Origin of the sequence: uncultured Agathobaculum sp. (assembly GCF_963927765.1) — a bacterium.
Classification (GTDB): domain Bacteria; phylum Bacillota; class Clostridia; order Oscillospirales; family Butyricicoccaceae; genus Agathobaculum.
The window spans coordinates 1-44,718 of the sequence record NZ_CAWVCU010000107.1; the positions used below are offsets into that span (position 1 = coordinate 1).

The following is a 44,718-nucleotide window of genomic DNA, read 5'->3' on the forward strand; positions in this document are numbered from 1 at the left end:
TCATCTACAATCATCACACGAATTTTCTTCGTGTCAAATCCCATTGTTCCCACCCTTTCAAACCTTTTGGAACGTCGCCGGACGCAAAATGCGATATGGGCTATCCTTGCTGATATTCTCCGAATGACCGATCAGCAGATAGCCGCCCGGATTGGTCGCATCATAAAACCGCTGTATGAGGGCGTCCTTCGTCGGCTGGTCAAAATAAATCATCACATTCCGGCAAAAAATCACGTCGAACTTGAGCTTAAACCGGATTGGATCCATCAGATTAAAGGTCCGGAAAATCACATTCTTGCGGATTTCCGGCGTTACCGTATAAAGCCCGCTTCCATCGTCCCGCTTGAGGAAATACTTCCTGCGCCATTCGGGCGGGATGTCAGCCGGAACCTCATAAGCAGGGTCCCGCGCTTCTGCCAAAGCCCTCTGCGAAATGTCTGTTGCGAGCACGCGGGTATCCCACGCCGCAGCCTTTGCGCCAAAGTATTCCTTGATACACATGGAAATATTATAGGGCTCCTCACCGGTTGAACAGCCAGCGCTCCAAATCGAAAGCACCTTTTTGCGATCATTGCGTCTGGTAATCTCAGGCAGGATCACATTCATAAAGAAATCATAGTGGTCCTTTTCGCGCATGAAGTAGGTATAGTTTGTCGTCAACTTATTGAGCACAAACTCAACCTGCTCCTTATCCTTTTTGTTGAGCAGATCGTCAACAAAATCCTTGAAACTGGTATAGCCCTGCGCCTGCAGGGACGCGGACAACCGGCTGTTGATGAGCAATCGCTTCTGCTTCAGGTTAATCCCGTAATTGTCCTGCATAAAGCGGACCATCCGTTGGAAATCCGAATCAGATAACTGCATCATATCTCAACACCCCTTTGCATGTATTTTGCTAAACCGTTTTTCAGCTTTGCAGCAGCAGCGGGCAATCCAGCACCAGCATGGTGCCCGACCCGTCCGGCATAGCGCACATGCCCGAAACATATTTCTGCGCATTATGGGCCGGCATCGGCAGAATGGTTTCCACCGGAATATCAATGATCTGCTTAACCGTATCCACCAAAATACCGATCTGCATCTCATTGACATTCAAAACGATGATGCAGTCCGTATCAACCGACATCAGGCTCAGTCGCAGACGCATATCAATAATCGGGATGGTCTGTCCACGCAGATTGATGATGCCGCGCACATATTCCGGTACCATCGGGACTTTGGTCACAGGATAGTTGGTAATAATCTCAATGACGCTTTCCGCTTCGATACCGAACATCAGATTATCGGTCTGGAAGGTGAGATATTTTTTCGTCTCAACCTCATTGATCTCTTTTTTATCCAGCTCAGCCGCCTGCTCTTCTTCGGTGGCAAACAGCATATTCTCATCAGACATGTTTGATTCACTCCTTCTCCGGTACGCGTTTCATCATCAATAACCCGCGAAACCGGTATTTGATGTAAGCAGGCTTGCGACATCCAGAATCAGGCTGATATTGCCATCACCCAGAATCGTGCAGCCGACAATGCCTGCTTCCTTGATGCCAAAGCTGTTCAAATAGGTCGGCAGCGGCTTAATAACCACCTGCTGCTCACCCAGCAATTCGTCTACAAACAGGCAGTACGAGTTTTCGCTGGTTTCCACCCAGACGAAAATGCCCTCGTCCGTGCTGGTCGCCTTCGGCTCCAAGCCGTACAACTCATGCAGGCGCACAACCGGATAGAAATTATCCATCTTGCTGATCATTTCGCCCTGCATAGCATCATGGATGATATCCGCCTCGGACGCATTAAAGGACTGGCGAATGTTCTGCAACGGGATGGTGAAGATCGAATCACCAACCGAAACCTCCATGCCGTCCATAATCGCCGTAGTCAGCGGGATCTTGAGCGTCGTGCACGTACCCTTACCGAACTCGCTGGTCATCAGCACAGTGCCCGCAACCGACTCGATATTCTTTTTCACTACGTCCATGCCTACGCCGCGGCCGGAAAATTCGGTAACCTCGGTGTTGGTGGAGAAGCCAGGCATCATCAGGAAGTTCAGGATCTCACGTTGGCTGTATTCCACATCCGGGCTGGCCAGTCCCTGACGGATGGCCTTGCGCAGCACTGCGTCGCTGTCGACACCTGCGCCGTCATCCTCGATCCGGATGATGACCTCGCTGCCTGTATTCTGCGCAGACAGGATGATCTCACCTTCCGGATTCTTGCCCGCTGCAATACGCGTTTGCTCATCCGGCTCGATACCATGATCCATAGAGTTACGGACAATGTGCATGATCGGGTCGCTGATTGCGTCCACGATCGTCTTGTCGATTTCCGTATCCTCACCGATAATGGTCAGGTTCGCACGGCGGCCCAGCTTCTGACCCATATCGCGAACGATACGGCGCATTTTCTGGAACGTACCAGAAACCGGCACCATGCGCAGCGACATGGAAATATCCTGCAATTCGTCGGTCAGCTTGCGCAGCTGACGCGCAGACTTATTGAAGTTATCCAGTTTAGCGGCATCAATGCCCTTCAGGTCGGGCGACGCGGTTACCATAGCCTCGGTGATAACGATTTCTCCTACAACCGCCATCAGCTGATCCAGCTTGGACAGGTTAACGCTGATCAGACTCTGCTTGATCTGGTGATGCGCCGCATTCTGTGCGCTGCCCGTATCCGCTTTTGCGTTGTCCGTCGACGGCTCAGCCTTCTTCTTCGCCACAGGCGCCGCTTCTTCCACGACTGTCTCTGTCTTGACCGGTTCGCTTGCCGACTCTGCTGGCGCCGCAGCCTCAGCTGCCGGCTCCTCGTCGATTTCCTGATACGTCTTGACAAATCCAAGACCACTTACCACCTGAATCGCCTGCTTACGGTCCTCATCCGAGCTGAAGCGCATAACGAAACCGTTCTCCGCAATGAATTCCGACAGAGAAGGATCATTTTCCAGGCCTTCCGGTTCATAGCTAAACTCATGCAGGCACTGATCCTTCACATCGGTGACCGCCATGAACGCGCGCAGATTTTCCATCCCGCAGCCTTCGTCCAGAAATACGCGCAGCGAATAACGGTTTCTGCCGTCCGAAGAGCTAGACTGCGCCGCAGAAGCGGCCTGCGCGGACTGTCCCTGCGCCGCTGCCTCGGCTGCATCTCCGTTAATTTTGTCGATGAACATATTAATTGTATTCAGGAAATTGTCGATATGTTTAGAAAGAGGTTCTCCACTCTCGATCTTGCCTACTTCATTGCGGAAGTAATCAATCGACTTGAACAGCAGGTCAAACAACTGCGGCCGATCCTGTTCCGGAACAACCTCCATTGTTTTTTCACGAATCAGATAGAACAAATCCTCGATTCGATGCGCAATCGTCATCAGAGGTTCAAATTCCATCATTGCCGCAGAACCCTTCAGGGTGTGCATGATACGGAAAATTTCATTCACATCATCTTCCGAAAGCGTGTCCGCCTGTTCGGCAGACAACATAATATTATCAAGCTGTTCCAGCAGTGTATTTGTTTCATACAAGTACATTTCCAGAACGCTATCGCTGTTATTTTCCATAAAATAAACGCCGCCTTTCTGAATTTTGAATAACCGTGTTTATTTTTAATTCGACCGAATGCGTCAGGAATTAAGACAGCATATTAAACTTTACAGAAATTTCTATGGAAACGGAGCCTTACTATGCAAAACATCACAAGCGTAACCAACCCCGTTCCGGGGCAGGAAGGCAATACATACCGATCTCCCATTACGCCAAACGATCCGCAAATACAGAATATACCGGATCCCACCCGTGTGGGCCGTGCGGATGCCCGCTCGGATCGGCAAGACACCGCCAATATGGATGTCGGCCGCCGGTATGACTCCTATTTTCAAACATTTTTGCAAGCGCTGCGCTCCTCCGGCTCAATCACTGAAACCGCCGCGCGCTTTCTGATTGCCCATTCGGGCACGCTGGTGCTCTCAGGGCTTTCCACCGGCATCGCGCAGGAACTTGCCCAGTTCATGCAGATGATCAGCGTCGGCCCGGATGAATTGCTTACCCTGCTGCAAAACCAAATGTCCTCGGGCGCCCGTTTCAGCGGCAAGCTGTTCGATGCCCTGCGAGATGTTTTACAGCACAGCCCGTCTGCCGGTCTGAAAAATGATATTCTGCAATTTCTCAAGCGGTTCAACGATTTTTCGTCCACCTCCCATATCGAGCGCAATTTGCAGCGCACCATCCAGCAGATGACTTGGTTTATGCCCAGCCGCTTTGGCGGCACACTGGAGGAACACGCCTCCCAGCTTCAGCAACTGCTTTCACAAGGCGACCGTGCCGGTGTGCTGCATCTGATGCAGGATACCATCCTCCCCTTCCTGTCGGACTATGTTTCGCAGATGCATGACCGCGGCATTGCCCGCAGCCTGCTGAGTCTGCTGATTTTAGACATCGCTCGCTACGAAAACGGCAACCCGCAGTCCATGCTGCAATCCTTCTATCAGCTGCTCGGCTATTCCTCTATGAAAGAGCATTTTGGCCAGATGGACAGTAAGCAGCTGATCCAACTGTTGCAGGAAAGCGCAGCTTCGATCAACAATGCCAACAACCCGATTGCCGATCACCTTTCGCAGATGTCTGCCGCTGCTCTGCGCAGCGAAGGCAATGCGGAACTCCGACAAACCTTCCAGGCGCTGGTCGATTCCATTCTGGTTAACCAGAGCGTCTATATGCCGCTGGCGCATGCGATGCTGCCAGTTGAGATGGACGGCAGAATGATGTTCTCTGAACTGTGGGTCGATCCGAACGCAGAAAACGAAAACGGCTCGTTCTCGCAGGAGAAATCCATGCGCCTGCTGCTCAAGTTCGATATACAGGAGCTCGGTATGTTCGATCTGGTGCTCACCTATCACGAAGGCACGGTAGATGCGTCACTGCACTGCCCGCCGCACCTAGAAAAGTTTACCGAGCAGTTTGAACGGAAAATGGCGGCGATAGCTGAGCAGGACGGCCTCAACGCAGCCACGATGCGCGCTTCGCCCATGGTACGGCCGCTTTCTATTTCCGAGGTATTCCCTAAAATATTTGAAAGGAAGGACAGCATCAATGTCGCAATATGATAGCCGCCGCAAAGCGGTAGCCCTGCAATATGAAAACGGCGCACCGGCACCGGTTGTGGTCGCCTCCGGCATGGGCTATCTTGCCGAAAAGATCGTCGAGGTTGCTTCGGAAAACGGCGTTCCGATTTATGAGGATACCTCACTGGCCACCATGCTGTCCCAGCTGCAGCTCGGACAGGAAATCCCGGAATCATTATATCGGTTCATCGTGGATGTTTATGTATATTTCCTGCATTTTGATCCCAACAACCCGCAAAAGCCGCGTGTTCCGGCTTCCAAGGAAACCGCACCAGATAAAAAGGAGGCAACTGAAGAATGAGTCGAAAAGGAATTCCAGAAGAAAAATTTGTTTTTCTGGATGATAACCACCAAACGCTGGCCAGCGCCGTTTTGCTTGGACAGCAAGGCCAGACTAAGACCTTCCTCCTGACCTATGCCCCAAACTGTGATTTGCAAAAACTCACCACATTTAATGTAATGAGCGTCAATTCCACCGAGTTTATGGCATGGCGCGGCCGAGTGCAGCAGATTCGAGGCGACAAGCTGGATTTCATCGCTGAGGAGCGGATTGATTCACGACTCCGCAGGCAACTGCGCATCCAGATGCCATTCCGTACTTATCTCTATCCGATGCATGGACATTCTGCCCGTCTTCCGATCATCAGCAAGGATATCAGCTGCGGCGGCATGGCATTCTATTGCGTTTCCTCGCTGAAGGATGGGGCGAAATACGATATTCCCCTGCCCTGCACTGAGCCGCCGATCATCGTCCGTTTAGAGATCATCCGCACGATTTCAAAAGAAAAGAACTTATACGCCGGCCAATTCATGGACATTTTGCCGCAGGAAGAAGCAATGATCCAGGAAAGTATTTTTGAATACGACCTGCATCATCACTCTGCGTAGGCGATTGCGAATCCAAAAGAAAAGGTGTTGTAAAACATATGATACACTTCAAAAAAACTACTTCTTCCATCCGGAAACGCGCATGCGCGTTTATTCTCTGCCTATGCATGCTGCTGGGCATGATACCGGTGTTCACCCCGACCGCACAGGCGGCGGAATCCAACTACTATCTGGATCGGCTGGTGTCGTGGGACATCATGCGCGGCGACCAATTCGGTAATCTGGAGCCGGATCGCTCTATCACACGCGCAGAATTTGTCACCATGCTCAATCGCACCTTCGGCTATACCAAAACCGGTGCGCAGCCATTCCGGGACGTTAATATCCACGACTGGTATTATGACGATATCAGCGCGGCCTATACCGCCGGATATTTTCAGGGCACCTCGAAATCGACCGCTTCCCCCAACGCAACGTTGACGCGCGAGGAAGCCGCGACCATGCTGTGCCGCAACCTGATGCTGCAGCCCCTCTCCGGCGAGGATCTGTCCTTCACGGACAGCCGTCTTGCCAGCAGCTGGAGCCGCGGCTATATCAAAGCGGCCGCGGAGGAAGGCATTCTGCGCGGTGACCCGGACGGCAAATTCCGTCCGCTGGACAATATCACTCGCGGCGAAGTTGCCATCATGCTGGTCCGCGTCATCGGCACGCCGATTCAAGAGCCCGGCACATACTCGACCAGCGTTGCAGGCAACCTGATGGTCTCCTGCTCTGGTGTCACGCTGGAGAACATGACCGTGACCGGCGACCTGTATATCACGGGCGGCGTTGGACTCGGATATGTCACGCTCAACAATGTAACGGTATACGGTAAAATCATCGCCAGCGGTGCCGGCGAAAGCAACAAGGGCGATTGCAGTATCATCCTGAAAAACTGCACCGCCCCGGAGATGATCGTAGACAGCCCATCCAACCAGTATGTTACCATCCGTTCTGTTGGTGATACCGATATCGACAAGGTGTATGTCCGCACGGATACCTATCTGGAAGGCAAATCCACCGGACGGCACGGCTTCCAGTATATTGAGGTTGACGGCGAAGACGGCACACGGCTTGATCTTGCCGGCAATATCCATGAAGTTGTTACCGTAGCGCCCGAATCCGAAATCAACGTCGGCAGCGGCACGGTCGAAAAGATGACCGTCGACGAGAGAGCCGTCGGTTCTACCGTAAGCATTGCGCAGGGCGCAGTAGTCGAAGAATTGAATCTGGATACCGGAACGACTGTAACCGGCAAGGGCGACATCGGTACGCTGAATGTCAACGCGCCCGGCTGCAAGGTCGAAATGCTGCCGGATGACATCAACATCCGTCCCGGCATCACTGCCGATATCAACGGCATGACGATGGACAGCACGCTGGCCGATCAGATCTCCGACTATCCCCGTATTTTGAGCGGCTATCCGCGTATGGATGATATTGCGCCAACACAGGCTGAAACCTCTTTTGAAACCAATAAGCCCGGCACGATCTATTGGGCAGTCCGTCTGAGCGGCGATGGCCCGATGGCTGCCAGCGATCTGATCAAGCCGCCAACCTATGGCGCCAATATTGTCAAGAACGGCAATCTTGCTGTCAAGGATGCAAACGAAGTACTTTCCCAGAAAATCACCGGCTTGAAGATTGACACTTCTTATGTCCTGTCGGCTGTGTTGGTTGACAGCCGCGATGATCAGAGCGTTGTCAAGAGCGTTTATTTCACCACGCCCGACAACAGCAAACCCGCTTTTGCTTCCGGCTATCCGAAAGCGACCACCATCGAAGATACTTACGTCGACTTTGATGTAGCAACCACCAAGACCTGCACCCTCTACTGGGCGATCTACAAGAAGGGCATGCCTGCTCCGACTGCAAACGACTTCAAGGACGGTTCTCTCAGCGGTGCGATTGATTCCGGCAGCCGCAAAATGATCCGCAGCGAGGAAGACAGCGTCCGCATGGGCAATATCATCGAAACCGCCAAGAACGCACTTGCAGAGTTGACGGACTACGATGCATTCTTCTACCTGACTGACGGCATCAACGAGTCAGCTGTCACGAAGGTTTCGATCACCACCGCTGACCGCACCCCACCGGAATTTCTCAACAACTATCCGCGCATCAGCAAAATCGACAAGACGTCGTTGACCGGTGAAGCCGCCATCAATGAAGATGGCAAGGTTTATTGGGCAATCGTCAAGCACGGTACAGACTATCCGGTAGAAAATGCCGCTCTGTCTGACGACGAAGCAAAGGAATTGGACAAAAAGCTCCAAATTAAAGGCGGCATGTATGCACTCAAGAGCGGTTCCTTCTCCGCCAAAGAAAATGCCGCATCCTCATTTAATATGAGCGGCCTGGAAGCAGAAACCGCTTATGACATTTATTTCGTTGCCGAGGATGACTCCGGCAACCTGTCTGAAATCAAGGTACTGGAAAACGCCAAGACGCTTGATACCACCGCACCGGAACTGGTAGAAATGCGTTTCTCGGAAGCCAATGACGAGGGTATCCCCCTCGCAGACACCGATATCACGCTGGTATTCAGCGAGGATATCTACAGCACGCAAACCAAGCTTTCGCTGGTAGAAATGTACGAGTCTGATAAGGACACGTTTGATGTTGCCGGCAGCAAGGATGGTGAAACTGTCACTTGGGCGGAAGTCATTGACGGTATGTTCACGCTCAACAACCTGGACATCACTGACCCCGATAAAAAAGTAGCGCTGACCCTCGGTTCCCCTACCGGCAAGGAGAATATGACAGTCTCGCTCAACGAAAACGGCCAGACCGAGGTTACTTTCCATAATGCAGCGCTCAACCTGCTCAGTGGCACGCGGTATCAGTTTGTTCTCAACTTTATTACCGACTCTTCCAATAACAATATGGGTCGTGATACCAAGTCCGACGAGTTCCGTATCATGGACGCACAGGTGGACTTCAACGAACTTGAAATCGTCACCATTACACCGGACGGTCAATCCCAGTCTGTTTCGGTGGATACCACATTCTCTATGATCCCCTATGCCAACAGCACCCAAAATGCATCGCCTAATACCCGATATGATCTAATCATCGCATCGGATACTACAATCTCGTTCAATTTGTATCAAAGAGAGCACAAGGCGGATAATTCCGGCATATGGAAGCAGGTAAATACCGCTCCCATCTCTATTGTCAATCCGCCATCTGAAAAGTGGTCCGGCAGAAGCTACAACAAGGATATTGCAGGCATAACAGAGCCCGAGCAGTATCCCACCTTACAAAGCCTGATAGACGGCTACGAATATGCCATTGAGTTGACCTCTATCAACGAAATCTCTGAAAAGGACAAATGGGACGCAACTGTTCACTTGTATCTGTTCTGTGTAGCTGGTGCTCCGAGTAATCTGCGCAATCTGGTGCAGGGTGATGTAACTGAAACCATCTGGCAGGATCGCGTCATTACCAACAAAACGGTATCTTCGATCGGCAACCCTTCAGACTTCAGCATTGAGATCGTTCGTACCAACCAAAGTGCACCGAATTTCAACGAAGGCTATCCTCGCGTTTCGCCGGGTGATTCACTCACAACTATCAGCTATCAACTGGACCGCGTCGGTGATGTCTATTATGTTGTAGCGCCAGAAACCAATCTGCCGCCGAAAAATGACATCACAATTATAGACGACGAATACAGACAACCTTGGATTAAGGAACCTACTGATGACACTGGCATTCCAAACCTCGGTAAGCTTGTTGACACATATGCTTCGGTTGTTCTCCCTGCTGACAAGCGTGACATGGGCATTACAAGCCCAACCGCCAGCCAGATCATGAACCCCACACAGTTCACGAACGATGCTGGCTATCGCACCGGAAAAGCATCCTATTCCGGCGCAGGTACTGCCACCATCCAGATCGAAGACTTGAATGCCAATTCCAACTATTATATTTATTTTGTCCTAAAGGGATCGTATGCACTCCCCTCCAGTGTCCTGTGCTACAAGTTCTCTACCACCGATGTAGAAGCACCACTGCTGGATGCTAAGGCCAACAACAGTAACGATGCTTATTATACGGTCAAATCCAGCACAACCGGTACCATTTCCGCAAACACCTATTGGTTCCTCTATGGTGAAGGCGACGGTGGCTATCCGCCCATCCTCAACACCAAAATCCCCAGTAGCAATAAAACCTACCTTGAAGCAATGAAGGACACAACGATCGACAGTCTGGACTCTGCGGATAAGATAGCGCTCTGGGAGACCATTCTCGGTCAGGGCAGCGGCTTTGATTTGGCACAGTCTGGCAGTGAGCTTGTTGAAAATGTAACCAACTCCCCCGGTCAAACCATCAGTAATTTTATTGATCCGTCCAAACTGCTGCCAAACAACTCTTATGTTCTTGTTGTTGCGGCAAGAAACACGCAGGGCGGCGATCCAGTATTCCGTGCAGTCGGCAATATCCGATTGGTTGATACTTCCGGACCAAAAATCAGTAACATCAGTACCACTGGCAGAACAACGACCGCTGGTGCATTTACCGGTCAGGTCACCATTCAATTTGACAAAGATTTGTATCTGAAGTACATTCAGTCTAACACTCAAACGCCTTATAAGGCTTGGACCACGGATGCGGTTACCGGTGCTGGCACGGCGACTGTGCAGAAATATGTCTCTAGAATGCTCTACATCAATGTTTCACAATTCCCGGAAGGCGGTACTCTCAGCATAATCCCCCATAACACAGCGTCTGATGAGCAGGATATGGTATATCCCTATTTTGTCACCGAGCAGGGTTACGGCAGCGAACTTGCTCCGATCACTCTACGCCTAGAAAAAGAAACAACCGAAGAGGGTAAAGACATATGGAGATTTGTAATCGATGCTCCTGGCAAGGATTATGACGGCACGACCTCGCAAATCATCACCCCGTAAACTCACACAAAAAAAGAAGCCCTTCGGGGCTTCTTTTTTTGCACTTTCTCCTATTACCTTTAATTTTACTTTAATCCTGTCGATATATAATGTATACTGTTAATAGAGCTTTAACAGATAAAAATCTTCCTGGAAGGAGAATGCAACGTGAAGGCTGTCTGGGAATTTTTAGAGAACTTCTATGCCGGTGTTTATGTCGCAGATATGAACACGTATGAATTGATATATATGAATGCAAAAGCCCGGGAATCGTTTCAAATCGCCAGTCCGGAGGACTACCAAAACAAAAAATGCTATGCCGTTCTTCAAAATTTTCCGATGCCTTGCCCCTTCTGTACTAATACGCAGCTCATTGACGATCAGTTCTACGAATGGGATTACCATAACCCCGTTGTAAACAAAACCTTTCATTTGAAGGATTATATTGTCAAGTTTGAGGGACGAAAATACCGGGTCGAAATTGCCATACCGGATGATACGGTCATTGATGCAGAAGATAATGAGAATAATACGAATGATGAGGATGCCAATAATTGTGCACTCAGCCCTAACTTTTTTATCAACAAGTGTCTGATGGCTACGCATTCCGCTTCCGACCCTTCTGTATCGCTCGAACTCATGCTGCAATATATTGGCACGCAGTTGGGATGCGAAAATGTTTTCCTCTATGAACGGATGGACAATGGCGAATTTCTCAGCACATATCGCTGGGCACCCACGTCATCCGAAGTCCCCTTAAATCTCTCGCTTCAAATCGAGCACCCTCAGCATCTGCAAAGCCTATATCGCAATGAGGTTTTGATCTTTAGTGAGCACGATCCTCGTTTGCCCACACCTTCCAAGTTCTCAACCCAATCGGATTTTTCGAATATCCATGCGCTTATGCTGTCTCCTGTGCTTTCCAAAGGCCGTATTATCGGGCTTTTGCGGCTGGATAACCCTGCCGTCAAGCACCTGCGCAATATTTCGGGCACCATCAAAGTGCTGTCTCATTTCATGGGCTCCATCCTGCTCCGCCGGGATTTGATGGTACATCTGGAAGAACTGAGCTACCATGATTCCATGACGCAATTACTCAATCGGCATGCACTCAACCGGTACATCACTGGAGAAAAATATGAGAAAAGGCATACAATTGGCTTAATTTACTGTGATTTGATTGGTCTGAAACGGATCAATGATAACTTGGGGCACAATAACGGCGACCGTTTGATTTTGCAAGCCTCTCATATTTTGACCGATCTGTTTTCTCCCAGAAATGTCTATCGAATTGGCGGAGATGAATTTTTGGTGGTCTGTCAGGACATCTCCCAAAAGGTTTTGGAGGATCAAGTCGCCAAGCTCCGTACCCGCGTTGCGGAAGAAAACTGCGCTTTATCCATCGGCAGCACCTGGTCGGATTCACACGAGGACAATTTTTCTCAGCTTATTACCTTGGCTGATGACAGTATGTATCGCGACAAACTTGCCTATTATGAAAATCAGCAGGCACACGAGCCGCATTTTGAGTCCTCTAAAGCTACCGCGTTTCAGGCATTCCTGCAACATTATTACTTTGACGCCGAAACCTTTTTCCATTCCATCGCCATGCCGGAAGCGCCATTTTACCTGTATTGCGGCGATGTGCAGCGCAACATCTACTATATCTCCGACAATCTGCGGGACACCTTCAATTTTGACAGTAATCTGGTTTATGATTTTATCGGTCTCTTGGAGCAACGTATCTATGAACCGGATCGACAGCTTCATATCAAGGATTCGCAGGCCATGTTCCGCGAAAAGCGTACCACACACAGCATCCGCTACCGTATCTTTGACAAAACCGGTCAACTGGTCTGGGTGCATTGCCGCGGAATCCTGACTTGGGACGAGCAAAAGAACTTACCGCTGTTTTTCTCCGGCAGTATGATCAGCCTTAACAATGAATCCGAGGTAGATCCCGCCACCGGACTTTTAAACCTCTCTTGTGCGCTCAAAGATCTGGAAACACTCTGCCGCCGTCAATCCAAAATTCTGCTCTTGTGCTTCCATCTGAGACATTTTTCTGATATCAACCTGTCTTTGGGTCGAAAAACTGGCGATGCCATGCTCCGTGAAATTGCCAACCGCATGGAAATGGAGCTGGGCGAGCAATTTCAGTTCTTCCGTCTGGACGGCGTACATTTTCTGGTGCTCACGCAACTCGATTATGATGCCCGTGTACTGTCGGATACCATTCGTCAAATTGTTCTCGATGTCTACCGCCGCAACGGAATTCACATTATGTATCCATGTTCCATGGGCATACTGCATGCGCCGCAGGATGGTACAGCCCCGCAAGAGCTGATCGACAACGTCCTGTTTGCCACACAAAACGCCAAGAAATCACCTTCCACGGATTGTGTCGAGTTTTCCAACTATCTCTCCAAGGGTTACCGAGAACAAACCGACATCAGCATGGCGCTCAATTACAGCGTCAATCATGGCTTCCAAGGCTTCCGAATCAACTTCCAGCCACAGATCAAAACAGACACCAATGAGATTTTCGGCTGTGAGATCCTGCTCCGGTGGCAGTATCACGATCATGATATTCCGCCATCCAAGTTTGTTCCCATCCTTGAGCAGGTTGGCCTGATCGTCCCGGTTGGGAAATGGCTGGTCACGCAAATCATGCAGGCCAGTCAGGAGCTTATTCTCCGCGCCCCCAATCTCAAAATCGCTTTCAATGTCAGCTATCTGCAAATTCTCGATCCATCCTTTTTCGACTGTATCCAAAATTCGATGCTGCTCTACGGCATCCCTGGACGCAATCTGATGATCGAGCTGACAGAGACGCACTTCGACGAAATGCCCGATTATCTGGAGCACTTCATCGAACAATGTGACAAAGTCGGTATTTCCTTTGTTCTGGACGATTTCGGCACGGCATACTCCAGCTTGCATATGCTGCTGCAATACCCTGCCGACTTGATCAAGCTGGACCGAACCTTGATGTGTGAACTCACCTCTTCTCCGGAAAAGCTGAACTTTATGATGAGTATCATCTACGCTTGCCACCGCTTCGGAAAGAAGGTATGCGTGGAAGGGGTGGAAACCCAAGAGGAGCTTCAAATCGTCCGGCAAACTGAATGCGACTACATGCAGGGATTTTATTTCTATAAGCCGCTTGAACTGGAGGATTTTTGCCGAATTTTACGAAACGATAATAGTGAAACGTTGCAAAGCTGATTCTGTTTCTGCGGAAAGGATGACAACTCATGCAAGACTATATGGATTCGATGCATCATTACCTCGGCGCGTCCTGTGAAGTGCTCAAGCTGAATAACCGTCTTTTGTTTGCCGGCTCCATCCACCACTATGACGACGGTGAAGAAGAATTAACCGTTTCTATCCGCAATGGCAGCGAAACACCACAGGGTATCATCCACCAGACTCCCGTCAAACTGCATGTGCAGACCGGGCTCGCCATGAACAACGTGCTTTTGCTTTATGGTGTTGTTTCCCGCTGCGCAGCTGATTTCTGGCGAATCGGATTGAAGCATACGTTTTCCTGTGCAGAACGGCGCAGCAGCTTCCGGCAACCGATCCGATCCGAAATTGCCGTTTATCGCGGCACTGATACGGAGTCCTCCACTGTTGCTCTGTGTCAAACGGTAGACATCAGTCTAACCGGATTGTGTTTAATCAGCCCAGAGCAATACGTGCAGGGCGAGCAGATTTTTGTCTCCTCCCTGCAGCTGCGCCGGGACGGGCCGCGCTATTCCTTCGCTTGCACTGTACAGCGCGTGCAACCGCTGGATTCTGGGAAAATGTGCTACGGCTGCAGTTTTAATGATATCACTGAGCGGCAGGAAGACATGCTATTCCATGACATGTTTCTGCTTCAAGTGAAGGCTATAAACCGCAAATAATGTCCAGTTTCTCGATTTTCAGTTGTTGTAACATTGGTAACGCCTTTCCCTATCGAAAACATATTTCTTGTACATACCGTTCTCGCAAGGGACGCTGCCTGCTGCAGCGTCCCTTTTCCAATACAGCAATACGTCTTTTTCTATCCTCCCCTTTTCTACGCAGCAATGAATAATCATGCAATAAAGTGTTCAAAAAATTCGAAATATTGTAAAATCTTCCTGTATGCTGCTGTTTTTGTGCGCAATTTCCAATAATGCAACTTATTCTTTCCCTCCAGTTGTGCAAAAAAGAGAATTTCTTTGGATGAAACTGTTATGAATTGAAAAATTCGGTCGAATATTACCATGTAAATTATTGTTGCATGCACGCAACAATTCGTGTCACACGGGAGTGAGAAAAATAAACGGGAAGGTGTTATCGTGAAATTAGGGATCGTGCAAAAACTCGCTTTGGGTATTTTGATACCACTCATTTTGGTGCTGAGTGGTATCGGAACACTGCTCGGGATCCAGATTTCCGGCACAGTCGAGGATATGATTACAGAAAATCTGACCTCACAAGCGGGATCTGGCGCGCAGTCAGTAAACGCATTTTTGAAGCAGTACTACGGCGTGGTGGATACCATGATCTGCTCACCGGACATTTCTGGTCTTGCGGCAGACCAGACAAAAACCACCTTGGAGGGTTCTCCGTATTTCTCCAGCATGCTTGCAGAACTGCAAAAAATTCAACAGCAGTATCAGGATACGGTAATGGGTGTTTGGTTTGCAGATGTCGGCTTGCAAGAGTTGGTATACTCCGACAATAGCCGCGTCACCTCAGCGGACGTGGATTTCTCCACCCGTGAATGGTATACCCGCAGCCAAGAGGAGCAGAAAACCACCATCACCGGCGCCTATGTCGACACCGGAACGCAGGAAATGGTCATCAGCGTTGTCGGTCCGATCATGAGCAACAACCGCATGATCGGCGTGGCTGGTATCGACGTTTCCATAGAGCAGCTTCGCAATTCTCTCAATTCAATTCAGGTGGGCGACACGGGCTACATCACCTTGATCGACTCTTCTAACATGATCGTTTATCACCCGGACTCTTCTGTCGTGGGCACAACGATTGAAGAAGCACAGTATTCTTCTAACATGCAGGAAGCGCTGCTCAACCGCACCAATGTACAGGGCATGCAATATACCCGTCAGGGCACTTCTTACTATGGAAGCCTTGCATCTTTCGACGACAATGATTATGAAGTATTGGGCATTCTGCCGGCAGAAGAATATGAAAGTCATGTCGCCAGCACCATGCGCATTATCATCATCAGTTTTGTCATCTGTGCCATTTTGCTGGCGATCATCGTGATTCTGCTGGCAGTTTCAATCATTCGTCCGCTCAAGCGACTTGGTAAGGTTGCAGACCGGCTGGCCGATGGCGAACTGAATGTGGAATATCAGGTAAAGGGCCACGACGAAGTTGCCCGCCTCGGCCAGTCCACGCTGCGCATTGTGGATCGCTTGAAAACGTATATCCAATACATTGATGAACTGTCCACTGTTCTTGACCAAATCGGTCATGGCAATCTGGTATTCGAATTGCAGCATGACTATCGTGGTGAGTTTGCCAAACTTAAGGAAGCTTTGCTCCGCATTCAAAAGAACCTGTCGGAGACCATGTCCAGCATTGCAATGTCTGCTGCGCAGGTGAATATGGGTTCGGATCAGATTGCCAGCGGCGCACAGGCACTTGCACAGGGTGCAACCGAGCAGGCATCTTCGGTACAGGAACTGTCCAACACGGTACAGAACCTGAACGATAAGGTTACCGAAGGCGCAGAGCAAGCCGGAAAGATGATTGAACAGCTCAATGCAGTCAAGACCCAGATGAACACCAGTAACGGTCAAATGCAGGATATGCTGACCGCAATGCAGGATATCAGCCGTCACTCTAACGCGATCGGCAAGATCATCAAGACGATTGACGATATCGCGTTCCAGACCAATATTCTTGCGCTCAATGCCGCGGTTGAGGCTGCGCGCGCCGGTTCGGCAGGCAAGGGCTTTGCCGTTGTTGCCGACGAGGTACGCAATCTTGCCGGAAAGAGCGCAGCTGCTGCAAAGGAAACCAACGAATTGATTGCACAGTCTATCGAGGCTGTCAAGCAAGGCGAAGGTATTGCACGCTCCACAGCCGAAGCGCTCAGCATTGCAGCATCCAACTCGGATGAGGTTGTTTCCGCCGTTGAACGTGTCACACGGGATTATCAGGATCAGGCTGCACACCTGAAGGAAGTTTCCATCGGTGTCAACCAGATTTCCGAAGTAGTGCAAACCAACTCCGCTACTGCAGAGGAAAGCGCTGCGGCCAGCGAGGAATTGTCCGGTCAGGCGCAAATGCTGAAGGGCATGATCAGCCACTTTGTTCTGCCGGAAACCGAAAACGGTTTGCCGATATCTTCCTTTGAAGCAGACACTCCCGCCGCTCCCCCTTCTTCAGCGTCCGTTGATAACTTTGGCGGCTCCAGCTACACGGATAAATATTAAACCAATCACTCTGCCATAACCAACAGGCAGTATATCACCAAAGAAGAAGCCCGGCTTTTGGCCGGACTTCTTTCTATGCACAAGGGTACGGCTATTGCAGCGTCCTTTTGCACTATGGCAGATATTTATCCGCTTATGCGTTTTCATCCCCAAAGAACAAGCGGATATCATCTTCCACAGTACCAATACCTGCGATACCAAAGTTCTCCACCAGCACCTTTGCCACATTCGGACTAAGAAAAGCCGGCAGTGTCGGTCCGAGATGGATGTTCTTGACCCCCAGATACAACAGTGACAGCAATACGATCACTGCTTTCTGCTCATACCATGCAATATTGTACACGATCGGCAGGTCATTGATATCCTCCAGCCCAAATACCTCCTTGAGCTTGAGCGCGATCACTGCCAGCGAGTAGGAGTCGTTGCACTGTCCCGCATCCAGCACGCGCGGAATACCGCCAATATCGCCCAGATTCAGCTTGTTATACTTATACTTGGCGCAGCCCGCGGTCAGAATCACCGCATCACGCGGCAGCGCCTTGGCAAAGTCTGTGTAATAGTTACGGGACTTCGCGCGACCGTCGCAGCCCGCCATCACCACAAACTTACGGATTGCACCGCTCTTGACCGCCTCCACAATCTGATCCGCGAGCGCGAGCACCTGTGCATGCGCAAAACCACCTACAATTTCACCACGCTCGATCTCCTGCGGCGGTGCACAGCGCTTGGCATGCTCGATAAGTGCAGAAAAGTCCTTGTGCTCCCCTACGCCACCCAGGATGTGCTTGCAGCCCGGATAGCCAGCCGCACCCGTGGTATATATTCTGTCCTGATAGCTTGCCGCGGGCGGCACAATGCAGTTGGTGGTCATCAGGATCGGGCCGTTAAAGGACGCAAACTCCTCTTTCTGCTTCCACCATGCGTTGCCGTAATTGCCGACAAAATGCGGATATTTCTTAAACGCCGGATAGTAGTGCGCAGGCAGCATCTCAGAATGCGTATAGACATCCACCCCTGTGCCTACAGTCTGCTCCAGCAGCATTTCCAAATCGCGTAGATCGTGGCCAGACACCAGAATACCCGGACGAGTGCCAACACCAATGTTCACTCGCGTGATTTCCGGATTGCCGTAGGTTTCGGTATTTGCCTTGTCCAGCAGTGCCATGCCCTGCACGCCGTATTTGCCGGTTTCCATTGCCAGCGCCACCAGTGCATCCACAGACAGGCTGTCATCCAATGTTGCTGCCAACGCACGCTGCAAGAACGCGTCCACCTTGCCATCATCCCGCAGCAGCGCATTTGCATGCTTGGAATACGCCGACAGTCCCTTGAGACCATAGGTAATCAGTTCCCGCAGCGAGCGGATATCCTCATCCTGCGTGGACAATACACCGACCGTTGCCGCCTTGGCTGCAAAATCCGCTTCGTCCGCTGTCCAGCGGGCAGCCTCCGGCAATAGCTCCGGCTGCGCCACACGCCCCAACAGCTGCTGCTTAATTTCCAGCGACTCACGGATGCACGCCACGATAGCTTCCTTGTCAAAATTGGCGTTTGTGATGGTGATAAACAGGTTGAGCGTAATGCGGTGGTTGATCTCTGCTGCGATTTCCTCCCCCTGCTTGCGCAGAGCGGTAGTCACCGCGGAAAGCCCTTTGGTCACATACACCAGCAGATCCTGCATCGCAGCGACATCTGGTTTTTTACCGCATACGCCCGCCATGGTGCAGCCGGTGCAGCCCGCCGTTTCCTGACACTGATAACAAAACATTTTCGGTTCCATCGTTCATTTCCTCCACATGTTCCGCAGATCAAACGATCCTTACGGTTGTTGACGTTACAAGCGAAGTATACTATACTCAAAGCAACAAGTATGTTGTTATAACAACAATGGAGGGATGTTTTTTGCAGACCGCTGTCTTATTGGAAAGCGCACTGTTTCGCGGCATTCAACAGAACGAAGCGAAAGAGATGTTGCATTGTTTGGGTGCTGAGCATAAAAAATTTGAGAAAAATGAACGCATTTTCCGCGCAGGAGACACCGTCTCCGAGCTTGGACTTGTGCTCAAGGGCAGCATTTTAATTCAAAACGACGATTTTTGGGGCAACACCACCGTGCTGGATCATGTCATGCCCGGACACATCTTTGCGGAGACCTACGCCTGCACGGGCGAGCCGCTGATGGTGGATGCGGTTGCAGCAGAAAACTCCGAGGTGCTCTTTCTCAACGTCGGGCGCGTACTGCAAACCTGCTCACAGTCCTGCGCACATCACAGCAAGCTAATCCGCAACCTGCTCTTTCTTTCCGCACGCAAAAACCTGAACCTATCTCGAAAAATCTTTCATACCACATCAAAATCCATCCGCGGACGACTGCTATCCTATCTTTCCTTTCAATCAACGCACTGCGGCAGTCGCAGCTTTACTATTCCGTTCAACCGCCAACAGCTGGCGGATTATCTGAATGTCGATCGCAGCGCGCTCTCCAACGAACTGAGTAAAATGCAAAAAGATGGTTTACTCCGCGTTAAGCGCAACCAGTTCGAACTACTTTGCAGCCAGGATATGCTATAAATGCGCGTAAACAAAAAGCGATATGCTCCCCCACGAAGCATATCGCTTTTTTATTCACTTGCGACCTTTCTTTGCCGCTTATCCCAACTATGTTCTTACCAGCTGTCTGTCAGCCGCTGTACGTACTCTGCATCCCACACATACTCCTGCATTTCATCTTCCGAAACACCGAAATGCACGAACCCAAACTTGGACATACCCCGGTCGCTTGTCGCATCGTAATACGCCCATTCCCCATCAATCTGAGCAATATTCCACATATGATTCTCCGACCGCATCTGTCCCTGTACCGTCAGACAGGGGATACCCGCCTTTTCAAACAGCACCTGAATAGCCTGCGAATAACCGCCGCAAATCGCGAGATTGTCGTGCAACGCACCATACGCGGTCTGGGAGTCATGCGGCATTGACGAAATATCGGTATAATAGCGCCGGTCATATTTCACCCGATCGGTGATCACCGTATAAATCGCCACAACCTTCTCTCGCTGTGTCATGCCGTCACGGATACATTCTGTAAGCAATTCGTCTGCCATGCGGTCAATCTCTTCCAAACGCGCCAGACATGCTTCCCGCGTCATATTGTTTTCAGGTGTAATGGTAATCGCCGTGCCGTCGCGATTGAGCTGACATAACAGATAACCGCCGCCTACCTGCTGCAAAGCGTTGTTCATATCGTCCACGGTCAATGACGGATCGGTAATGCGAATATTGACCGATGTCTGTGTCAGATTATTCTGCGCCAACGTGACCAAGGCGTGCAGCCCATCCACTTCGACGCCCTGGAAACCCTGCGGATAGTTGCCGCTTCGATACGGCATATAAGAAAAAGTACATTGCAGGATATTTCCCTGCTGTGTCACACTCATATCATAGGCATATTTATAGGACGGGTCTTCCGACAACAAGGCATAATACACATTCTTCGCCGTAATCTCCCAACCCGCAGAAGCCGAAACATCCGAAACATCAAATGCCGGAGGCTGCTGCACAGCGGCTATTGCACTCTGCAAATGCTTTGACATCTGCTCTGCGGCTGCATCCGTGTCTCCGCTCAGGTGCACGGTATTGTCCGATGGTGTGCCGTCGTCCTGCGCACGCTGTAAGACCACAACCGCCTCTGCGGTTGTGATTGTCTCGGTTGGCGCCAGACGGTCATTTGCTTTTCCTTGCAGCAGTTCCTGCTGGACACACCAAAGCATGGCATCCTGCGCCCACTGTGCAATTTCCGACCAATCGGAAAAATAGTGCAGCTCTTGGCCTGAAACATCAGGCTGTCCTGCCTGCCGGTACAGCATCGCAGCAAACTCCTGCCGTGTCACAGATGCCGACGTGCGGAATTTTCCATCACCCGTTCCCTGCACATAGCCCTGTGCAGCAGCCCATATCACCGCATTTTTATAAACACCGCTCACATCGGTAAACGGCATTTCTCCAGAAACCGCCGGACTGCCCGCCGCTTCATATAACAGCTGCACGGTCTGTCCGCGCGTTAATTTCATGGACGGTGCGGACAAAAAGGTGTCACTGATTCCCTGTTCCACAGCCCAATTCTGCGCTTCCGCCGCCCATGACGGCCAAGCCGCAGCCGCAGCACTGCTAAGCAGCAACAACACCGTCAACCAAAAGGCCACCAGTTTTCTCATTTCTGCTCTTCCTCCTTTTGGGGCTGCATCACACCGAACAGCATCATATCCAGAATTTCGGATGCGACTTGCAGCATATCATAGATATCCCTTACCGTACCTGCTTGGTTGTACTGCTCCAAGATAGTCGGAAAGGCATAGTCCAGGCTGACCAGATATCGTGTCACCTGTTCCTCGGTCAATCCTGCGCGCAGCGGGTATTGCTGAACCACGCGCTGCCAAAACTGCCGGTTGCGCTGCCATACCGGCGCGCGCAGTTCACGCAATTTGCTTTCCAAGTGCGCCGGCGGATGCAGCATTGCGCATTCAAATATCTTCCTTCGATGCGGATGCGCTTCAAAGAACTGTTCCCGGCACTGGTAGTACGCCATTAGGCTTTCCAATGCGGGACGGTCTTGCAGCAGAAATTCGTTCTTCGCCACAAATTCCGACAGCTTTTCAAACGTATCTCCCACGCATAGCAAAAACAGATCATCCTTGCCCGCATAATAGTGATACAGCATTCCCTTGGAAATATTGTGGCGTGCGCAAATATTGTCCACCGTCACCTGCGCATATTCATATGCGCCAAACTCATCGAGCGCCGCCTGCAAAATCTCTTTCCGGCTGTGCTCCTGCCGCTCTTTTTGGGTCATTGCTACCCCCGTTTTCTCTTTCGCTTTCTCGTAAGGCAGTCTTACAGAAATAGACGATTTCGTCTGTTTTGTATTATAACACTTATAGACGATATCGTCTATAAGTTTTGGAGAAATATTTTTACCGTTTTGCTCAACCTAAAACAGCTTCAAACACAAACAGGAGGGACGCAAAGCGTCCCTCCCTGTTCTTCTTTACACTCCTGTTATCCGTTCTGCGACTTGTTCAGCAAATCCATAAATTCTTCGCCTGTGATCGTTTCCTTTTCCAGCAGATGATGTGCCAAACGGTGCAGCGCCTCCATATTCTCCTGCAAAATGCCAACCGCCTTTTCGTGCGCGGTTTTCACGGTCTGCACCACTTCCTCATCGATCTGCGCCGCAGTCTGCGCCGAACAGGCCAGCGAGGTATCCCCGGACAAATACTGATTGGTTACGGTTTCGAGCGCCACCATATCAAACCGCCGGCTCATACCGTACCGCGTAATCATCGACCGTGTGAGCTTGGTCGCCTGCTCAATATCGTTGGATGCACCGGTGGTCACCGATCCGAAAATCAGTTCTTCTGCCGCACGACCGCCGGTCAAGGTTGTCACCTTGTTCAGTAGTTCCTCGCGTGTCATCAGATAGTGCTCACCCTCATCCACCTGCATGGTGTAACCGAGCGCGCCCGAAGTACGCGGAATGATGGTGATTTTGGTCACTGGTGCGGAATTGGACTGCTTGGCTGCCACCAGCGCATGGCCGATTTCGTGATAAGCGACGATTTCCTTTTCTTTTGCGCTGAGTACCGCATTCTTGCGCTGTGCACCCGCGATGACCGTCTCCACGCTTTCCTCCAGATCAGCCTGTTCGACCGCGCTGCGACCCAGACGCACTGCGCGCAGTGCCGCTTCGTTGATGATGTTTGCCAAATCTGCACCGGATGCACCGGACGTTGCCCGCGCGATCGCATTGAAGTCAATGTTTCCAGACATATGGACATCCTTAGCATGCACCTTCAAAATCGCCATACGGCCCTGTAAATCGGGCAGCTGCACCGGAATGCGCCGGTCAAACCGGCCGGGACGGAGCAGCGCCGGGTCGAGCGATTCCGGACGGTTGGTTGCCGCCAGAATGACCACGCCCTTTGTGCCGTCAAAGCCATCCATCTCGGTCAGCAACTGATTGAGCGTCTGCTCGCGTTCATCGTTGCCGCCCATGCCATTACCGTCACGCTTTTTACCAATGGTATCAATCTCATCGATAAACACAATACAAGGCGCTTTTTCACTTGCCTGCTTGAACAAATCACGCACCTTCGCCGCGCCCATGCCGACGAACATCTCAACAAATTCCGAACCGGAAATCGAGAAAAACGGAACGTGCGCTTCCCCTGCAACCGCTTTCGCCAGCAATGTTTTACCGGTGCCCGGAGGGCCGACCAGCAACGCACCCTTGGGCAGCTTTGCGCCGATCGAAGCATATTTGTTCGGGTTGTGTAGGAAGTCCACGATCTCAGTCAGCGCTTCCTTGGCTTCATCCTGTCCGGCTACATCCGCAAAGGTCTTTCCGGTTTCGGTTTCGGCATAGATTTTCGCCCCGGACTTACCAAAACTCATCGCGTTGCCGCCCATGCTCTTCATCATCTTTTTGCTCAGCCACTGGCCGACCACAACAATCAAAATGATTGGCAGCGCATAGCTGAGCAAAATGCTCAGCAGCGGAGAGGTCTGCGTCGGAATCTCAGCCGCGAAGTTTACACCTGCCTCATCCAATCTGCTGTATAAATCCGAATCAGGGAAAATGCCGGTTTTGTAAATGGCTGTCTTACCATCCTCGTTCGTCGCTTCAAACACGATTTGACTCTCCGATGGTTCGTAGGCCACCGTCTGGACCTTGCCATCATCCAGCATGGACACAAATTCATTGTAGCCCACCTCAACGACCTGCCGCTGCGCCAACATCGGCACCAGCAGCCAGTTGAGCAGCATCAACACCAACAATGTCACTGCATAATAGAAAATCAGTGGTCTTTTCGGTGTTTTGGAATCCTTGCCCGGTTCAACCATATCAATTTACACCTGTCCTTCCATGTTGTTTAGTATTTCATCCAGATTACGCTGCATTTTTTGCATGATTTCATGCACCTGCTGCAACTCTTCTTCGCTTACATCGCGGCGAAGCTGTTCCACCACACGGCAGCCATTCTGATGCAGTCGCTGCGCGATTGCAATCCCCTCACCGCACAGATGCAGATGCACGATGCGTCGATCATTGGCATCGCGTTCACCCTGCACAAAGCCACGTTGATGCAGACTATCCACGCTCCGCGCGACCAATGCCTTGGATATCCCAAGCTGCTGCACCATTTCTGTTGCGGTATCCGATTCCGGCGCATACCGCCGCAAAAACAGCAGCACAGAAATTTCATTTGGCGTCAAGTGATAGCCGCTGGCTGCCTCGCGAATGCAATTCCAGTATAGCTTTTCCATTTTTGCTGCATCGAGCAAAAACCTCTCTTCCCACCACTTCATATCGTCGCCCTCCTTTTCCGCGCGTTTCTGTTACCATCATCATACGCAAAATAGTTGACACTGTCAATCGTTCATTTGTGAACAATTTGCAAATTCAGATTAGGGTGAACAGAAAAACGGACGGCACGGCCTTCTGCCATACCGCCCGTTTTCGGCGCATGCATCTTTTGCAGCCGTTTGCTTTCAGGTGATATGAAACAGCTTGCTCAAAATGCCTTTCAAATATTTCGGACTCTTCCATACAACAACCTTCATCATCGCGTCCACCTCCCGTCAACACTGAAGCAGGAACCACCCTGCTGCGATCAGCGCCAGCGCAAGCAGCCAGACCGGCAGACACAGCGAGAGCAGTCCGCCCAGCAGCAGGCCCACACCCAAACAGAGGGAAATCAAACCGATGACCTGACCCCGACAAAACATTGCGCATCACGCTCCTGTCATCAGTATAAGCAGGTAGACAGGAAAAGGTGACACCATTGCCAAATGCGCTTTCTCAGCAAAGCAAAACGAAAACTGCGGTCAAACCACCTTATTTCGTTGTGCTGCCAAAGCCGCCCTCACGGCAGCCGTCTGCATCGTCATCCTGTGTGATGCCGAACGGCAGGAAGATGCCCTGTGCAAAGCCCTCGCCCGCGGCAACAGAAAGATTTCTCCCCTGTCGATTCTGATTGGTCATCTTGATAAAGATATGCCCTTCATTTTTCGCATTGAAGTAATCACTGTCGATGATACCGACCGTATTGTCCATTTGCAGGCAATACTTAAAGCCGAGGCCGGAACGCGGATAAAGCTGCAGCACCCAACCATCCTTGATTTCCACACGAATACCAGTCGGGATCAGGATAGTTTCGTGCGGCACAAGAGAAAACGTCTCGGGTGCAAAAAAGTCATACCCCGCGGAGCCGACCGTTGCCCGGCGTGGCAAACGAATCTTCTCATAAACCGCTTTTGCCTCGCTCGTGCTGCTTCCGGTTGCGCTGCACCAATCCGTGAGAAACTGCTGTTCCGATACCTTGTGAAATTTTGCAACCTTTTGCATATTATATCCGCCTTCCTTATCCATACTTTTACAGCAAAACAACTTCGTTTGATGCACGGGTGCGCACAACGTCGATCACCCGCTGGTTGGCACTGCCGCGCCAGTGCAGTTGGGAATCTGCCTGCGCCTGCACAAACCGTCCGTCCACAACCACATCTACGTTTTCCAGCAGCGGCAAGTCTTGTATCTGCTCCCATGTATAACCAGTATACAGCCAGATTGTCTTATCCGGGAACTGCTCTCGGATGCGAGCGCATAACGCCTCCACATCTGCACGGTTGGCCGGGAACAGCGGGTCACCGCCCGAAAGCGTCACGCCTGACACATAATCCTTGCCAAGCTCTGCAAACAGCTCGTCCTCCGCGTCCTGATCGAACGGCAGGCCGCCGTCTGCATCCCATGTCACGGGATTATGGCAGCCCGGACAGGCATGTCCACAGCCAGCCACCCATAGCACGACGCGCAGCCCTTCCCCATTGAGCATATCATCTTTGGTTATGTTGTGATAGCGCATCACATACTTTTCCTTTCTGCGATTTCTGCCATCTTGGCGTCGTTCAGACGCGTGTCACCCTTGACGCGCGAATAAGACAGATAACCGTTCATTCGGTCGATCTTGGTCAGATTGCGGCTGCCGCACTTAGGGCAAACGTCCATCGACAGCTCTTCATGACCGCAGTCGTCGCAGTACGCCAGCGACAGGTTAACGCCTTCGTAGAAGCCCAGACGCATCGCGCGGCGCACCAACGAGCGGATGGCCTCCAGATTGTAGTCAATCGGATACTTGACATACTGGATCTTGCCGCCGTTGCACAGGTTCCAGAAGCGTCCTTCCAGATCCTGCTTTTCAATCGGCGTGAGATCCTCAGTGACATGGCAATGGAAGCTGTTGGAGACATACGGGCGATCGGACACGCCTTCGATGATGCCGTACTTACGGCGGAACTGCTCAACCTGCAAGCCGCACAGGCTCTCGGCCGGCGTTCCGTAAATCGCGTACAGGTTGCCGTCCTCTTCCTTGAACTGATTGACCTTCTGGTTGATGTATTCGAGCGTATCGAGCGCAAACTGCCCGTCCTCGACGAGCGACTTGCCGTTATACAGCTCCTGCAATTCGTTGAGCGCCGTAATGCCGAACGACGCGGTCGCCGTTTTCATGATGGGCTTGATCTTATCCGACGGCTTGAGGTGGCCGCCGTAAAAGCCGCCCTCGCAATATGCCAACGGGTTGGTCGACGCGCGCATCTCGCCCAGATACGCATAGGTACGGATATGCAGACGACGGATCAGCTCGAGGTAATAGTCCAACACCTCATGAAAATCACGATTTTCCTGCTGCGACTTGGCATAAATCATCGGCAGATGCAGCGACACCGCGCCGATGTTCCAACGACCGATAAAGACCGGCTTGTCCGCTTCATCCGCAGGCTTCATCCCGCCGCGCTCATACCACGGAGACAGGAACGCGCGGCAGCCCATCGGGCTGATGATTGCGCCATACTTCTTATACATCGACGGCACATAGCCCTCGCCGGTCAGGCTCAGCCAGTCCGGATACATCGCCTTGGACGAGCACTCGATGCCCGCCTCGAATACGTCTTCAAGCTCCTTGCCCGGGCCGTGCAGGTTCTCGTCATACAAGAACACGATCTTGGGGAACAGCACAGGCTTTTTCTGGCCCTTCTTGCCCTGACCCTTGCGACGAACGTTCAGCATCGTAATGGACGCGAGCTTGGCAAAGCGCCCCGTGCCAGTGCCCATGGTCATGGTGATGAACGGATAGTCGCCGCGGCTGGACGCGACCGTGTTGAACTTATACTCCCAGCCCTGAAAGCCCTGTTCGAAATCGTTGAGAATGTCGGCCATGACCTCTTTTTCCACGGTCTCCGCATCCAGTCCCAGGCGGCTGTACTTTTCGGTCAGCATCTTGTAGCTGCGCTCTGCATACGGCTCAAGCAGCAGATCAACCGACGGCACGGTGAAGCCGCCGTACTGTTGGCTAGCCGCAGACAGCACAATATCACCGATCACGTCAAAGGCAACATTGAGCGTCTTAGGCTCATTATACCACAAATTGCCCATTTCGAAGCCGCCTTTGAGCACATGCTCCACATCGAACAGACAGCAGTTCATGGTGTCTCGGCGCGCAGACATATCGTGCACATAAATATAGCCGTCGCGGCAGGCCTGCAACTCCTCGGTGTTCATGAAGAACTTCTGATACAGCTCCTTATTGAGCTGGTTAAAGATCAGGCTGCGCTTAGTGGACACCAGCGCGGAGTCCGTGTTGGAGTTCTCCTTATCACCGATATACATGATCGACTGGCTCTTTTTGTACACGCTGTCCAGCATACCGACAAAATCCTGCTTATAGTTGCGGTAATCGCGGTAGCTTTTGGCTACTTCAGGGCGCACGGCTTCGAGGGCCGCCTCGACGATGTTATGCATCTGCCAAATCTGCACCTCGGTCATACCATGATCGCGGATGTAGCCCTCCACATGGTCGCAGATCGCCCGCAGTTCGTCCTCGGTAAACGTATACAGCACGCGGTTTGCGGACTTATTGACCGCAATCACAACTTTTTGAATGTTAAACGCTTCTTTTGTATTATCTTTCTTGATTACTCGAACCATTATCATTTCCTCACTCATGCTATTTGGTGTAGGTTTTCATTATAACACACCACATGTAGTGTGAAAAGAGAAAAAACTGAACAAAAAGAACAACCGCAATTTAGCGGATTTTGGCGCGGCAAAATACATTTCCAACTCCTGTTTTATTTTTCCGTTTTCTTCCGCTTGGTTTGCGCACCCAGTGCAATTTCATATGCCGCGCGCCACATGTGCTCTTCGCGGCGTTTACGCTCTTCCGGCGATAGATCGCGGTACGCGTCGTCGCAAACAGAAACCGCGCCGTGCGCATAGTGATAGGTTGCAGCAACAGCCATACAGACCGCCTCCTTCGCCGTATCCTATGCACCCGTCCAGCTCCGGCATGTCATTTTTTGCACGCGCTACCGATAGGATGTTAATACATCCCCGGAAGGAGCTGATCTGATGTCCACGCAATACTGCATCTATCTGCGCAAATCCCGTCAAGACCTCGAAGCAGAAGCGCGCGGCGAAGGCGACACGCTTGCCCGCCACCGCCGTACGCTCACCGAGCTGGCCGAAGCGCGCAGCCTGCCGGTCGGGGCCATCTATGAAGAGGTCGTCTCAGGCGACACCATTGCCGCGCGTCCGCAGATGCAGCGGCTGCTGCAAGAGGTCGAAGCCGGACAATGGCGCGGCGTGATCGTCATGGAGATCGAGCGTCTGGCGCGCGGCGACAACATCGATCAGGGCATTGTCGCGCGCGCCTTCAAATACTCGGAAACCCGCATCATCACACCGTTCAAAACCTTCGATCCCAACAACGAATACGACGAGGAATATTTCGAGTTCGGGCTTTTCATGTCCCGCCGCGAATATAAAACCATCCGCCGCCGCTTAAACGCCGGTGTACAGGCCGCACGGCGCGAGGGAAAATACACCGCGGGACAACCGCCTTTCGGCTACCGCAAAATCAAGCTCAAGGGCGAAAAAGGCGGCTCGCTCGAGCCCGACCCGCAAACAGCTCCGATCGTGCAAAATGTATTTCACTGGTTCATACACGAAGATGTGTGCATCTCGCAAATCAAAAAGCGGCTCAACCGACTGCTGCCCCCGCCGCCCGGCGCGCGCAATCAGTGGACCGACCGCCGCGTCTCCCTTCTGCTGCACAACCCACACTATGCAGGCTACACCACCAGCACTCGTCGCCCGACCCGTAAGGAGGTGGTGGACGGCCAGCTCAAGGTCGTTCGCCTGACCGCCAAAGATGTGCAGTTATATGAAGGGCGGCACGAAGCGCTTGTTTCCCGTGAGGACTGGCACCGCGCACAGGAAATCCTCGCAAGCCACCCCGCGCCCCCGGTGCCTGCCGGAAAGGGACAGAAAAACGCCTTCACCGGCCTGATTGTCTGCGGCGTATGCGGGCGCAAGATGCAGCGCAACTGCATCTCCAACCGACAGACCATCCCGCGCGAGCCCCTGATTTTCTGCGTCTCCCGCTCGGCCTGTCCGACCATTTCGCATCGCTATGACGAAATCGAGCGCATGGTACTCGACACGCTGCGCCTCTGGCTATCCGCCTATACATCCGACGGCAGTCCCTTTTCTCAACAGGACGAAACCGCGCCGCTGCGCGCCTCACTTCAGCTGCTGGACAAACGTCTCTCAGAACTGGATGCACGCATCAGCCGCGCATTTGAGCTGGTCGAAACAGGAGTATATACCCCTGCTCTATATCTGGAGCGCAAAAACGCGCTCGATGCCGAGCGCACCTCGCTCCTCCGTCAACAGGGCGATATGCAAGCCGAACTGGAACAATTGGAACACGCTGCTGCAAACCGCCGCGCTTTCGTCCTTCGCTTGCAGCATGTCCTCGACGCCTATGAACAGGCGGACAACGCCCGCGAACAAAACCGCCTGCTCAAGACCGTGATTGAAAAAATCGTGTACACCAAGACAGAACGCGTCACCACAAACCGCCCTGGCAATCTGCATCTGCAAATTTATCCGCTGCTGCCGTCCACGCCTGTCCCGATGTTGTAACCTCACAAGCCGCGTTTAAACTGAACGTGTTCCACGTCGATCTTCACGCACAGCAGTTCAGCAGCGCGCGGCTTGACCGAAGCAATGCCACCTGCGTTGAGCAGCTCCTGCGCATCGCGGCACAGATACACGCGGATGTCGCGCAGGCACTCCTTGCTGCGGCAGGAGTCATAAACCTTTTTGGTGTGGACGCAGACTGCCTCGCGGAAACCGCCGGCAGTACCGTTATTGTTATTGCCGCCGCAGATCGGGCCGGGGCAGCATACTTTTTCAGCCATGTAGATTACCTCCAAATATTGATTGAAGAGACTTCATTACCAGTCTATTCAGAGGCAATCTTGGTGTTACAAAATCAAATCATCGTCCGTTATAAAGAACTCGTTCTCCATTTCCGCGCACCGCCGGTCAAGCTCGGAGGTTGTGCCGACTACCTGCCGCACCGCGTCGTATTCCTTGCGGGCGCGCGGGTTGTCATGTCCGGTGCGCACCGCACGGATGAGCAGGTTTTTCGGCGTGTCAAGCGGTGAAATATACTCCACAACCGATACCTTATATCCCTCCGCTTCCAGCTTGAGCGCGCGCATGCTGTCGGTCAGCACGTCGTTGAACCGCGCCTTGAACACACCGAACTTGGTCAGCGGCTCCAGTCCTGGCAGCGTGTACTGATCGAGCAGCTCCTTATGGCAGCAGGGCACGCACGCGATATACTTCGCGCGGGCGCGGATGGCTGTCGCCAGTGCCAGATCGGTCGCAATATCGCAGGCGTGCAGCGAAATGACCGCCGTCACGCCCTTGGGCGGCTGGTAGGTGCGCAAATCGGCGCACTGGAACACCATGTTATGATACCCCAGCCGCTTGGCCATCGCGCGGCTTTCGTCGATAACATGCTCGTTGATGTCCACGCCGATCACACGGCAGCGGCGGCGCAGCACCTCATGCAGATAGTAGTTCATGACAAAGCTAAGATAGGACTTGCCGCAGGCGCAGTCCAGCAGCACAATCTTCTCGCTATCGTCCTGCTCAAACATGGGCGCAACCAACTCTACATAATGGTCGATCTGATTGTATTTGCGGATCATATCGTTTTTCAGCTTGCCGTCTGCGGTCAGAATGCCGATCTCGCGCAGCAGCGCCGCCGCGCGGTCGACGCGAATGAGATACTGCCGTCCCGCGTCGAGCAACGGATTGGCAGCGGCAGCTTTCTCCTCTGCGGTCGCCTCGCGCTCTGCCTGCTTCATCTGTACGCCGCGCGGCGTAACCGAAAGCGTCACCACCGAGCCGCGCTCCGTATAAGTCAGCACCGCTTCATCGAATTTCTCTGCCTGCTCGACAAAAAATGCGCAGAAACCATCGGCATCCACCATGCGTTCCGCACCCTGAAAGCGCAGCCGGTAGTCCTCACCGTCGCGCGTGAGCTTTGCTTCAAACTTTTTCTTACCCGAAGTAAAAACGCCGACCGCCTGCATAAAGAAATCTCTATTTTTCGTCAGTCGCGCAGAAATGCCGCTGAGCAGCAACTTGAGTTTTGCCGCTTCTCCCTTTTGCATGCTATATCACAACCTTTACGCAGACTATCTTATCATACTTTGTCCTTTTTTGGCAACCGTATGCAGCAAGGCCACCCCGCATGGGGCGGCCTTGTTTATTCAGTTAAGGACAATGTACGAAAATCCCGCAGCTGCGCCTCGCTGCTGTGCGACACCAACACCAGCGTTCTGCCTGCGCGGTTCGCGGCAATCACCTCTGCCGCCTGTCGCTCGGTTTCCGCGTCCAAACCTGCAAACGGCTCATCCAGCACAAGTACATCGCCCTCGGCAGCCAATGCGCGCGCCAGCGCGACGCGCCGGCGCATGCCGCCGGACAGCGTCCGTACCGGTTGGTCGATTGCATCCTCAGGCAGCAACGCGCATAGAATCATGCGCACGCGCGCGGCATCCGCGCATACCAGCGACACGTTTCCGACCGCGCTCCAATGCTCGACCAGTCGATCCTCCTGAAACACAGGCAGAAACCGCAGATCTTCCAGCCCGGTAATGCTGCCTGCATCCGGTTTTTCCAAGCCCATCAACAGTCGCAGCAGTGTGGTTTTGCCAATACCGGACGCGCCGCGCACCTGCCACTGCTCCCCCGGCGCAATGCGCCAGTCAAGGTCGTGTAGCACATTCTTTCCGTCAAATGACTTGCTCACCCCGCGAAATTCGATCATGCAGCGGCACCCCATTTCTTTTGTAACGCTGCGGCCACACGCACCAACAGCTTTTCCAGCAGCAAGCTAATCACGATGATGGTCAGCGACCAAGCAAACAGGTCGGCCGTATTGAGATACAATTTAGACAGATAAAGCTGCTCTCCGATCGACCAGCGCGGCAAGCCAATGATCTCACCCGCCACGCCCGCCTTGAGCGCCATCCCAACCGACATACGGCACGCGCTGAGCACATACGGCACCACGGCAGGCAGATAAACCGCACGAAGCTGTTTTCCGCCGGACAAGCGAAAAACGCGCGCCATTTCCAGCATTTTTTCATCCACACCAGCCAGTCCCTGCTGTAAATTGATGTACACAACGGGGAACACAACGAAAAACGCCGTCAGCACTGAGATCCATGCCGACCGCACCCAAATCAGTGCCACCACGACAAAGCAGGCCACCGGTACGCTTTTCATGATCTGCACCGCAGGCTCGAGCAGCACACGCGCAATCGTGGCTCGATGCGCCAAAACCGCGAGCAGGCATCCCAACACAAACGCCAACGCAAAGCCTCCTGCGATTTTCCCAAGCGAATGACCGATAGAAAGCCAGAAATCCGCAGTTCCGATCATGGAAAACAGGCTCTGCACGGTTTGTGCAGGGCCTGCAAACAGCAGCTTGGGCAAGGCAAGCGAAGCCGCTTGCCATACCCCCAGCCAAAATATCGCCGCTGCGAGCCAGCGCCGCCAGCGTTTATCCCAGATAGTAGAAGCCTTCATCCGGCAGCTTTCCTCCCACAGCATCCGGCGCTACCTCATAGAGCATTTCCAGATAACCGGAAACCCATGTTTTCATCTCTTCGCCCGTCGTTGCCACCATGGGATTAAAGTGCTCAATCACCTGCTGCGCGACCGCCGCCTTGACAATGCCATATTCCTCGATCAGCGCCGCGGCCTCCTCGGGATTTTCCTCCGCCGCTGTGACCGATGCCTGATGATCCTGCACAAACTGCGCTACCGCTGCCGGATGCTCCTTAGCAAACTCCGTACGCACCACGGTGACACCTGTCGCAATTCCGCTGCCGTCCGGACTGTATTTTTCCCATACGCTTTCCAGCGGGAAGTTCATCGAAAGCTCCTGATCCTGCATCATTGCCACGGTAGCAAACGGCTGCGGCAGAATGCCGACTGCGGATGCATCCTGTGCCAGCGCAGAAACAACCTCGGTCGCCTCGGTCTTAAATTCGATGGTCAGATCGCTCTCACTCATATCCGCTTTATCGAGCAAATATTGCAGCGTCCAGTCCGGCGAAGTGCCTTTGCCTGTCATATAAACGGTCTTGCCCTTGAGACCGTTCAAATCAATGATGGCCTCATCGTGCGAAACCACATATAGTACGTTGCCCGCATTGACATCCAGCACTTGCACGCCACCCTCCGTCTTTTGATAAAGCGTTGCGGCCAGATTGGTCGGAATCAGGGCAATATCCACTTCTCCCTTGCCGATCAGCGGCACGATCTCATCGCCCGAGGTGTACAGGTCGAACGAATAATGTGCGTCCTCCCCCTCGTTTTCATCCATCAGGCAAACCAGACCCATTGCGGTCGGCCCCTTGAGTGCGGCCACACGCGTGGTCAAGCCCTCTTCGTAGCCCGGTTCCACCGCAGACTGCGGCTCCTGTTCATCAACTGCATTCCCCTGCTGACCGCAGCCCGTGAGCAGCGAGAACGAAGCTGCCACAGCCAACAAACCTGCCAAAAATCGTTTCATACTTTTCTACTCCTTACTTTGCCATCATAGACTTGACCTGCACGTTTTTCAAGCGTCCAAGCTTGCCGGACAACGCATTGATCGTATCGTTGGCGCCTTCCATCACGACCGTGATGATCGAGCACCCATCACGCGGAATACCCATGCGTCCGATGATATATCCACCATACTCATGCAGCAGACGGTTGACCTCCCCGCTGGCCTCCCGATCGGATACGATGATCCCCAAAATGGCAATGCGCTTTTCCATAAAAACTCTCCTTTTCACAAAAAAGCGCCCTGCAAAACGATGCAGGACGCAAAATGACCTCATTCCGGTTCTTTCATCGCAGACCATATCTTTGACAGCAGATGATATAAAGTTCGTAGAGGCTTGCCCGTCAGCACTGCTTCCGAGAAAGGTGATCTACAGTTTTAGTATATCCACTTGGCAGGAATATGTCAATATGCGGCTGCTGCTGAAAAACAGACGAGGAGGAAGCCTTAAACGGTTTCCTCCTCGCCTATTGTCACATCAGCACTTGCGCTGGAAGGACTTGCAGTCGGTGCACTGGTCAACCGTCGGGTTTGCCTCGTGCGTGCCTACCGTGATGCAGTCCAGCGCGCAGTATTCCGCACTGTCGCAATGATTTGCGCACTGAGAAACGGTGCAGCGGATCGCCTTATTGCATTGAGAGTGATTCATGGATATGACCTCCTTTGTTGATTTGCTGTTATCATGCCCGCAATCATCCGATTTATACGTTTCCTCAATGCTCTTCTTTTTTGACGGCTGCGCCGCAGGTATCACAAAATACAAAAGCTGTGTACGTATTGGGCGTTACCAGCCAGTCCGATTTTGAGCGATATTCGCTGATCTTCTGAACGCTTTTTCGCCTTGTCTTTTCCAAAATCGCATCTCCAGGATACACACGATTATTGAGAACTACATAGATTAATGAGCTATATTATTCATTCTGCACATCAACATTCAAAGGCATGCAAAATCTTTCAAAAACCGTCAAGTCATAATGAATGATAATCTAAAAAATAAGGATAACAAAACAGACTATCCTATCATCGCAAGTGAGTGACTAAAGCAAAAACCGGCAGGTCTTGCGCTTTGACGCGCAACCCGTCAGCTTGCATCCTGTATTTACTATCTTATCGATCAATCAATTTGATAAAATTAATTCAGTGCATCCAGCATAGTAAAGTCAATTTCCGCGCATCCTTTTTCTTTCAGCAAAGCTTTTACCTCTGCAATTGTCGGCAAACTGGGCATCGCACCCATGCGAGAAACCGTAATTGCAGCTGCGTGACTTGCAAAAATCAGTGCTTGCCGTTCACTCAGCCCTGCAATCATACTAGTGCAAAATGCGGCGACAAACGAATCACCCGCCGCGGTCGTATCAACGACCTTATCCATATGGACGCATGGAGTATACGCAGTGCCATGCTCATTCACACATACAGACCCATTGGCACCAAAAGTAACGATTAGATTTTTCACACCGTGACGCATAAAATAATCTGCAACGCTGTGCAAACCTGCCTGATCTATACCGTTGTCAACGTCTAGTTTCTGTCCAGACATCAGTGCTGCCTCGTGCTCATTTGGCGAAAAATAGGTTACATGCTGAAGCAGTGTATCCGATAACGATGCAGCAGGCGCAGGATTCAACATAACAGGGACGCCAGCCTCATAGGCCCATGCCGCTACTGCCTCCACCACTTCGATCGGCAACTCGAGCTGCATCATGACAATGTCAAAATCCGCAATACGTTTCTTCAGCCATGCAATCTCATCGACGCATAATGAAAAATTTGCGCCCGGGCAGACAGTGATACGATTTTTGGCATCGTTTTCGCTCACTTCAAGCGTTATATGTGCTACTCCGGTCGCTTCAACCGGATCAACAAGTACTTTTGAAACATTAACCCCAGCAGCGGCCGCTGTTTCCAACAGGGTTTTCCCAAAATCGTCGTTGCCGACTTTGCCAACAATGGTGACATCGGCTCCCAAGCGGGCACATTGAACCGCCTGGTTGCTTCCCTTCCCGCCCGGAGCCGTCGTAAACTTCATTCCGATAATGGTTTCCCCCTCGCGCGGTGCGCGCTTCGTAGAAGCAACCAGATCCATCATGAAGCTTCCTACCACCAAAATACGAGGAATTTTTCCCATATTTTCCTCCTTCCCTTTTTCAGAACAACTCGCCCAGCACTTGCATTGCGCCGTTGTGGCCGCATTCCAGTCTGCTGGAATATCGGCTTCCACAGTAATCGTATCTTGATATCCCGAAGCGATAATCGCCTTGATAAAAGCACCATAATCATATTGATCCGACGCATTCGGATACCCTCGCGCTGGAAACGAGCATGGATAGTCGACGTGGATGTGGTGGATGTACTGCACATATGTTGTCAAATCGTTAAAATCTTCTTTCGACCAAACCATGTGCCGCAAATCTGCCATAGTAAACAGATTTGGCATGTTAACCTGCTCAATAACGCGAACAGCCTCGGGAATCGTATTGATATAGTTGGAATACTTGGGTCCCAGAGGTTCCAGAATGAGGTCCTGACCGTTTTTACCAGCAATTTCTGCCAACATACGCAAAAAATCCAAAAAAACCGATTCTTTTTGGATATCTTCCGGTGCCTGCAGCGCACGAGCCTTTCCGTTCCCCAGAACGACCTTGCTGATGCCCAATTGTGCGGCTCGATGGCAGCTTCGCTCAAGGTATGGCGCAAGTTCCACAGGGCGAAAGCCATCTACAAAAAAAGTTGGGTTCACAAGCGGCAGAATGCGCGCGCCTGTCCGAACCGGCATACCAATGGCAGTCACTACGTCCTGAAACCGCACAAAATCATTTTCATCCATTGCTTCAAGTTCTGGCATGTCCAGTTCTGCATAATGATAACCAGCGTCATGCATGGCGACATAATGCTCCGTCATTCCAAATCCACCCAGTTGCATAAAACACCTCCTTATCCGATTGTGGCACGCCGTAGCGACTCAGCCTTGGCATTCATTTCATCTAAAATAGTCCGTACGGCGAGCATCTCTTCTAACGACGCGCGCGGGCGGGTCCCGCTCGCGAAGTCCTGCAGTGTTGTGCGAGTAAAGATCGCATAATATGGATCACTATCTGTGTTGAGTGCAACATTCTTTGGCTCTTGTCCGAAAACCCGCATCTCCAAATTGTTTTCCGCCAATGTGTAATATCCATCATGCGTTACAATCGTCCAGCGATTTTCGCGCTTCGCCTCATCAGACATCGGATATGCATATCCGCTTTCCAACAGAAGAGACGCACCTGAATCCATACGAAGCATGGACGAGGCATACGTTTCAATATCATATTCCGCGCCATATTGATAAATAGATGCCAAAGTTTCCGCTCCCGCACTTCCAGTTAGATAAAGCGCCATATCGATAAAATGGACGCCTAAATTGGTCATGCAGCCGCCGCCTGCAGTCGCCTGCGACAGCATCCACCGCGAGCTTTCCAAATAGCGTGACGGAGGCCCTGCAATAAATTTGTAGGACATATGAACAAACTTACTGGATAAGTAGCGATTTTTCAAGTCGTTCACGGTATCGCTATAGCGCCAGACAAAAGGTATGGCGCAGAATGCCTTCTTTTGTTCCGCAGCATTGTACAGCGTTTCTACCTCCCGCTGATTTAGACCAGCAGGCTTTTCCATTGTAAAAGGAATATGCTGCTCCAGCAGATAGGCAGCCACCGCATACATGCGCACATGCGGTGCAAAAGCGAACACAAAATCTGGTTTCGTGTCACGAATCATTTGCTTCTCATCCGTATAATACGGACAATCAAAGCGACTGGCAACCCGCGCAGCAAGCGCTGCATTATCATCACTGACGGCGACAACGGAATGTTCCGGCAAACCCGCAAAATAAAGAGGTACATGCCAATGACTTACGCCCAGCAATGCAATTTTTAAATTTTCCATATTCATACCAAAACCCTCTTAAAGTACTAGGTACTTTCCGCTTTCCGGCCGGTTAGAATTGAATCTGCCGTAAATATTCCAGAGACTTCTTCATCCCAATAGATGCATCCGGAATATCATCCGGATGCCAACGGCGCTCATACTCAAGCGACAACCAACCGTCATAACCGCGCTCTTTAACCGCGCGCAGGATCTGCGGCCACGGCACAACGCCCTCGCCAACAATGCGCGTATACACGTTGCGCTCGGACTCATCAGGGTGCGCAACATTCGAGGAAGAAAACGCAACGCCTTCCTTAAAGACCAGATCTTTGACATGGATATATTTTACATATTTCTGTTGTACCGGAATAGCTTCCTCATAGCACTCATTTTCCGCAAAGGTCAGGTTAGCCTGATCGTACAGGATGCGTACTGCCGGATGGTCAATTTCCTCGATAAGCGACGCGCTTTCCTTCGCCGAAACCGCCATGGTGTTGAAGTGGTTCTCTATCACCAGCGTCACGCCTTTTTCTGCTGCTGCATCGCCCAGTTCACGCATGGACTCGACCAGCTTTGCGCACCGTTCAGTCAATTTTTCTGTATCGCCCGCAGCTAAATTCCCACCATAGATACGAATGTACTTTGCACCCAGATAATCGCAGTAACCTATTACCTTCTTGATTGCAGCAATCTCACGCTGCCGGACGGTTTCATCCAACGAATTAAAATAGGAATTATACGGTGTCAGACAGATGATCTGAATGCCGTTCTTCTCTGCACACTGTTTGACCTCGGACAAAGTATTTTCATCGCAGTCGCAGGGTAAACCGGAACAATAATCGTCCTGCACCACAATCTCAATGCCATCCGCACCGATTCTATGCATCAATTCGATCGCTTCACACACCGTGTACTCAGGAGTTCCCATCGTGTGACCTGCTATTTTAAACATTCTGATTTCCTCCTCAATCCATCGGCGGCAGTCCTGCACTGCGCAAGATGCGATCCAACAACTCGTGGGTCTTATATGCGTCCGCAGCATCAGTCATTGGAGTCTTATTATCACGCACACAATCGAGGAAATGGCGGATTGCGTTGGTAAAGCCAAGCTTATCCTCGGATTTAGCCCAGCCCATAGCCAGCGGGGTCATCGCAGTCTTATGCTGCTCTTCCCCATCCGTTACAGTCACGCTGTCCGGCATTTTGATAAATGCCGAACGGTTGTTGCCATGTAATTCAATCGTTTCCTCCCACTGACCCGAACACCGCGCGGCAATCAACATGCCCGAAGCACCGTTCTCAAATTCCAGCTGCGCTGTCGTAAATGTCTCATAATACGGATCAGTGAACTTAGTTAAAGCATGGACGTCCTTGACCTCGCCGCCGTAGTAGCGCATCAGATCAACCATATGAATTGCATTTTCCAAAGTCGCTCGATATTCGGTAGCAGGCCGGTTTTTCTGCGCAATAATCACTTCCGGAAAACGATCCCCGTAAACTGCCTTTGCTTTTTGGCAGACTGGCGCATAGCGCCGATTGAATCCAATCATCAGCTTATTGCCCGTTTTAGCCGCAACATCTGCAATGCGTGCCGCGTCCTTCAATGTAGTCGCCATCGGTTTTTCACTGTATACGTCGATTCCATGTTCCAGCAGGAACGCGATCTGATCCGCATGACACTGCTTAGGTGTCAGCACAAAAGCACAGTCCAAGCCGAGTGACACGAACTCTTCAAGGCTGGCGACCGCATGCTGCGCACCGCAGAGACGCTGAGCATTCTGCGCGTTTTCCAACTTACTTGCCATCAGACCGACAAACGCCACGTCATCAAACCGAGGCAATACAGGAAGGAAATTGTTCTTGGAAACATAGCCGACACCGATTACACCGACCCGCAGCTTTTTCTCAGCCATTGATGTTCTCCTCCTTGTAATACTCTTCCAGCACACGTCCGAGTACCGTATACTCCTCGCTTGTCAGCCGACGCAGTGGTCCACGGCACGTATCATTTTCAATAATACCGCGCAGCTTCAGCAGTGCTTTCAGAGCCGGAATGCCCGGAATTTCCGCTAGTTCACGGTCGGTCTTGACAATTTGCTGCTGCGTCTTTCGCGCACCTTCAAAATCGCCCTCGCGATACTGGCGATACAGACGGTTAAACCGCTCATGAAAAATCGCGCCGGGACCGGTCACCGTACCAACACCACCTGTCATCAAGCACTGAAGGAACAGACTATCACAGCCAATCAACAGTTCTGGAGTGCGGTTGCTGCACATCAGATAATCCTCAATGCGCATCAAATCCGGACAACTGTATTTGATACCTACGACATTTTCGTATTTGGTCATCAGCTTACCCAGCAGGGCAGGCTTAACATCACTCGTGGTGCAGCCCGGAATATTATAGACATAAACCGGATATTCCCGCGGTACACTCTCGATCACTGCACTATAATAACCGAACAGGGACGCCTCATCCATTGGAAAAAATGCCGGAGACATCACACCCACGCCATCCGCGCCGATCCTAGCTGCGTGCTGCACATGAGAGACGGTCTCGGCAGTCGTCATGCTGCCGCACTGAATGAATACCGGAATACGGTTTGCTGCTGTTTTCACCATGATTTCTGCAACGCTTTCGCGTTCCTGCTGACTCAGCAGCAGGCTCTCGCCGTTTGTTCCATTCGGATACAGGCAGTCCACCCCTGCCTGAACCAGATATTCCGTAAAGTTTGCCAGCGAACGCTCGTCAATCGATCCGTCCTCATTCATCGGCGTGATGGTCGGAATGACCACGCCGGATAATCTCTTTTTGTACATCATATTCTCCTTTTCCTCTTGAAACCGGGCGCACGGCGATCTGCCGGATGTGCCGTCCACCCGTTCATATTTTAGGGGGACCCATCTGCGGTCCATGTTGATCACTGATCCGGATATCAATACTTTTCGCGAGTTTTGATCAGCAGATTATATAGATTTTTCTGCTCATCAGTCGCATTTTCAAGGAACTCATCAATGACAGGCTGCACTGCTTCGATAAACGGTTCCTTATCAACTTCGTTAATTGTCATACCGGCAGCTTCCAGCCCTTCGCGCGCGGTGTCTGTCGCGTTCGGCCAGATTACACTATTCCACTGCTCAGTAAACTCCTGACCTGCATCCAGCAATGCTTGCTGATCCTCAGCAGACAAGCGGTCAAACCACGCCTTGCTGACAAAAACCACATCAGGAATCGTAAAATGCTCCGTCAGAGACATATACGGGCAGATCTCCTGCCAAGCGCTTGCGTAAACATTGGGAATCTGATAGTCCGCACCATCCAACGTGCCCTGCTGCATACCAGTATAAACTTCACTGAATGCAAGCGGAGTTGCAATCGCGCCCATCGCCGTAGTTGCATCAGCCAGCACCGCATCCTCCATACAGCGAATCTTCAAGCCGTGCAGATCTTCGGGCGTATTGATTGGGCGTTTGGTGTTGACAATGCTGCGGCTGCCCAAATCCGTCCACGCAATAATCTTAAAACCATTTGCCTCCATATCAGCCTCCAGAACTTCGGAAACTGCCAGATCCATAATAGTCTGAATCGCCTGATCGCCGCTATCCCACAGGTAAGGCAGCGAAAACACCGACCACATAGAGTTAAATGTAGACAGATCAGTCAATGCACACTCTGTCATCTCGATGGTTGCAATCTGCAATCCCTCAAAGGTTGCGATCTTATCGCCCAGTTGGGAAGATGGATAGAACTCCATTTTGAGCCGCCCATCCGAATGCTCCTCAATCAAATCGCTCAGCACCGCCGCGCCGTCCGCTTGCGTGCCGCTCGAAGCAAATACGACGGAATACTTGACAACGGTTGCATTGCCGTCTTCAGTTCCGGCTGTATTGCTGCCGCCTGAACAGGCCGCCATGCTCAGCACCATAGCAGCTGCGCAGAACAAAGACACTATTTTTTTCATATCATTCTTCCTTTCCTTTTGTCAAATGAATGCACCCTGCGTTTATCACTTGAAGCGGACAACTGCTTTGATTGCACTTCCCGACATCATGTCATCAAATGCCTGCAGTGCATCCTTAAATTCATACACCGTGATCAGTTTTTTCAGCTCTTTCTGCAGCCGAACCAAAATCTCTGCCGGCGCGGAAGTACCATCCGATTTGCGATGCGGATATGGGCCTTTCGCTCCTATCAGTGTCAATTCCTTACGCATGATGGGCAGCAGCGTCAAATCACCTGCGGCATCGTGATACACGCTGGCAATGACGACCTTACCGCCCGGCCGGACAGCGTCAAAGGCATCTCTCAATACCGGCACGGCACCGGTAGCCTCGATCACAACATCCACGCCCTGTTTAGAACTCATTTCGCGCACCTGTTCCAGCCAGTCCGAATCGTTTCGGTCGATCGTTTCAATCAAATCCAGCGATCGTACCTTCTTTAACCGAGGTTGGCTTCTCTCTATTCCGATGATGTGGCTTGCGCCCATCGTTTTGAGAATCATCGCCGTAATTAGACCCATCGTACCCAAGCCGAAAATCAGTATATTGGAACCTGGTGTTATATTCGCCTGACGCGCAATGCGGTAAGCGCAGTTCGTTGGTTCGAGCATGGAAGCCGTTTCAAAATCAATCGTATCTGCAATCGGACTGATAAAGCTATATTCCGGCGTGTTCAGCACAAATGTTTCCTCAGAGAAACCGCCCGGTAGAAGTGCCTCATTCATGCTTTTGCAATAGTTTGCCAAACCGTTCAGGCAGTTCCAACATTGCCCACAGGTACGGTTCAGTTCACTTGCCACCCGCATCCCATTCCGGATTCCATTCGCGCCGTTGCCAGCATCCACAACCACACCCGAAAACTCGTGCCCGAAATACCTCTCATCCGCCAAAGATCTTTGGCCGCGGTATAGCGCGATATCGCTTCCACAGATGGCGCAAGCATGAACATCCACCTTCACCATACCGGATCTTAACGAGTCAATACCGGCGCAATCGGTTTGCAGCTCAAGCTTTCCATAATCCAAAAGTGCAACTCTTCTCATATTGATCCTCTCAAATCGCATAACCCAGCACTGAGGGTACAAAGGTGACCAGAACGGGAATATAAGTAATCAGCAACAGCACGATAATTTCGCCTATCAAATATGGCATTGTTCCTCGCACCGTGTCTTCAATGGAAATTTTGCCGATTTTACCAGTAATGAACAAACAATAACCCAGCGGCGGCGTGATACAACCAATGGTGAGATTCAGGCACATGACAATACCGAAATGCACCAGACTGATCCCCATCGAAGCCGCAACCGGCGCGAGAATCGGCGCAAGGATGATGACAGCAGCGCCGCCATCCATAAACATACCCATGATAAGAAGCAGAATATTGACCAGCAGCAGAAATACCCACTTGTTGTCGGTAATAGACAGGATCAAATCGTTGACCAGCACAGGCATCTGCAAGGCGGTTAATCCATAGCTAAACACCTTTGCGCAGGCGATAATAGCAGCAGCGGTGCTGCGCTATTCGCTGCAGACAGCAGAATCGCACCCATATCACGGATTTTAAGCGTTCGCGTGATAAACAGGCTTACAACCAAGCTGTATACCACTGCAATCGCGCCCGCTTCGGTAGCGGTGCAAATACCACCCATGATACCGCCTACTACAATAACCGGCATTCCCAGCGGAATAATGCCATCAATGAGCGTCTTCTTGACCTCCGATGCAGTCAGCTTCTCGGTTCGGCGTGGAAAATGGCATACCCGGTTACGAAGCAAAACAATGACCATCAGAATCAAACCAGCCATGATACCCGGAATCACGCCACCCATAAACATAGAACCTACAGAGGCACCGACCGCAGTCGCATATACAACCATGATGATGCTCGGCGGAATAATAGGGCCGCAAACCGAAGCCGCAGAAATGACACCCGCAGCTTCCTTGACCGGATAACCTTCCTTTTCCATCGCAGGAATCAAGATGCCGCCCATACAAGAGGCGCTGGCCTGTGCAGAACCTGTAATACCACCAAAGAACATGCTAGAAACGATACCCGCATGTGCTAAACTGCCAGGCAAGCGACCAATCAGCAGCATAGCAAACCTAATGAGTTTTTCTGTGATGCCGCCACGGTTCATAATCTCACCCGCAAGCATGAAGAACGGGATTGCCAGCAGCGGCAAGTTGCCCATACCATTATTACTCCACCCAGCGCCCGGTGGACATCGGGACCTTCCCAAAACCGCCCCACAACGCCCCGGATGAAATCGTCAATTACGATCAGCGTGTCCCGGTGGAGGGCGGCGCGTTCCTGGCCTGGGGCCATCTGACCTATACCAAACCGCTGACGGACAAGCAGGTGGCCGACTATGAGCTGCGGCCTGCTTTCAATGTCCACGAACTGCGCCGGAAACGGGGGGAGCGCCCTCTCACGATTGCCGAGCAGATGA

The 44,718-nt window shown here is 51.6% G+C and carries 38 protein-coding genes and 1 pseudogene; 10 read left to right on the forward strand and 29 right to left on the reverse strand.

Annotated elements, in window-relative coordinates; all coding sequences use genetic code 11:
* Positions 1-57: 57 nt before the first annotated feature.
* Genes ABGT74_RS09885 through ABGT74_RS09895 form a run of 3 tightly spaced genes read right to left on the reverse strand, consistent with a single transcriptional unit; the run spans position 58 to position 3,550 of the window.
* Positions 58-867, reverse strand: coding sequence for a protein-glutamate O-methyltransferase CheR (locus ABGT74_RS09885; protein WP_297282456.1), 810 nt, complete (start codon positions 865-867; stop codon positions 58-60).
* Between the two features lie 40 nt (positions 868-907).
* Entirely contained in the window at positions 908-1,393 is a 486-nt protein-coding gene (locus tag ABGT74_RS09890) for a chemotaxis protein CheW (RefSeq protein WP_297282455.1), read from the reverse strand.
* Positions 1,394-1,429: 36 nt separating this feature from the next.
* Positions 1,430-3,550 carry a chemotaxis protein CheA gene (locus ABGT74_RS09895; protein WP_346705411.1) on the reverse strand — a complete coding sequence of 707 codons (2,121 nt, stop codon included), beginning with the start codon at positions 3,548-3,550 and terminating at the stop codon, positions 1,430-1,432.
* A 123-nt stretch (positions 3,551-3,673) separates the two neighbouring features.
* Here ABGT74_RS09895 and ABGT74_RS09900 point away from each other — a divergent pair, with 123 nt between their 5' ends.
* The 7 genes from ABGT74_RS09900 to ABGT74_RS09930 all read left to right on the forward strand — a co-directional run bounded on the left by ABGT74_RS09900 (position 3,674) and on the right by ABGT74_RS09930 (position 17,321).
* Positions 3,674-5,092, forward strand: a complete 1,419-nt coding sequence (locus tag ABGT74_RS09900; protein ID WP_297282453.1) for a hypothetical protein — start codon at positions 3,674-3,676, stop codon at positions 5,090-5,092.
* Positions 5,079-5,411 carry an EscU/YscU/HrcU family type III secretion system export apparatus switch protein gene (locus tag ABGT74_RS09905; protein ID WP_297282452.1) on the forward strand — a complete coding sequence of 111 codons (333 nt, stop codon included), beginning with the start codon at positions 5,079-5,081 and terminating at the stop codon, positions 5,409-5,411. Before ABGT74_RS09900 ends, ABGT74_RS09905 begins: the two co-directional genes overlap by 14 nt.
* Positions 5,408-5,998 carry a PilZ domain-containing protein gene (locus ABGT74_RS09910; protein WP_297282451.1) on the forward strand — a complete coding sequence of 197 codons (591 nt, stop codon included), beginning with the start codon at positions 5,408-5,410 and terminating at the stop codon, positions 5,996-5,998. Before ABGT74_RS09905 ends, ABGT74_RS09910 begins: the two co-directional genes overlap by 4 nt.
* Positions 5,999-6,036: 38 nt before the next feature.
* The gene (locus ABGT74_RS09915; RefSeq protein WP_346705412.1) at positions 6,037-10,896 is read left to right on the forward strand and encodes an S-layer homology domain-containing protein; all 4,860 of its coding nucleotides are present in this window, start codon (positions 6,037-6,039) and stop codon (positions 10,894-10,896) included.
* Positions 10,897-11,043: 147 nt separating this feature from the next.
* Complete coding sequence (locus tag ABGT74_RS09920) at positions 11,044-14,103, forward strand: EAL domain-containing protein (RefSeq protein WP_346705413.1); 3,060 nt, start codon at positions 11,044-11,046, stop codon at positions 14,101-14,103.
* Between the two features lie 29 nt (positions 14,104-14,132).
* Positions 14,133-14,786 (forward strand): PilZ domain-containing protein, encoded by a 654-nt coding sequence (locus ABGT74_RS09925; protein ID WP_297282448.1) that lies wholly within the window; start codon positions 14,133-14,135, stop codon positions 14,784-14,786.
* 420 nt (positions 14,787-15,206) lie between these two features.
* On the forward strand, positions 15,207-17,321 hold the full coding sequence (locus tag ABGT74_RS09930; RefSeq protein WP_346705414.1) for a methyl-accepting chemotaxis protein: 2,115 nt from the start codon (positions 15,207-15,209) through the stop codon (positions 17,319-17,321).
* Positions 17,322-17,454: 133 nt separating this feature from the next.
* Here ABGT74_RS09930 and hcp read toward each other — a convergent pair whose 3' ends face one another.
* Complete coding sequence (gene hcp, locus ABGT74_RS09935; RefSeq protein WP_346705415.1) at positions 17,455-19,101, reverse strand: hydroxylamine reductase; 1,647 nt, start codon at positions 19,099-19,101, stop codon at positions 17,455-17,457.
* A 188-nt stretch (positions 19,102-19,289) separates the two neighbouring features.
* Here hcp and ABGT74_RS09940 point away from each other — a divergent pair, with 188 nt between their 5' ends.
* Positions 19,290-19,892, forward strand: a complete 603-nt coding sequence (locus ABGT74_RS09940) for a Crp/Fnr family transcriptional regulator (protein ID WP_297282557.1) — start codon at positions 19,290-19,292, stop codon at positions 19,890-19,892.
* Positions 19,893-19,987: 95 nt separating this feature from the next.
* On the opposite strand, the gene ABGT74_RS09945 is transcribed toward ABGT74_RS09940, so the two are convergent.
* From ABGT74_RS09945 to ABGT74_RS09985, 9 genes are all read right to left on the reverse strand, one after another.
* Positions 19,988-21,538, reverse strand: a complete 1,551-nt coding sequence (locus ABGT74_RS09945) for an S-layer homology domain-containing protein (RefSeq protein ID WP_346705416.1) — start codon at positions 21,536-21,538, stop codon at positions 19,988-19,990.
* Positions 21,535-22,173 (reverse strand): TetR/AcrR family transcriptional regulator, encoded by a 639-nt coding sequence (locus tag ABGT74_RS09950; protein WP_346705417.1) that lies wholly within the window; start codon positions 22,171-22,173, stop codon positions 21,535-21,537. Before ABGT74_RS09950 ends, ABGT74_RS09945 begins: the two co-directional genes overlap by 4 nt.
* 206 nt (positions 22,174-22,379) lie before the next feature.
* Complete coding sequence (gene ftsH, locus ABGT74_RS09955) at positions 22,380-24,224, reverse strand: ATP-dependent zinc metalloprotease FtsH (RefSeq protein ID WP_297282443.1); 1,845 nt, start codon at positions 24,222-24,224, stop codon at positions 22,380-22,382.
* A 6-nt stretch (positions 24,225-24,230) separates the two neighbouring features.
* Entirely contained in the window at positions 24,231-24,689 is a 459-nt protein-coding gene (locus ABGT74_RS09960) for a MarR family transcriptional regulator (protein ID WP_297282442.1), read from the reverse strand.
* Positions 24,690-24,962: 273 nt separating this feature from the next.
* Entirely contained in the window at positions 24,963-25,109 is a 147-nt protein-coding gene (locus ABGT74_RS09965; RefSeq protein ID WP_297282441.1) for a hypothetical protein, read from the reverse strand.
* Between the two features lie 109 nt (positions 25,110-25,218).
* Positions 25,219-25,728, reverse strand: a complete 510-nt coding sequence (locus ABGT74_RS09970; protein WP_297282440.1) for a deoxyuridine 5'-triphosphate nucleotidohydrolase — start codon at positions 25,726-25,728, stop codon at positions 25,219-25,221.
* Positions 25,729-25,756: 28 nt separating this feature from the next.
* Positions 25,757-26,242, reverse strand: a complete 486-nt coding sequence (gene nrdG / locus ABGT74_RS09975) for an anaerobic ribonucleoside-triphosphate reductase activating protein (protein ID WP_297282439.1) — start codon at positions 26,240-26,242, stop codon at positions 25,757-25,759.
* Positions 26,242-28,362, reverse strand: coding sequence for an anaerobic ribonucleoside-triphosphate reductase (nrdD, locus tag ABGT74_RS09980; protein WP_297282438.1), 2,121 nt, complete (start codon positions 28,360-28,362; stop codon positions 26,242-26,244). Before nrdD ends, nrdG begins: the two co-directional genes overlap by 1 nt.
* A 143-nt stretch (positions 28,363-28,505) precedes the next feature.
* Complete coding sequence (locus ABGT74_RS09985; RefSeq protein ID WP_346705418.1) at positions 28,506-28,676, reverse strand: hypothetical protein; 171 nt, start codon at positions 28,674-28,676, stop codon at positions 28,506-28,508.
* Between the two features lie 109 nt (positions 28,677-28,785).
* Here ABGT74_RS09985 and ABGT74_RS09990 point away from each other — a divergent pair, with 109 nt between their 5' ends.
* Positions 28,786-30,363, forward strand: coding sequence for a recombinase family protein (locus ABGT74_RS09990; protein ID WP_346705419.1), 1,578 nt, complete (start codon positions 28,786-28,788; stop codon positions 30,361-30,363).
* A gap of 2 nt (positions 30,364-30,365) precedes the next feature.
* Here the strand turns inward: ABGT74_RS09990 and ABGT74_RS09995 are convergent, their stop codons facing one another.
* From ABGT74_RS09995 to ABGT74_RS10070, 16 genes are all read right to left on the reverse strand, one after another.
* Positions 30,366-30,641 carry a hypothetical protein gene (locus ABGT74_RS09995; protein WP_297282435.1) on the reverse strand — a complete coding sequence of 92 codons (276 nt, stop codon included), beginning with the start codon at positions 30,639-30,641 and terminating at the stop codon, positions 30,366-30,368.
* Positions 30,642-30,707: 66 nt separating this feature from the next.
* Positions 30,708-31,910, reverse strand: coding sequence for an SAM-dependent methyltransferase (locus tag ABGT74_RS10000; protein ID WP_346705420.1), 1,203 nt, complete (start codon positions 31,908-31,910; stop codon positions 30,708-30,710).
* A 95-nt stretch (positions 31,911-32,005) separates the two neighbouring features.
* Positions 32,006-32,569 (reverse strand): ATP-binding cassette domain-containing protein, encoded by a 564-nt coding sequence (locus tag ABGT74_RS10005; protein WP_346705421.1) that lies wholly within the window; start codon positions 32,567-32,569, stop codon positions 32,006-32,008.
* Positions 32,566-33,333, reverse strand: coding sequence for an ABC transporter permease subunit (locus ABGT74_RS10010; protein ID WP_297282432.1), 768 nt, complete (start codon positions 33,331-33,333; stop codon positions 32,566-32,568). Before ABGT74_RS10010 ends, ABGT74_RS10005 begins: the two co-directional genes overlap by 4 nt.
* Positions 33,308-34,324, reverse strand: a complete 1,017-nt coding sequence (locus ABGT74_RS10015) for an ABC transporter substrate-binding protein (protein WP_297282431.1) — start codon at positions 34,322-34,324, stop codon at positions 33,308-33,310. The genes ABGT74_RS10010 and ABGT74_RS10015 overlap by 26 nt, the downstream gene beginning before the upstream one ends.
* A gap of 13 nt (positions 34,325-34,337) precedes the next feature.
* Positions 34,338-34,574: a TM1266 family iron-only hydrogenase system putative regulator gene (locus ABGT74_RS10020; protein ID WP_297282430.1), complete on the reverse strand. Its 237-nt coding sequence runs from the start codon at positions 34,572-34,574 to the stop codon at positions 34,338-34,340.
* A gap of 264 nt (positions 34,575-34,838) precedes the next feature.
* On the reverse strand, positions 34,839-35,009 hold the full coding sequence (locus ABGT74_RS10025) for a DUF1540 domain-containing protein (protein ID WP_297274200.1): 171 nt from the start codon (positions 35,007-35,009) through the stop codon (positions 34,839-34,841).
* A 483-nt stretch (positions 35,010-35,492) separates the two neighbouring features.
* Complete coding sequence (locus ABGT74_RS10030) at positions 35,493-37,283, reverse strand: PfkB family carbohydrate kinase (RefSeq protein ID WP_297282429.1); 1,791 nt, start codon at positions 37,281-37,283, stop codon at positions 35,493-35,495.
* Positions 37,284-37,294: 11 nt separating this feature from the next.
* Positions 37,295-38,290, reverse strand: coding sequence for a Gfo/Idh/MocA family oxidoreductase (locus tag ABGT74_RS10035; RefSeq protein WP_346705422.1), 996 nt, complete (start codon positions 38,288-38,290; stop codon positions 37,295-37,297).
* A 46-nt stretch (positions 38,291-38,336) separates the two neighbouring features.
* Complete coding sequence (locus tag ABGT74_RS10040; RefSeq protein WP_346705423.1) at positions 38,337-39,218, reverse strand: sugar phosphate isomerase/epimerase family protein; 882 nt, start codon at positions 39,216-39,218, stop codon at positions 38,337-38,339.
* A gap of 13 nt (positions 39,219-39,231) precedes the next feature.
* Positions 39,232-40,179, reverse strand: coding sequence for a Gfo/Idh/MocA family oxidoreductase (locus ABGT74_RS10045; RefSeq protein WP_346705424.1), 948 nt, complete (start codon positions 40,177-40,179; stop codon positions 39,232-39,234).
* A complete protein-coding gene (locus tag ABGT74_RS10050; protein WP_346705425.1) occupies positions 40,172-41,086 on the reverse strand; it encodes a dihydrodipicolinate synthase family protein in 915 nt (304 codons plus the stop codon). The genes ABGT74_RS10045 and ABGT74_RS10050 overlap by 8 nt, the downstream gene beginning before the upstream one ends.
* A 116-nt stretch (positions 41,087-41,202) precedes the next feature.
* Entirely contained in the window at positions 41,203-42,228 is a 1,026-nt protein-coding gene (locus tag ABGT74_RS10055; RefSeq protein WP_346705426.1) for a TRAP transporter substrate-binding protein, read from the reverse strand.
* Between the two features lie 45 nt (positions 42,229-42,273).
* Positions 42,274-43,311: an alcohol dehydrogenase catalytic domain-containing protein gene (locus tag ABGT74_RS10060; RefSeq protein ID WP_346705427.1), complete on the reverse strand. Its 1,038-nt coding sequence runs from the start codon at positions 43,309-43,311 to the stop codon at positions 42,274-42,276.
* Between the two features lie 10 nt (positions 43,312-43,321).
* The gene (locus ABGT74_RS10065; protein WP_346705429.1) at positions 43,322-43,720 is read right to left on the reverse strand and encodes a TRAP transporter large permease subunit; all 399 of its coding nucleotides are present in this window, start codon (positions 43,718-43,720) and stop codon (positions 43,322-43,324) included.
* Positions 43,721-43,731: 11 nt separating this feature from the next.
* A complete protein-coding gene (locus tag ABGT74_RS10070; protein WP_346705428.1) occupies positions 43,732-44,460 on the reverse strand; it encodes a TRAP transporter large permease in 729 nt (242 codons plus the stop codon).
* A gap of 5 nt (positions 44,461-44,465) precedes the next feature.
* Between ABGT74_RS10070 and ABGT74_RS10075 the strand changes: the two are divergent.
* Positions 44,466-44,718 (forward strand): annotated as a pseudogene (locus tag ABGT74_RS10075) (hypothetical protein); the annotation flags it as partial.

Excerpts from the sequence above, each read along its gene's own strand:
- ABGT74_RS09905 (WP_297282452.1), top strand. The coding sequence starts at position 5,079 with ATGTCGCAATATGATAGCCGCCGCAAAGCGGTAGCCCTGCAATATGAA.
- ABGT74_RS10030 (WP_297282429.1), bottom strand. The coding sequence starts at position 37,283 with ATGCAACTGGGTGGATTTGGAATGACGGAGCATTATGTCGCCATGCAT.
- ABGT74_RS10000 (WP_346705420.1), bottom strand. The coding sequence starts at position 31,910 with ATGCAAAAGGGAGAAGCGGCAAAACTCAAGTTGCTGCTCAGCGGCATT.
- ABGT74_RS10055 (WP_346705426.1), bottom strand. The coding sequence starts at position 42,228 with ATGAAAAAAATAGTGTCTTTGTTCTGCGCAGCTGCTATGGTGCTGAGC.
- ABGT74_RS09960 (WP_297282442.1), bottom strand. The coding sequence starts at position 24,689 with ATGAAGTGGTGGGAAGAGAGGTTTTTGCTCGATGCAGCAAAAATGGAA.
- ftsH (WP_297282443.1), bottom strand. The coding sequence starts at position 24,224 with ATGGTTGAACCGGGCAAGGATTCCAAAACACCGAAAAGACCACTGATT.
- ABGT74_RS10010 (WP_297282432.1), bottom strand. The coding sequence starts at position 33,333 with ATGAAGGCTTCTACTATCTGGGATAAACGCTGGCGGCGCTGGCTCGCA.
- ABGT74_RS09965 (WP_297282441.1), bottom strand. The coding sequence starts at position 25,109 with ATGTTTTGTCGGGGTCAGGTCATCGGTTTGATTTCCCTCTGTTTGGGT.
- ABGT74_RS10005 (WP_346705421.1), bottom strand. The coding sequence starts at position 32,569 with ATGATCGAATTTCGCGGGGTGAGCAAGTCATTTGACGGAAAGAATGTG.
- ABGT74_RS09910 (WP_297282451.1), top strand. The coding sequence starts at position 5,408 with ATGAGTCGAAAAGGAATTCCAGAAGAAAAATTTGTTTTTCTGGATGAT.
- hcp (WP_346705415.1), bottom strand. The coding sequence starts at position 19,101 with ATGGAACCGAAAATGTTTTGTTATCAGTGTCAGGAAACGGCGGGCTGC.
- nrdD (WP_297282438.1), bottom strand. The coding sequence starts at position 28,362 with ATGGTTCGAGTAATCAAGAAAGATAATACAAAAGAAGCGTTTAACATT.
- ABGT74_RS09895 (WP_346705411.1), bottom strand. The coding sequence starts at position 3,550 with ATGGAAAATAACAGCGATAGCGTTCTGGAAATGTACTTGTATGAAACA.
- ABGT74_RS10015 (WP_297282431.1), bottom strand. The coding sequence starts at position 34,324 with ATGAAACGATTTTTGGCAGGTTTGTTGGCTGTGGCAGCTTCGTTCTCG.
- ABGT74_RS09915 (WP_346705412.1), top strand. The coding sequence starts at position 6,037 with ATGATACACTTCAAAAAAACTACTTCTTCCATCCGGAAACGCGCATGC.
- ABGT74_RS09950 (WP_346705417.1), bottom strand. The coding sequence starts at position 22,173 with ATGACCCAAAAAGAGCGGCAGGAGCACAGCCGGAAAGAGATTTTGCAG.
- ABGT74_RS09945 (WP_346705416.1), bottom strand. The coding sequence starts at position 21,538 with ATGAGAAAACTGGTGGCCTTTTGGTTGACGGTGTTGTTGCTGCTTAGC.
- ABGT74_RS09995 (WP_297282435.1), bottom strand. The coding sequence starts at position 30,641 with ATGGCTGAAAAAGTATGCTGCCCCGGCCCGATCTGCGGCGGCAATAAC.
- ABGT74_RS09940 (WP_297282557.1), top strand. The coding sequence starts at position 19,290 with ATGTTGCATTGTTTGGGTGCTGAGCATAAAAAATTTGAGAAAAATGAA.
- ABGT74_RS10040 (WP_346705423.1), bottom strand. The coding sequence starts at position 39,218 with ATGTTTAAAATAGCAGGTCACACGATGGGAACTCCTGAGTACACGGTG.
- ABGT74_RS10045 (WP_346705424.1), bottom strand. The coding sequence starts at position 40,179 with ATGGCTGAGAAAAAGCTGCGGGTCGGTGTAATCGGTGTCGGCTATGTT.
- ABGT74_RS09985 (WP_346705418.1), bottom strand. The coding sequence starts at position 28,676 with ATGGCTGTTGCTGCAACCTATCACTATGCGCACGGCGCGGTTTCTGTT.
- ABGT74_RS09970 (WP_297282440.1), bottom strand. The coding sequence starts at position 25,728 with ATGCAAAAGGTTGCAAAATTTCACAAGGTATCGGAACAGCAGTTTCTC.
- ABGT74_RS10020 (WP_297282430.1), bottom strand. The coding sequence starts at position 34,574 with ATGGAAAAGCGCATTGCCATTTTGGGGATCATCGTATCCGATCGGGAG.
- ABGT74_RS09925 (WP_297282448.1), top strand. The coding sequence starts at position 14,133 with ATGCAAGACTATATGGATTCGATGCATCATTACCTCGGCGCGTCCTGT.
- ABGT74_RS10025 (WP_297274200.1), bottom strand. The coding sequence starts at position 35,009 with ATGAATCACTCTCAATGCAATAAGGCGATCCGCTGCACCGTTTCTCAG.
- nrdG (WP_297282439.1), bottom strand. The coding sequence starts at position 26,242 with ATGCGCTATCACAACATAACCAAAGATGATATGCTCAATGGGGAAGGG.
- ABGT74_RS10070 (WP_346705428.1), bottom strand. The coding sequence starts at position 44,460 with ATGGGCAACTTGCCGCTGCTGGCAATCCCGTTCTTCATGCTTGCGGGT.
- ABGT74_RS09885 (WP_297282456.1), bottom strand. The coding sequence starts at position 867 with ATGATGCAGTTATCTGATTCGGATTTCCAACGGATGGTCCGCTTTATG.
- ABGT74_RS10065 (WP_346705429.1), bottom strand. The coding sequence starts at position 43,720 with ATGCCTGTGCTGGTCAACGATTTGATCCTGTCTATTACCGACAACAAG.
- ABGT74_RS09890 (WP_297282455.1), bottom strand. The coding sequence starts at position 1,393 with ATGTCTGATGAGAATATGCTGTTTGCCACCGAAGAAGAGCAGGCGGCT.
- ABGT74_RS10060 (WP_346705427.1), bottom strand. The coding sequence starts at position 43,311 with ATGAGAAGAGTTGCACTTTTGGATTATGGAAAGCTTGAGCTGCAAACC.
- ABGT74_RS09900 (WP_297282453.1), top strand. The coding sequence starts at position 3,674 with ATGCAAAACATCACAAGCGTAACCAACCCCGTTCCGGGGCAGGAAGGC.
- ABGT74_RS10050 (WP_346705425.1), bottom strand. The coding sequence starts at position 41,086 with ATGTACAAAAAGAGATTATCCGGCGTGGTCATTCCGACCATCACGCCG.
- ABGT74_RS09990 (WP_346705419.1), top strand. The coding sequence starts at position 28,786 with ATGTCCACGCAATACTGCATCTATCTGCGCAAATCCCGTCAAGACCTC.
- ABGT74_RS10035 (WP_346705422.1), bottom strand. The coding sequence starts at position 38,290 with ATGAATATGGAAAATTTAAAAATTGCATTGCTGGGCGTAAGTCATTGG.